Source organism: Nannocystis pusilla (assembly GCF_020073745.1).
Taxonomy (GTDB): domain Bacteria; phylum Myxococcota_A; class Polyangia; order Nannocystales; family Nannocystaceae; genus Nannocystis; species Nannocystis radixulma.
Genome location: NZ_JAIRAU010000057.1, coordinates 325532 through 383202, shown reverse-complemented (window position 1 = coordinate 383202; position 57671 = coordinate 325532). Strand labels below are relative to the sequence as shown.

Sequence of the window (57671 nt, the reverse complement as noted above, 5' to 3'; positions counted from 1 at the left end):
CGTCGCCATGCGACGGTCGCGTGCGGCACGTCGAGCGCGACGGGGAGCGCGAATTCCAGCCGGGCCCGGCCGCCAGCGCGCACGAGCGTGGCGCGGCCGCGCAGCCGCTCGTCGCGCTGGGCGAGGGACAGCTCGAGGCGGCCGAGCGGGACCTCGGCGAGGGAGAGGCCGTGCCCGCGCCAGGCGCCGGTGAGCGCCACCCGGTCGTCGCCGTCGTAGCGCAGGACGCCGTCGACGCGCCCGCCCGCCTGCAGCCCGGGGATCCAGCGGGTGAGCCGGCGCAGTTGCAGCGCCTCGACCTGCAGCAGCGCGCGTGCCCCCTCGTCGCCGATCGACCATGCCCCACGGGACAGGTTCAACCGCAGGGGAAACTCCGCCCGGAGCGCGGCACGGCGGGCGAGCGGGCCGCGCAGGCCGGCCGCGACGGACGCCCGATCGTCGGCGAGACTCGCGGCCAGGCCGATGTCGCCGATCGCCAGGCCGCGCAGGCCGGCGCCGCGGACCCCGAGATCGGCGCGGAACGTCAACGATTCCGGCCGCCCGCGCAAGTACACGTCCGCCGAGGCGAGCCCGGCCGGGCGTAAACCCGGCGCGAGCGGCTCGAGCGAGGCGAGCCGGACGTCGTCGACGTCGAGGCGGAGGTCGCTGGGGCCGTCGAGGTCGGCGATGCCGTGAAGCGCGACCCGTCCTCCTCCCACCGCGAGGCGCAGTCGATCGACCTCCAGGCTCCGCGCCCGTAGCAGCGCGCGCGCCGGCTGCTCGAGGGCGATCCGGGTGCGCCCCACCTCGAGCTCGAGCGCGTCGAGGTCGACGCCGACTGCTCGACCTGTCGTCACGGACAGATCGACGCGGGCTCGCTCTCCGGCCCCGGCTCGCCCGTCGGACGCGGCGGCGCGCAGCCGAGCGCGCAGCGGCGGGAGCTCGACCCCGAGCGGAGTCGGGACAGGCTCGGTGCCGGCGGCGACCACGGCGAGCGCGAGTTCGGCGCGCTCAAGGCTTCGCCGTCCCTGCCGCACATCGCGGGCCGCCACCGCGAGTGCCCCTTGCGACATGTCCCCGAGGACATCGATGTCGACCCGCGCGTGCCCGACCGAGACGCCCGCCGCGGCGAGGCGGCGCAGCTCGAGCGCGGCGTGACAGCGGACGGGCGAGCCGGCGCACGCGCCCCTACCGGTGAGGGCGCCGCGGACGGCCGGCACGGTCGGGAAGAAGCGGCGAGCGATCGTCGCCGTGCGCGCGAGTGCGGGCGCCTCCAGCCGCCACTCGAGCGCGTACAGCCGGTCGCTGGCGGCGCGGACCTCGGCCGACGCCGACATCCCCGCGAGCGACATGGATGTCTCGAGGGACAGGATCCTGGCGTGGCGCTCGAGGACGCCATCGACCGCCAGCGACACCTCGCCCAGCCCGTCGCAGGCGGCGCAGCGGAGCTCGCCCGCGAGGTCCAGGCGGGCTTCGTCGCGCTCGCGCAGCCGCAGCGACAGCGTCGGGCGCACCCGGCCGACGAGGCCGTCGGTCCACGGCCCCAGATCGGCGTCGACGACCGCGCTCACGTCGGCCCGCGGCGTCTCGTGCCACGCCCCGGTGCCCGTCAGCGTCAGCTCGGCGTTCGCGGTGCGGACCTGCGCCTCGGCCCACATGTCCTCGGGGTCACCTTCCGCGGCGGCCTCGAGCTCCACGCGCGAGCCGAGCCGGCGCAACGTCTCGCCGGCCGTGGACGGCAAGAGCCCGGCGACGACGGGGACTGCCGCTGCCGCGCGCAGCCGGGCCCAGCCACGCAGCCGGCGCACGTCGAACCGCGCCTCCGGCACGAACAGCTCAGCGCCGTCGAACCGGACCCACGACGCGTCGAGCGCCGCCACCGGCGAGGCCCAGCGCGCGCGCAGCCGGAGCTCGCGGATCGGCGGCGCGCCGTTCACCCGGGCGCTCCCGTGCATGACATCGACGAGCGCCGCGCGGCCGCTCCCGCGCAGCCGCGCGTCGAGCTCGATCGCCTCGGCCAGCCGCACGCCGTCGGCACCGTGAATCACCCCGTCGCGCACACGCATGGTGACGTCGAGCGCGAGCGGCAAGTCCGGGCCCGGCGGCGCAGACCTGTCCTCGGGGACATCTGGCCCGGGCGGCGCGAGATCTGCGAAGCCGCCGGCGTCGTCGCCGACGAGGTGGACGTGTGGACGCTCGACACGGAGCGCGTCGACGCGGACCTCCCCACCGAGGAGCGCCCACGGCGACCATTCGACCGCGATCGCCTCGGCCGTGACGAGCGCACGTCCGGCCCGGTCGGACAGGACGACCCCGCGCAGGGTAAAGCGGCCGAGCAGGCGCCCCTCTGCCCCCTCGACGCTGATCGCCCCGGCGATCCGCCGCTCGTACAGCGGCACGCCGAGCGCGAGCACCAGCCGGAGGCCGGAGGTGGTCGCGAGCGCGAAGCCGAGGACGAGCAGGACGAGGAGGACGACCGCCCCGAGCGCGAGCAGCAGCTTGCGGACCCATCGCCTGCGCTTTCCCATGACATCGGCCCCCTCGTGCACCGCCGCGCTGTGGGCATTCAGACGCGCGCGCGCTCGACCTCCGGTCCCGTCGTTTGTCCCGGCCGAGCCGCCGTCTCCCTCGCGGCTGGCGCTGCCGGTCCCCTGGCGCCCTCGATCAGCTGCCCGAGCACGGCCGTGACGGCGACGAGCGCCGCGAGCGCGAGCAGGACCGGGGTCCAGGCGGCGCCGTCCAGCCGCACGAGCCCGAACGCCTGCGCGAGCGGCGTGTACAGGACGGCGAGCTGCAGCGCGAGGCTGACGGCCACGGCGGCGAGCAGCCAAAGGTTCGACAGCGCGCGCTGGCCGAATCCGGCGCGGATGACCTGGAGGACCGTCAGCTCGCCGAGCACCAGGAGCGAGAACAGCTGGGTCTGCGCGCGCGCGAGACCGTGGCCGGCGCCGAGGGTGGTGAAGAACACCGGCAGGCCCGCGGCCGTGAGGGCGACGCCGATGCCCACTGCGTAGGCGGCGACGCGCCGGTCGAGGACGCCGCGCCCGCGCGGTCGAGGCCGGCGCTTCATGATGCCGGGCACCCGCGGGTCGACGCCGAGGGCCAGCGCAGGCAGGCCGTCGGTCACGACGTTGACCCAGAGCAGCATGACCGGGGTCAGGACCAGCGCCTCGGGCTGACCGGCGAAGGCGTCGGGGAACAGAGCGCTGCCGAGGATCACGCCGACGAGCACGATGAGGACCTCGCCGACGTTGGCCGACAGCAGGAACGCGACGAACTTCTGGATGTTGTCGAAGGTCCCGCGGCCCTGCGCTATCGCGTCGCGGAGCGTCACGAAGTCGTCGTCCTGCAGCACCATGTCCGCGGCCTCCTTGGCGACGTCCGTCCCGCGCTGACCCATGGCCACGCCGACGTCGGCGTGGCGGAGCGCCGGCGCGTCGTTGACCCCGTCTCCGGTCATGGCGACGCGATGGCCCTGCGCCTGCAGCGTCCGCAGCAGCTTCAGCTTGTGGCTCGGCGACACGCGCGCGAACACGTCCGTCGCCGCCAGCAGGTCGGCGAGGGCCGCGTCCGGGAGCGCGTCGACATCCTTGCCGGTCGCCGCCCGCGCCGACTCGAACCCGAGCTGGGCGGCGATCGCCCTGGCGGTCACGGCGTTGTCGCCGGTCAGCATGATGACGCGGATACCGGCGGCGCGGCAGTCCTCGACCGCCGCGCGGACCTCGGGGCGCGGCGGGTCGAGCATCCCCTGGAGGCCGAGGAACACGTGGTTCGACTCGAGCGCCGCCTCGTCCGCGAGCTCGTGCTCGGCGACCTCCTTGTACGAGCAAGCGAGCACGCGCAGCGCGTCCTCGGCGAAGGCCTCGATCGATCGGGTGAGCTCGGCCCGCGTCGCCTCGTCGAGCGGTCGCGCCTCGCCGTCGACCAGCACGCGGTTGCAGCGCTGCAGCAGCGTCTCCGGGGCGCCCTTCATGAAGGCGCGCCGCGGCTCGCCGGCGACGACCACGGTCATGCGCTTGCGCTCCGACGAGAACGCGACCTCGTGCAAGCGCTCGACCTCCGGTCGGACCCCGAGTCGCTCGGCGACGACCCGCAGCGCGACCTCGGTCGGATCGCCGGACGGCCCGCGTCCGTCGGCCCCGCCCAGCTCGGCGTCGTTGGCGATCGCGCCGCACCGCAGCAACGGGGCCACGCGCGCCGGCTCGACGGGCTCGCCGTCGCGCCGCAGCTCCATGCCGTCGCCCGCCTGCGCGACCTCGTAGACCGCGCCGGCGAACCACAGCCGCCGCACGGTCATGCGATTCTCGGTCAGCGTCCCGGTCTTGTCGGTGACGATCACATCGATCGACCCGAGGCTCTCGACGACGGCGAGGCGGCGGACGAGCGCCCGCTGGGTCGAGAGCTTGCGCGCGCCGATGGCCAGCGCGAGCGTCACGATCGCCGGCAAGCCCTCCGGCACCACCGCCACGGCCAGCGTGATCGCCAGCATCAACGTCGTCACCGGTCCGGCCGCCGTCAGCCACCAGGTCGCCGCGGCGACGACGACGATCACGAGCCCGGCGGCGAATCCGAGGCGTCTGCCGAGGCGGTCGACCTCGTCCTGGAACGGCGTGTGACGGGCGTCGGGTCGCTGGATCTCCCGCGCGATCGCCCCGACCTCGGAGCGCATCCCCGTGGCCACCACCAGCGCCTTGCCGCGGCCGCGCACGACGTCGGTGTTCATGAACACCATGCTGGTCCGCTCGGCCAGGGATATGTCCTCGGGGACAGGCGTTGATTCCTTGGCGAGCTTGCCGCTCTCGCCGGTCAGCGCCGCCTCGACCGTCTCGAGGCTCTGGGCCGCGAGTACGCGCGCGTCCGCCGGGACCCGGTCGCCCTCCTCGAGCAGGATGACGTCGCCCGGCACCAGCCTCGTCGCTGGCAGCCGCGTCCGCTCGCCGCCGCGGATGACGGTCGCTTCGGGGGTCGACAGCTCGCGCAGCGCCTCCATCGCCCGCTCGGCGCGGAAGTCCTGGAAGAACCCGAACCCCGCGTTGGCGAGCACGAGCACGACGATCAGCAGCGCCTCGGTGTACTGCGGTTCGCGGCCCGGCAGCAGCCCGACGCCGAGCGACAGCGCGGCCGCGCCGAGGAGCAGGTACACGGGGACGCTGCGGAACTGCGCGGCGAGGAGCGCGAGCCACGAGACCGTCTCGCCGCGCTGAATCACGTTCTCGCCGTACTCGGCGAGGCGGCGCTCCGCCTGCTCCGGCGCCAGCCCCACGGCCGCGTCGCTGCCGAGGGCGGCGAGCGCCTGCGCAGTCTCCAAGTCGTGCCAGCGCGCCGGCGCGCCGGCTCGGACCTCGGCGAGCCTGGAGTCGTCTCGCGGCGCCGTCACGCGGGCGTCCCTCCCCGCTCGTCCCCGGTCAGGCCGAACCGACGCCATTGCCCCCGCGGCACGATGCAGACCTGGCCGGCCACGCCCACGCGGGCCTCCGGCGCGCTACCGCCGACGTACTCGACCTCGACGGCGCGCTGCGTGATGTGGACGTCGAGCAAGGCGCCGCGGACCCAGAAGCGCGTGCGCAAGCCGGACAGCGCATCGGGGAGCCGGGGGTCGAGCCACAGCGTGCCGTCGCGCACGCTCACGCCGGTATAACCCCGCTTGATGAGGTCGACGGCGCCGGCCATGGCGCCGAGGTGGATGCCCTCGGGCGTCGTCCCGCCCTGGATGTCGTCGATGTCCGAGCGGAGCGTCTCGCGGCACAACGTGAACGAGCGCGCGCGGTCGCTGCGTGCGAGCACCCAGGCGTGGACGAGCCGCGACAGGGTCGAGCCGTGCGAGGTGCGACGCAGGTAATAATCGATGTTTTCGGCGATCCACTCCGCCTCGAAGGTATGGCCCATCGACGCGAGCAACCCGATCAGCTCGTCGGCGCCGAACAGGTAGAAGAGCATCAGCACGTCGGCCTGCTTGCTCGCCTTGTAATGATTGGGCGAGTCGCCCTCCGCCTCGAGGATCAGGTCGAGGCGGTGGACGTCGCCGTAGCGCGCTCGGTAGCCGTCCCAGTCGAGCTCGCGCAGCTCCTCGTAGCCCGCGAACTGGCTGATGATGTGCCCGCCGAGGAACGGGACGTGAAGCCGCATCGCGACCTCCTGCCAGCGGCGCCGATCGACCTCGTCGACGCCCAGCTCGTCGAGCAGCTCCTCGCGGCGCTCGCCGTCCAGCTCACCCAGCGCTCGTTCCGCGGTGCGCAGGCACCACGCGGCCATCACATTGGTGTAGGCGTTGTCGTCGAGCCCGACCCTCGCTGCGCCAGGATACGCAGTGTGGAACTCGTCAGGCCCGACGACCCCGCGGATCCGGTAGCGGGCGAGCGCCGGATCCCACGCGGCAATGCTGGCCCAGAACCGCGCGATCTCGACCAGCACCTCGGCGCCGTGACGCGCGAGCCACATCGCGTCACCGGTCACCTCGTAGTACTCCCAGATGTTCCATGCGACCGCGGCGTTGATGTGGTGCTGCAGCTCGGTGTCGTCGACGATCCAGCGGCCGGAGCGCGGGTTCAGGTAGGCGGTGGGCGTCTCCTCGCGGCCGGACGAGCCGCTCTGCCACGGGAACGCCGCGCCGGCGTGGCCGAGCGCGCGGGCCCGACGACGCGCGGCGTCGAGGCGGCGACAGCGGTACATCAGCAGCGCGCGCGTCAACTCGGGGGCGCCGTAATTCAGGAGCGGGAAGATGAACAGCTCGTCCCAGAAGATGTGACCGCGATAGGCCTCGCCGTGGAGGCCTCGGGCGGGCACTCCGACGTCGCGGTCGATCACGTGGGGCGAGGCGACCTGCAGCAGGTGAAACAGGTGGAGACGGAGCAGCCGGTTGGTCTCCTCGTGCCCGACCCCGAGGTCGATGTCGAAGCGGCGCCACAGCCGCGACCACGCCCGCACGTGCGCCGTGAACAACGCGTCGAAGCCGGGCGCCTGAGCGATGCGGACCCGCCCGTCGGCGAGCGGCTCGGACGTCGCCGGATCGCGCGATTCGACCAGCGTCACCACTTTCTCGAGCGCGACCGGACGGCCCTGGACCGCGTCGAGCGCGAACACTTGAAAGACACAGTCGTCGAGGTCCTGATGGGTACGGACGACCTCCGAGCCGCCGAGGCCGTCCTCGAGGACGGTGCGGGCGACCTGCGCCAGACGCAGCTGCGATTGTCGGGTGCGCGCGAGCAGCCACATCACCTCGCCCGCGTGCCCGCTCGCCTCGACGACGAGGTGGTCGCCGCGCAGCGGACGGTAGCGGGCGACGTTGTCGTTCTTGACCGCGCCGTCGAGGCCGGAGCGGATCTCGAGCGGACCCGACCAGTCGAGCGGAACCAGCTCCCACCGGATCGCCGCCACGTCTGGGTCGTGCATGCTGACGAAACGGCGGCTCACGAGCTCGCTCGTGCGACCCTCGCCGTCGCGCACCCGCGTGCGCCGGGCCAGCTCGCCGCGGCGAAAGTCGAGCGTGACCGTGTGCGCGAGCACCTCGACAGCATCGAGCGACAGCCAGGAGCCGCCACCGGGACGGAAGGAGATCCGCAGCCAGTTCGGCCAGTTAACAAGATCCTCGTGGACCATAGGCCGCCCGAGCACCTCCGACGCGAGCCGGTCGTACCCCCCGGAGAGGTATGTGCCGGGGTCATGCGAGACGTCGGCGCGCGCCTCCTCGAGTGCGCCTCGCGTCCCGAACCGGCCGTTGCCGAGCGTGCACAGCGACTCACGCAGGCGCTGCTCGGCCGGCTCCCAGCCGGCATACTCCAGCTGCCACGCGGGGCTCTCGCCGACCGGACCGCCGGCCAGGGCGAGTTCGGCGAGTTCGTCGAGGGAGCGCACGACGAGGTCGGCTCCGTGCTCGCGCAGCGCCTCGGCGCCGCCCTCGCGGGCGACCCCGACCACCATGCCGAAGCCCTCGTCGACGGCCGCCGCGATGCCCGCGACCGAGTCCTCGACGACGAGCGCGCGTCCCGGCTCCACCCCGAGCCGTCGCGCCGCCTCCCGCAACAGCCCGGCCTTCCCGTGGAGACCCAGATCGAGCGCCGCGCGCCCATCGACGCGGGTGTCGCATAAATGCTCGAGGCCGCCGGCCCGGAGCACGGCCGCGGCGTTGCGGCTCGCCGACACGAACGCCACCGGGATACCGGCGCGCCGCCACGCCCGCACCCGACGCGTCGCGTCGCCGAAGACTTCGACGCCCTCATGGGCCAGCAGCGCGCGGAAGCTCCGGTCCTTGCTCGCGGCCAGCGCCTCGGCCTCGTCCGTCGACACGGCGATCCCACGCGCCGCAAGGAAGTCGCGCAGGCCGTCGACGCGCGGCTTCCCGTCGACGTACGCCCGGTAGTCCGCCGAGGTGAACGGCCGCGGGTCGCCGCGGCGCTGCAGCTCCGCGTCGAACAGCTGCCTCCAGGCCCGCTCGTGTTGAGCCGCCGTGCGCGTGAGTACGCCGTCGACATCGAGAATCGCGGCCGCCACGCCCTCCGCGGGCGAGCGGCTGGGACGTCCGCCATTGCGAGGATCCGCGAATCCAGGAGCGCTCCTTCGCACCGCTCGAGCGAAGCACAAGAACCCCGACGGGCGAATCGGTCCTACCGCCGAACGTCCGTTGGACTCGACCGCATTGGGCCGGCAGGACCCCGCGAAGCCGCGGAGACGCGGGCGACGCCCGGACGATGTGGCGGCCTTCGTCGTCCCTCGTGAATGTTCGTCGTACACAGGCGGGGGGAGCGCTCGCAGCGACCTCGTCACTGCGGCCAGATCAGCGAGAAGACCGCGAGCGCTGCCAATCCCAGCAAAAGCATGGCCGCGGCGAGCAGCACGGGCCAGCGGAAGAACAACGGCCGCTCGCCCTCGCCGCGCGCGTAAAGCCGACGCGCCCACCACCAGCGGCCGATCCTGGGGTCGTCGGGCCGGGGCGTCAGCGGGTCGTGCGACTCCCCTGCACCCGGTCGCAATGTCGCTGCCATACGCTCCTCCCCTGGTGCATGCGATGATTCGCCATCAGCGAGCATACGACGGCCCGCCCCTGATTCAATCGCAGCAGGTCGAATTTGCTCGCGGTCCGCGAGCTCGCGGAGCCCTCGTCGGGCTCGCCGCGGGGCGAGTGCTGCGCCGGGCCGATCGGCGTCGCAGCCGTGTTCTACGCCGGGCTCGCCCGGCAGCGCACCGACATGGCCGAGATCTGGTCGATGACGAGCCTGCTCGTGTTCACCTCGGTCGTGATGCACGCCTGACGGCCACTTCATTCACGGGTCCGTGCGGCCGCGGGCGCGGCGCTCGGCCGGATGACGGCTGAGCGCCTGCCGGGAGACACAATGGCGAGCGTACGGCGTCGAGCCATACCTAGGCGCGTGCGCCAGATGCAGATCCAGGTCGCCGAGGCAGCCGTCACCCGCGTGCTCAGGCTGGCGCGGCCGTATCAGTCCGCGCCCCCCCCTCGCGCTGCCCCTCACGGCCGTCGTGGGCGCGCGCGACCGGCTCCTGCTGCTCGAGCTGCCGACCGATCGGCTGTCGATTCCCCAGGCTCATCATTCGGACGGGCTCGCTGCGAGCGACAGGTGAGTATAGCTTCTCGTTGAATTCGTCATCCAACAAAGGAAGGTTCGAATCATGAATCAAGCTGCGATTGTCGTCCTCACGCTCGCGCTCGCCGTCGCGTGCGATCCGCAGAAGTCCGTCCCAGAAGGCGAGGTGAAGAAGGGCGCTTCCCCCCCGGCCCGGGTCGAGGCGTCGGAGGGCCGCTTCGCCAGCCTCTCCGAGTGTCTGAACTCCTGCGAAAAAACGGAGACGATCCCGACCAATCGCGAGACTTGCCGGCTCAACTGCGACACAGCATACGGCGCCGCAGCCCGCGCCACCGTCCCCGAGGACGACGCGATCGCTCGCGTCGCCCGCTGTCTGGGCCGCTGCCAGGGCGCCGAGGGGGCTCCCGACGAGTGCGCCAGATCGTGCAAGGCGACCGCGGCCCAGGCAGCATCGCCGCCACCGCCCGCTGTGCTCGAGCGCCTCGATACCTGTATTGCAGGGTGTTACGCAGACAAGGACGTCCGGCCGACCGATCGTGCAACATGCGAGCTCAACTGCGCTCAGGTGGCCCGCACCGTCGCCACCCCCCCATGACCGGCCCCTGCTCAGCATCTACGCTGACTCGCTGCCGCGACCGAAGTCGGGGGGCGGCAGGCCCGCGCGAGCGGCCCCGGCCGGCCCAGCGCACCTTCGTGTCGCCTCGCCATGCGTGACCACGTGTCGCTCGCCGTCGAACTCGCCGCAATCGCGCCAAAATTCAGAGCATGCTAGTCGACGTCTCGACCGCCGGCGCAAGACTCCAGCGAATGCTCGACGCGGCGTTCGCTCTCCTGCCGGACCTGCTCCTCGGGAGCTTCGTCTTCGCCGTATTCCTGCTCCTCGCCCGCGGGGCGCGAGCCCTCGGAGGGCGCCTCGCAGCACGCGCCGATCGGCACGGCAACCTCGGTCTGGTCCTCGGCGGGCTGTTCCAATGGGGCCTCGTCCTCCTCGGCTCGCTCGTCGCCCTGTCGATCGTCGTCCCCTCGTTCCGCGCCAGCGACCTGATCGAGCTGCTCGGGATCGGCACCGTAGCGATCGGCTTCGCTTTCCGTGACGTACTGCAGAACTTCTTCGCCGGTCTCCTGATCCTCCTGACCCAGCCGTTCCGGCTCGGCGATCAGATCATCGTCGGCCCGCACGAGGGGACGGTCCAGACGATCCAGACGCGCGCGACCACGATCCTCACCTACGACGGGCGCCGGGTCGTCATCCCCAACACCACCCTCTTCACCGACGCCGTGATTGTCAATACCGCGCTCGAGAAGCGCCGGACCTCCTACGACGTCGGCATCGGCCCGAGCGACGACATCGCGGCCGCCCGCGCAGCGATCCTCCGCGCGCTGCGGCAGGTCGAGGGCGTCCTGCCCGACCCCTCGCCCGAGGTCCTCGTCGTCGACCTCGCCGCCTATTCGGTGCAGCTGCGGGTGTGGTGGTGGACCGACCCGCCGAGCCAGATCCACGTACTGGAGGTCCAGAGTCGCGTGCTCGCGGCGATAAAGTCGGCCCTCTCCGTTGCGGGCGTCGACCTGCCGTTCCCCACCTACCAGCTCCTGTTCCACGATCAGACCGAGGAAACCGACGGAGATCGCCGGCGTCAGCGGGAGGGCTGGCCGGCCGGCGACGGAAAACCTGTCCCGGAGGCCAGCCGGCTGGACCTCGCGGTCCGCGAGCTCGCGGACCCCCCGCGGGCCGCGGCGCCGATCCACCGCCCCTCACGGAGGTCCGCGCCGTGATCGTGGCCTCGGCCCTCGCCGCCCTCGCGCTGGGGTGCACCCACCTGATGGCTGGGCGGCTGCGATTCCTCGACGTGATTCCGCGCAGCCGGTGGCTCTCGTTCGGTAGCGGCGTCTCGGTCGCCTACGTGTGCATGCATATCCTGCCCGAACTGGCCGCCCACCAGCGGCAGCTCGAGGCCACGGCGCTGCCCGGTCTCGGCCTCCTCGAGGACCACGTATACTTCTTCGCTCTTCTCGGGCTCGCCGTCTTCTACGGCCTCGAGCGGCTCGTCTCGCGTTCGCGCAGCCGCAGCCGGAGCGCCGGCGGCCTCGACGTCGCCGGCCCGGGCGTGTTCTGGATCCACGTCGGCCCGTTCGCCGGCTACAACGCGCTCATCGGTTACCTGCTGCTCCATCGTGAGACGCCCGGTGCAAGCGGGCTGGCGCTGTTCACCCTGGCCATGGGTGCCCACTTCGTCGTCAACGACTTCGGCCTGCGCCACGCTCATCGGCGCCGTTACCACGACATCGGCCGTCGGGTCCTCTCGGTCGCCGTCCTGGTCGGCTTGATGATTGGCGCCACGACCACGACATGGCCGCGACCACCTTCGCCATGGAGGCGCTGTCCGATCTCGCCTCGGCGATGGCCGACATGGGCGACCGTGACATCCGGCTCGAGGCCGCCGTCGCCAAGATGTGGAACAGCGAGGAGGGCCGGAAGATCGTCGACCGCACCCTGCAGATCCGCGGCGGCCGCGGCTACGAGACCCCCGAGTCGCTCGAGGCCCGCGGCGAGCCGCCGATCCCGGTCGAACGCATGCTGCGCGACTCCCGGATCAACCTCATCTTCGAGGGCTCGTCGGAGATCTTGCGCCTCTTCATCGCCCGCGAGGCGCTCGACCGCCACCTCGCCGTCGCCGGCGCGCTGGTCGATCCCAAGGTGCCGCCCAAGAAGAAGCTGGCCACCCTGCCGAGGGTCGTCCTGTTCTACGCCGGTTGGTACCCGACGCGCTGGGTGGGCTGGGGCCGCTGGCCGCGCTATCAGGCGTTCGGCCAGCTCGCGCGCCACGTCCGCTGGCTCGAGCGGACCACCCGCCGCCTGTCGCGGGCGATCTTTCACCTCATGGTGGGCAAGGGCGCGAGCCTCGAGGAGCGCCAGGCGCTGCTGTTCCGCTGCGTCGACATCGGTGCCGACCTGTTCGCCATCACCGCCGCCGTCACCCGCGCCGCCGCCCTGCAGCGCACCGGCCTGCCCGAAGGGACAGCCGCGGTCGAGCTCGCCGACGCGTTCGCCCGCCAGACCCGCCGTCGCGTCCAGGACCGCTTCCGCGCGATCCGCTCCAACGACGACAGCGCCCGCTACAGCACCGCCCGCAGGCTGCTCGATGGCGAGTTCCGCGACCTGCTCGAGTCCGGCCTGGCCGACAACGAGGCCCTGCGCGACCTGTCCGAAGGGACAATCCGCCTCTCGCCCGACGACAGCCGGATCGCCGCCGAGTGACGATCAGTTGACCGGTACGCGATGTCTTCGAGTCCGCCTGTCGCACGCTCGTCGAACGCGCCTCTACGTCGATCTCGACGGCGTCGTCTCCGGCCTCGTGTACGCCGACCCCGAGGCGCTCGCGCTGTCGCGTCAGCTCTACACAGTCGCGCGCGACACCGCGAGCGTTCGCCTCAGGCGAAGAACGCGAGGATCCGATCCTTCGCCGCGTGCGCGTCGCGTCGTCCAAGCGCGACGAGACGGGCGGCGAAGCTACCGTCGAGCAGCAGGATCGACGCCAGGTCGGTCTGCCGGCTCGCTCGCCGTCCTCTGCGGTTATCTGTTCGTCTTGCGGCCGCTCTACCGCGATCAGCGACTCGACGCCGCCGGACGGCCGAACACGCCGATCGGAGCGGTGGAGCCGGTGACGCTGTTCTACCCGCCGTCGGGGTTCGCGGTGGTGCCGTGGCTCGCGGCGAGGTCAAGCTCCCGTATCCGATGGCACGACGAGCACGGGGATCGGTGCGTGCGCGGCCAGATCGCTCGACAGGCTGAACCCGAACGCACGCTCGGCGAGACTCAGCAGCCGCGAGCCGCACACGAGAAGGGGCGCCGAACGCTCGGTCGCTAACGCCAGGATCTCCGCGACCTCGTCGCCGCGGCGGACGACGAGGTGCCCGCTCGCCTTCTGCTCCGCGAGCCACGCGTGCGTCAGGGCCGCGACCTCGGACAACTGCCGCGTCTCTCGCTCTAGACGGCCCTCCCTCGGCGGACTCAACGCGGCGTAGATTGGGGATGTCGGGATGACCCGGATGAACTCGAGCGGGCGCCGCGTCATCGTCCCCAGCGACTGCGCGACCTTGACGGCGCCGACGCTCGCTTCCGCCAGTGTGACGGCGACGACGATCGGACCGTCACCGAGACCTTCGACATCCCAATCCGGCGGTACGACGAAGGTCGGCGCGGGGAGCCGCCGCAGCAGCCGGCGAGCCACGCTGCCGAGCCGGATCCGCTGCGTTCCGGCTCCGGCCGCCCGGCGCCCGATGATGATCCCGCGAGCCGCCTCCGCCTGCATCGCCGCTTCCAGCGCCATCACCGGGTCGTCCGCCTCGACGACCTCGATCCCGGCGAAGGCCGCACGGACGCCCGCCTGCTCGAGTGCTCGCTCCACCGCGACCCGCAGCCGTTCGCGGGTGCGTACGCGCTCGGCGAACTGGATGTGCTCGTCGAGAGCTCCCTCCTCGATCGCGTGGATCCCGACAAGCTGCATCGCGTCCGGTGACTGCCGATGCAGCCAGGCGCCGAGGCGCGCTGCTCCGTCGCTGCGCTCGCGCAGGTCGACCCCAACGATCCATTTCTGATACCCGGCCATGACGCAGCAATGATACGCGGCCATGGGCTGCGATGTTGGGAGCGCCTTCGCCGCGCGGTCCGTCTCCGATTTCGAGTCCTCGGTCCGGGGCGATGATTCCCAGTGCGGAGCCGACGCGGCGGCTTCACACGGTCGTCCGGTGGGGTGCCTCGTGCTGCGCGAGGAGGCCTGCGCACTCCGAGTCCACGGAGCGCGCCCGTCGCCCGCCCGCGTGGCGCCCGCGATCGCTATCCCCCTCCGCTCTTTCGCGCACTCGCTCGGCGCTTGAGCCCCTCCGCGGGCGCCATGTCGACCTCGAGCAGAGCGGTGCGCTGACGTGGGGAGCCGGGCAAACGGCCATTCATCGCACCTGCGACATGTCGCCCAGGAAGTAGACGGCAAGCAGCGCGCCGACGACCAGGGTGATGACGAGGAGCGCGTCCGGCTCGACGAACATGCGCCGCGATTCGACCCGGTAGAGCTGCCCCATCACGACGACAGCGGTGACGAGCACGACAGCGAGCGCGGTGAAGGCGTGCACCGGCGAGACGCTGCGGAACAGCAGGTCGCCGTGGGCGAGCTCGACGGGGAACAGCAGCACCATGTTGATGGCATTACTGCCGAAGATATTGCCGGCAGCGAGGGCGAAAGCGCCGATCCGGACGGCGGTCAGCGTGGCGACCAATTCCGGGAGCGACGTGACCAGCGCCACCAGGGTGGTACCGACGAAGGTGCCGCCGAGGCCGGACTGTTCGGCGATGGCGTCCGCCGAGCGGGCCAGGTGGGGCGCCGCGACCAGGATCACGGCGGCGCAGGCGGAAAACCCGAGCAGCGGCTTGCCCCACCCCCCTCCGTCGCCCGGCCCGTCCCGCGGCGTGTTCGGCCGCCCGGCGGCGTCGAGCCGCTGATCGCGGTAGACCAGCCTCAAGACGAACAAATAACTGCAGAGGATGGCTATCGAGCCGAGACCGACGCGCCCGAGGCCGATCGCAACGCCGCCCGCAAGGATCGCCATGCCCGCCAACGCGGTCAGCAGAATGCTCGCGGTCGCCGACAGCGCGTGGATCACCGCCGAATGCTTGAACATGCCCGAGGCGGGCGCGCGATGCAGCAGGTCGGCGATCGCGAGGATCAGCAGGTTGAAGAGGCTGCTGCCCATGAGGTCGCCGACAGCGAGATCGGGGTTTCCCAGCCGCGCGGCGTGGACGTCGACCGTCACCTCGGGCAGCGAAGTGGCGAGCGCGAGCAGCACGGCGCCCACGAGCACCCGGCCGAACCCCGTCCGCTCCGCGAGCGTGTCGCCGAGGCGGGTGAGCAGCGTCCCGGCGACGACGATCACGAGGGCAGAAACGGCGAATCGTACGACGACCGCGAGCATGACTCTGCCACGGGACGTGCACGGCCGATCTTCAGGCCGCGCGGAGGAGGAAGCAGCAGACCGCGAGCGCGGCCGGGCCCGGGAACAGCATCCTCGGCACGAGCGCGCCGGGTCGGCGGAAGGGCACTGGACGGACGGACGTGCGACGACCGACGGAGCACCGGTGACGGAGCCGCGGGTGGTCGACTCAAAGCGTCAAGGGGGTCGTGAGATTCGGGGGAAGGCATGCTCTTCGGCTCGGGGCTGCGGGAGTTGCTTTGCACGTAGCAGATCCGGAAGAGCCGGCAACGGCGCCCGGCCGGTCGCCTGCACGGCGGTTTCGGCTCGATGCACGACGAGGCGGTGGCGACGCAACTGCCCGCATCGAGGATCGACCTCGATTCGGCGGGCGGCTCCGTGACGAGGACCACCCGACGCAATCACAGTGATGAAGTACGGGGCCGACTGACGCGTCCTTGCCTGGCCGAGCCACCGTCGCAGGAGCGAGCGCCCGGCGCCTCGGATCGGCATGCCCTCGAGCCGTGCCGTGGACGTGGCCTCGGGCGGCGGTGGCGCGCCTCACGACCCGCGGATCCAGTACAGCAGGAACATGCCGCCGACGTATACGAGCAGCACGAACAGCGAGTCGGTGCCGACGCGCAGGACTCGCCGGCGGCGACCGGTGGCGAACGTCAGGAGATAGATCCCGGTCAGCGCCGCGCCGAGCAGCGCGGCGACGGTGGAGAAGCGGCCGACCTCGTCGAGCGCCGGACCCTCGCGCCAGAGCAGGTCGATGACGAAGATCAGCGCGATATCGAAGAAGTTGGTGCCGAGCACGTTGGAGAACGCCATTTGATAGCGCCCGAGGCGGGCGGCCTCGACCGTCGTGCTGAGCTCCGGCAACGATGTCGTGAGCGCCACGAGGAGCACGCCGACGAAGCTCGAGCCGAGGCCTGTCCGCCGGCCCAGCGCATCACCCGCCAGTCCGACCACCGCGCCGGCGACGAGCACGACGAGGCCCGCGACGACGGTCTTGAGGACGAGGTGCCGCGGCTGCGACGACTGCGGCGCAGTGGAAGGGCTCGTCTCGTCGGAGTCGGCGCCGGAGTCGGAGGTGGCCCCGTCGTCCGGCGTCTTGATCTTCCGGATCGCGTAGAACGCCGCGGCCGACGCCGCGAACAGGCCCATCGACCATGGCCCGACAGACCACCCGGCCGGCTCACCGACGACGATCCCCATCGCGACGAAGATGAGGGCGAGGATCAGCAACGCGGCCTGCAGGCGGATCACCGCGAGGTTCGACGCGATCGAGAGGGTGACGTCGCGGACGGCAGCGTCGGCGATCGCCAGCAGCGCCACCTGCATCGCCACCCCGCCGAGGATGTTGTTGACCGCGAGGCGGACGTTGCCGACGAGCGTCGACGTGACGCTGGTGGCGACCTCCGGCAACGAGGTCAAGCCCCCGAGGAGGAGCGCGCCGATGAACGCGCGGCCGACCCCGGTCCTCTCCGCGATCGCGTCCGCGAGGCGGGCGAGGCGGGTCCCCGCGAACCACACGAGCAAGCCGCCGACGACGAACAGGGTGACGAGCAGCCACAAGGGATACGCCGAAAAGTCGAACATGCCGATACACCGACGCTGTCACGGGGGGCCGCGAGAGGGCGATCACTCCGAACGATCATCAAGCATCAAGATCCGAGAGCACGCCGCGTACACCAGCAAGGCTCCGACCGCGGCCGCACGGACAGGCCGAGAGCAGATCGATGAACGACAGCGCGAGCACGACGGGCACGACAATCCCCGCATGATGTCCTCCTTTTGCGATGAGCCCGCCGCGGCGTCGGCCGGGCGAGCGCTCGGCGCGGGTGCCCGTGCGCGAGCCCCATGCATGGGCCGGGGCACCCGCGGATCGAGCATTCGCGCTGCGCACGGTCGACGTGGGCCGCGAGAATCGCTCTCGCGCGGCGGCGGGTTCGTGTGCGGAGGCCGCGCTGACGGCCTCGACCGCCACAACTGCGCGGACCAGCGGCGCCGATCAGCCCAGCCGCGCGACGAGCACGGCCGTGATGGCCGCCACGACGAGCCCCACGAACAGTGCGACCCATCCCCGGTGGCTGGCGATCCACAGCCCGGGGCAACGCCGACGAGCGGTCCTCGAGGCCCGGCTCGTCCTCCGAGCGCTTGTACCGGCGCAGGGGTCCCCGCCCACTCCGAGCGGCCGATCGACTCGTCCTTTCACGGCCAGACGAGCGGCCGCGCCCGCTCTCGCCGCAGCGATGCGCTTGCCGCGAGCCGAGAACAGCCGCTCGCTGCGCTCGCCGGGCGGGCGGCGCCGATCTCTCGTGATTCTCTTGCGATTTCGTGCGCTCGTCCGTTCATTGCACAGTTTGCGACCTCGCGCGCGCCCGGGGCCGCCATGGTTGCTCGCATGCGGAGCCGCGATCCCGCGCGCCGGACAGGGCTCGGTACCTTGGAGATCGATCGAGCCGCGGCGGAAGGAAATCATGGAACGATTGCTCGAGCATCTCCTGATCGCGCTGACCGCCGCCCTCGCCGGCAGTGGGTTGGCGTCCCACTTGCGCCAACCCGCTATCCTGGGCTTTCTGGCGGTCGGGCTCTTCTTGAGCCCGTTCACCCCCGGCGTGACGGCCCCGATTGCGTCGATCGACGCTCTGGCCGAGATCGGGGTGATCTTTCTGTTGTTCGCGGTGGGCGTGCAGCTCTCGCTGCCCGAATTGGTCCGCGCCGGCCGGATCGCCATCCTTGGAGGGTCGCTCCAGGTGGTGCTGACGCTCGGGCTCGGCGTCGGGGCTGGGCTGGTGATGGGGTGGAGCCCGGTGGAGGCCCTCGTGTTCGGCGCGGTGCTCTCGAACTCGTCGAGCACCGTGCTCAGTCGGGTACTTCTCGAGCGAGGCGAGCTCGAGAGTCGGCACGGAAAGCTGGCGATCGCCTGGTCTTCGGTGCAGGACATGTCGACCATCGTGCTCGTCGCCATGTTCTCGGCGCTGTCACCCGCAGCGGCCGGAGGAGAGGCATGGCGGGAGCTGGCCAAAGGCGCCGTGTTCCTCCTGGGGGTCACCCCTGCGGCGCTGTGGCTGTTGCCGCGGCTGTTCGAACGCGTCGCGTTGTCCCGCAGCCGTGAGCTCTTCACGCTTGCTGTGGCGACGGTCGCCCTCGGCATGGCCTGGACCGCCTCCTTGCTCGGCGTCTCACTGGCGCTCGGTGCTTTCGTGGCCGGGGTGGTCGTCGGCGAATCGCCCAAGGCCCACCGGATCCTCGGCGAGGCGATCCCGCTGCGCGACATCTTCTCGGGCGTCTTCTTCGTCTCGATCGGCATGTCCATCGATCCGGCGTTCGTGGTCGCCCATTGGCAGCTCATCGCGGCGACCGCAGCGCTCACGGTGCTTGGGAAAGGCCTGATCACGACCGGCGTCGCCCTGCTGCTGCGATGTCCGCGACGGGTGGCGGTGCTGCTCGGCGCAGGACTCGCGCAGTCGGCCGAGTTCTCGTTCTTGCTGGCACAGGTGGCACGGGAGCTCGATCTGATCGGGCAGGAGCTCTTCGGAACCCTCCTGGGCGGCGCAGCGCTCTCAATCCTGGTCGCGCCGGCCGTCCCCGCGCTGGCGCTCGCCCTGCTCGAGCGGCTCCGCTCCCGCCCTGCCGCGGTCGAGACGGATGAGCCCGCCGACGACCGCGTTCGAGGGCACACCATCGTCTGCGGGCACGGCCGAGTGGGGGCCACGGTCACGCGCTTGCTCGAGCGGCTCGAGGTCCCTGTGGTCGTCGTGGACGAGGAGCCGGACATCGTGAGGTCGCTGGTCCAGCGCGGCACGCCGGTCGTGGAAGGCGACGCCACCCAGCCCCCGGTGCTCGAGCGGGCCGGGCTGGCGCGGGCTCGAGTCCTCGTCGCATGTGTCCCCGAACGGATGGTGGTCCGACGGCTCGTCGAGCATGCGCTTGCCAGGAACCCCGAGTTGGTCGTGCTCGTCCGCACACACCGCGAGTCCGAGATGCGGCACCTGTACGAGCTCGGGGCGAGCGCCGCGGTCATGGGTGAGCTCACGCTGGCGATCGAGCTCGGCCGCGGCACGGCGCAAGCGCTCGGACTCGATCCAGACCTGGTCCGCGCCGCGCTCGAGGAGCTGCGACGAGGGCCCACCGACCAGCGCGGACAGGAGCGCCGTCCACCCGCGTAGCTCCTCAACCTGCCGAGCGGCGCACGACGAGGATGTCCAGCGTGAGGCTGCCGAGGAGACGCCCGGAGACGCTGCCGAGCAGCGCGCCGACGATCCCGCTGCGCCCCTTCGTACCGAGCGCGACGAGGTCGACCCGTCCCATCTCCGCCAGATCGGTGAGCACCTCCTCGATGACGCCGTACTCGCAGATCTGCGCGACGGGACGCCCCGACCGGGCGACCGCGGGCGTCGCGTCGAGAAAGGCCTGGCTCATCGCGGCGGCCTCGCGCGCGGAGGCCTCGCGCGCGGCCATCCTGTCGTTGACGAGGCCCTCGAAGGGGACATTGTACGCGTGGAAGAGACTCACCTGAGCTGTCGGGAGCAGCTCCAATACCTGCTCGAGCGCGGCTCGCGAGGCGTCCGAGAAGTCGCTCGCCACGACCACCGACGCGTACGGTCCTCGCGGCCGCGACTTCACCACGAGAAGGGGAACCTGGGCTTGGCGCGCGATCTTCTCGACGGTCGTGCCGAGCAGGGCGCGGCCGAGCGTCTCGTCCCGCGCCACGCCCGTCACGATCAACCCGCAGCCCAACCGTTCGGCCGTGTCGAGGATTAGCGACGCGGGCTCGCCCGGCTCCACGACCACCTCGAGCTCGAGATCGACGATCTCTCTCATGTCGTCCCGTACCCGCCGCAGGGCGGCCCGGCGGGGGTCCACCGGCCGACGCCACGACGGCACGTCGACCACCGGCGCCGGCCGCTGCAGGGCGTGGACGACGACGAGCCGCGCGCCCCACTCGCCCGCGAGGCCGGCGGCGCGATCGAGGGCGCGATCACAGCGACAGCTCAGGTCCGTGGCGAGGAGGATCTTCGAGGGTCGCATGTCGACTCCAGCGTATGAACTCGGCCGACCACTACACTACTTACACTCGTGCGGTTCAGGCCGACTCCCGCCCGTGAGGCCAGGGCGAGCGCGAGGAGATCTCGAACCGGATTGTAATGAAATGCATGGTGCCTGTGTGGTGGACGATCCGGCGCCGGAGGCAAGGCGCGCCGGCAGCGGCGCACGGAGTCGGTGATATGTTCATTCTGCAGCGGCCGCGCCCGCTCTCGCCGCAGCGATGCGGTTCCCGCGAGCCGAGAACAGCCGCTCGCTGCGCTCGCCGGGCGGGCAGCGCCGATCCCTCGCCATTCCCTTGCCATTTCGTGCACCGCCCGCCGCTCGTCGCCGCGGCGGTTGTTTATCAAGGCAGTCGGCCGACGCCGGGCTGGCCGCTGTCAGCGAGGCGAAGCGACGCGCCGCGTGGGCATAGTGGGCCGGATCACCGGACGCGCGCTCGACGGGCCCGGAGATCCGGCCATGCTCGGCGCCGTCGTGTCGTCCCATTCCACCCTGAGGCCGCGGGAGTGTTCGGCGGCGACCGGTCCTTCCATCGCCGAGGTCCCTGGCCCGAGCGTCGAGCCGGTGCTGCGACGGGTGCGCTCGCTCCTGCTCGCCGTCGACGCCGACCTCGATGCGTCCGAGCTCGCCCCCGAGCGCTCGCTGACGCGGGACCTCGGGTTCGACTCCGTACGTCTGGGCGCGCTGCTCGACCGGATCCGCCAGGCGTTCGACGACGTCGACCTGACGCCCTGGCTGATCGAGGCCGCGCAGCGCGGCGACGACACGATCGCCGGCCTGGCGGCGGCGCTGGCCGGCTCTCCCGCCCGCGCGGACTATGTAGCGCTCGCGCGAGAGCTCGCCGCCGGCTTCGCCCCGCGCGCCCGCGAATACGACGAGTCGGGCCGGTTCCCGCACGAGAATTTCGCCGAGCTCGTCGCCTCCGGTTATACGGCCATGACCGTGCCGCGCCGTCACGGGGGCGGCGGCGCCTCGCTCGAGGAGGTGTGCCGCGCCCAGGAGGCCCTCGCTACCGGGTGCGCCTCCACGGCCTTCGCCGTCAACATGCACATCCACGGCGTGGCGCTGCTCAGCGCGGCCGCCGGGTCGACGATCGAGTGGGCCTACGAGGCGATCGTGCGCGAGGGGGCGCTGCTCGCCGGCGGCTTCAGCGAGCCGGACGTCGGCGGCCACTGGTTGCGCTCGACGACCCGCGCGACCCCCGTCCCCGGCGGTTATCGGCTCCGGGGCACCAAGGGCTTCTTCTCGGGTTATCCGGCCAGCGGCCTCGTCTTCCTCTCCGCGGCGATCCCCGACGAGCGCGGTGTCGAGTCGCCGGTGGGCTTCCTCCTGCCCCGGCCGGCTGCAGGGATCCGCGTCGCGGCCGAATGGAGCGCCGGCGGGATGCGGGCGACCGGCAGCCACACGCTCGAGATCGACGACCTCCACGTCGCCTCGCGCTACAGGATCGGTGCGCCAGGAGAGCTGCCGCTGCTGTTCATGCGGGCGTGCCACTGGGCCTGGTGCAGCTTCGCTGCGGTGTTCGTCGGGATCGCCGGCGCCGCGCTCGAGCACGTCGCGCACAGCCAGCGTCGGCGCACGCTGCAGGTCGTCTCGGGGCCGCTGGCCCGCCTGCCGGGCGTCCAGTTCCGCGTCGCCGAGATGCACGTCAAGCTCGCGGCAGCCCGAGCCTGCCTCTACCGCGCCGTCCGCTCCGTGCAAGACGAGCCCGCGGCGGATCCGCTGGCGCACTACATCGACATGAGCCTGATGAAGACGACGGTGTGCCGCCTGGCGCACGAGATCGTCACGCTCGCGGTCGAGGTCGAGGGCGGCTCCGGGTATGCGTCCGTGAGCCCGATCCAGCGCATGTACCGGGACGTCGCGGCGGGACTCCTGGTCCCGCCGGTGACGGACGTGACCCTCGAGTGGGCGGGCAAGCAGGCGCTCGGGATCCCGGTGCTCGGCGAGCCGCGATGGGCGGTATGAGCCGCCGTCGTCGCCGCGTGAGGTGAACATGAACGATCGATCCGACCGCTGGAGAGAGCTCCGCCGCGCCGCGTCCGCGCTCGCCGCCGCCGCCCTGCCGGAGAGCATGCGCGACCGCCTCGCTGCGCTCGACGAGGCCGGCATCCTCGCCATGAACGCGCCCGCGGCCACTGGAGGCTTCGCGGCGACCCTGGCGGAGAACGTCGAGATCCTGCGGGTCCTCGCCGCGAGCTGCGGGTCGACGGCGTGGGCCCTGGCGGGCCACTGCGCGCTGGCCGGCGCGTTGCGCTCGAGCGCGACGCTACAGCACCAGGCGCCCGGCCAGGGCTGCACGATCGACCATGTCCATTCAGGCATGCCCTGGTCAGCCGCGAGCTCGGGCCGGAACACGCCGCCCGCGTTCCTCGGCTGCGCCGCCGGCGGTCCATTCGCCACAACGCCGGTCGCCGCGGCGGGCCCGACCGCCACTCCGACCCTCGGGGGCTGGACGCTCGACGGCGTCCTGCCCCTGGTCGCCGGCTTCGAGGCGTGCACGCACATCTTCGTCGCGGCGCACGGGACCGCAGCGCCGCTGCTCCTCCTGGTGCCGCGGCCGGGGCCGGAGCTCGCCGTCGTCGTCGCGCCGTGGGAGGGCCCCTCGATGCCGGTCAGCGGCGCACACTCCGTGGAGCTGCGCGGCCTGCCCGTGGCGGCCGGCGACCTCGTCGCGGGCGAGGACGCGGCCGCCGTGCTCGCCCGCGTGCAGCGATGGTACTCCGCCTGCCAGAGCGCGGTGTTCCTCGGCCTCGCCGAACGCGCCCACGAGCTCGCCGTCGCCGTCGGTCGCGCCTCGCCGCGCGGCGCGCTGCCCGGGGTGCAGTTCGCCCTCGGTCGCATGCGGGCACTGCTCGCCGCGATGGAGGCGCTGCTCGCCGAGAGCTGCACGGCGCCGGCGGACGTCGTCGACGATCCCGCCGGCGAGGGCGTCCGCGCCTGCGTCCTCCGGTACTACCTCACCAACGAGGCGCCGCGGGTGGTCCAGCTCGCGCTCGAGGTGATCGGGGCGCCGGGCGTCCGCGAGCGCGCTCCGATCGCGCAGATCCTCCGCGACGTGCAGCTCGGTCCGCTCCTGCCGCTCGACAACGACGCCGCGCGCGAGCTGATCGGCAAGTCGGCGCTGGGCGTGGACCTCGCGGCATCGCCGAGGTGGCAGTAGCATGGGCCTCCTCGCCGATCGCCTGCGCGCCGTCGATCCGTCGACGGTCGCGCTCGACAACGACTATTACGAGCACCTCGGCGAGCGCTGGTGGGAGCCCGCAGGCCCGATGTCCGGGCTGCACGCGATGAACCCGGCTCGCCTCTCCTACATCGATCGTGTCCTGACGCGCGTCCTCGGCGATGCGGCCCCGCGCGCTCGAGTCATCGACGTCGGCTGCGGCGGCGGGATCTTGAGCGAGTCGCTCGCGGCGCGCGGCCACGCGGTCATCGGCTTCGACGTCGCCGAGGGCGCCCTGCAGGTCGCACGGCGCCACGCCGCGCGCGCGAGCGTCCGCGTCGAGTACCGGCGCGGGTCGGCCTACGCGCTGCCGCTGTCGTCCGCCGCGGTCGACGTCGTGATCGCCGCGGACGTGCTCGAGCACCTGCACGACTTGCCGCGGTCGCTCGCCGAGTTCGCGCGGGTCCTCCGCCCGGGCGGGGTGTTCGTGTTCGACACCATCCATCGCACGCTCAGGAGCTGGCTCGTGGCCATCGTGCTGGCGGAGCGCGTGCTCGGGGTGGTGCCGCCCGCCACGCACGCGTGGCGCATGTTCATCACCCCGGACGAGCTGGCCGAGGCGGCGCGGCGCGCCGGGCTCCTCGTGCAGGAGACACGCGGCCTCTCGCCCGCCGGCGGCCTCGTGGCGGCGGTCCGCTCGTACATCGAGCGCGGCACGCCGGGCGAGTTCACGCTCACCGGCGATCGCTCGGTCGGTTATATCGGCCACGCCGTGCGGACCGCCGGAGGTCCGCCGTGACGGCCGCAGGGCTCCCCAGCGTGGTGAAGCTCGCCACGGCCGCGCCGGATCTCGAGATCCCGCAGGGCGCGTGCTACCAGAGCTTCTACCGGCGAATCTACGCCGATGTGCCGGGCGCCGAGGAGCTGTTCGCGTCGACCCGGGTCGAGCGGCGCCGCTTCTCCTGGGATCCTCGTCGCGTCTTCGCCGACGGCTCGCCGTCGACGCGGGCGCGCATGGATCGATGGGAGCAGGTGACGCTCGAGCTCGGCCGAAAGACCGTCGCCGCAGTGCTCGACGGGGCCGCGCGCGAGCGCGTCGGCAGCTTCGTCATGGCGAGCTGCACCGGCTACGCCGGCCCGACGCCGGAGCTGCGGCTGGCCGAGGAGTTCGGCCTGCGCCCCGATCTGCGCCGCACCTTCATCGGCCACATGGGCTGCTGCGCCGCCTTCAACGCCCTCCGAGTCGCGCTCGACGCCCTCGCGGCCCGCCCGGACGAGCTCGTCCTGGTCAATTGCACCGAGCTTTCTTCGCTGCACATCCGGCCCGAGGCGTCGCGCGAGCAGGCGGTGATCCACGCCCTCTTCGGCGACGCCAGCGCCACCCTGCTCCTCGGGCTCGCGAAGGACGGCGCCGGGCCCCGGCTCCTGCGCACACACACCGAGGTCCACCGCGGCACCCTCGACGCCATGACCTGGCGCGTCCTCGACGACGGCTTTCGCATGACGCTCTCCCCCTACGTGCCGCTCCTCCTGGCCGAGGCCGTCGCGCCCTTCGTCGAGCGCCTGCTCGCGCCCGCCGGCCTGCGCCGGCAGGACGTCCGGTCCTGGTGCATCCACCCCGGGGGCCCCAAGATCGTCGAGTTCGTCGGCGATCGCCTCGGCCTGCGCGCGGACCAGCTTCGCGCCTCGAACCATGTGCTCGCCGAGTACGGCAATTGTTCGTCGTCGACGGTCCTGCTGGTCCTCAAAGACGTGATGGCCGTCGATCGCCCCGAGCCGGGCGAGTACGGCGTCATGATGGCCTTCGGCCCGGGCCTCACGATGGAGTCGCTGCTGCTGCGGTTCTGAAACCCCGGAGGAACGCATGGACGACGTCTTCTCGCTCTCCCGGCCCGTCGACGAGCTGCACGCGGCCATCGTCGAGCACTTCGACGGCATGATCGACCTCTACGAGGAGCTGTGGGGCGAGCACATCCACCACGGCTTCTGGGCCCCCGGCGACGCCGGACAGGACCGCCACGCGGCCCAGGCGCGCACCGTGCACGAGCTCATCGCCTTCGGCGAGGTCCCGCGCGGCGCGCACGTCCTCGACGCCGGGTCGGGCATCGGCGCCGCGAGCATCCTCCTCGCCCGCGAGCTCGGCTGCCGGGTCGACGGCATCACCCTCAGCGGGGCCCAGGTCGAACGCGCGCGCGCCAAGGCGGGCGCGGCCGGCGTGGCGGAGTCGGTCCGCTTCCACGTCGCCGACGCCCTCGCCACGCCGTTCGCGGCGCGGACCTTCGACGTCGTGTGGGCGCTCGAGATCTGCGAGCTGCTGCCGGACAAGCTCGCCTTCTTCCGCGAGTGTATGCGCGTGCTCAAACCGGGCGGGCGGTTGATCGTCGCCACCTGGTGCTGTCGCGACGACCGGCCGACTCGTGACGAGGCTGCGCTCCTGCGCCGGCTCTACCGCGAGATGGCCCTGGCGTACGTGCTCCCGCTGCGCGGGTACGCCGGGCTGTGCGAGGCGTGCGGCTTCGCGGACGTGCGCGCCGCAGACTGGACCGAGAACACGCGGCACACGTGGGACCTGACGAGCGAGGCCGTCGCGCCGCTCGTGCGCAACCCGCGTCTCGCGTGGTCGCTGATCCGGCGCAAGGGCCTGGACGTGTTCCGCTTCCTGCGCGCGGTCCCATTGATGCGACAGGCGTACGCGCGCGGTGTGATGCGCTACGGGGTCGTCCGCGCCAGCAGCCGCGGCGCGTGACCCGGGAGAAATTCATGACGACGATCAGCTTTGTCCGCGCCGGTGCGGCGCTGTCCCTGGGACCCGGGCTCGGCGTGCACCCCGAGCGCCAGGCCGTCCCGATCGCTCCGGGACGCCGGGCCGCGCCCGCGCCCGGGTTGCACGACGCGCTGCGCGAGCGGGCCCGGGCGGCGCCGGAGGCGACCGCGTTCTACTTCATCGACACCGACGAGCGGCTCTCGACTCTCACCAACGCGGCCCTCCTCGCCCACGCGCGTGCGGCGGCCGGGGCGCTGGCCCGTCGGGGCGTCGGCTCCGGCGCGCGCGTTCTTCTGTCCTTCGCGACAGGTCCGGACGTCGTCGTCGCGCTGTTCGGCTGCGTCCTGCTCGGCGCCGTCCCGATCCTGCTCGAGCCGCCCTTCGCGTCGAAGCGGGCGCTGTCCTGGCGGTCGCGGGCCGCGGCGATCCTCCGCGGCGCCGGGGCCCGCGCCTTGATCGTAGAGGCGTCGCTCCACGAGCAGGCCGAGACCGTCGCGCGCGGAGCCGCGGCCCCGCCCGTCCTGGTGCCCGCCGATCTGGCGGGATCTGACGATTTTGACGACGAGCCGGCGCCGGCGCCCGACGCGCTCGCCTTCATTCAGTACACCTCGGGCACGACGAGCGAGCCCCGGGGCGTGATGGTGAGCCACCGGGCGCTGTTGGCCAATGCGCGCGGCATCGGCGAGATCAGCGGATACCGCGAGGGCGAGCTCAGCCTCGGCTGGCTCCCGCTCCATCACGACATGGGCCTCGTCGGCGTGGTGCTGGCGCCCTTCCTCCACGGTTTGCCAGTGGCCCTGCTCCCGCCGCTCTCGTTCGTCCTCCGGCCGCAGCGCTGGCTGTGGGCCATGCACCACCTGCGCGGCGCGCTCTCGCCAGCGCCCAACTTCGCGTATCAGCTCTGCCTCGGCAAGATCGGCGACGATCAGCTCGCCGGCCTCGACCTCGGCGCCTGGCGGCTCGCCTACAACGGCGCCGAGTTCATCGACGCGGGCACCGTCGCCGCGTTCCGCCGCCGCTTCGGCCCCTACGGGCTGCCGGCCCGCAGCGTGCACCCCGTGTACGGCATGGCCGAGTTCGTGCTCGCCGCGACCTTCCCCGCAGCGGACAGCGAGCCGCGCGTCGACTTCGTCGCGCGCGAGCGGCTGAACCGTGACGGCGTGGCTGCTCCTGTCGCTCCTGACGATCCTGCGGCACTGGCGTTCGTCGGCGTCGGCCGGCCCTTCCCCGGTCACGCCATGAAGATCGTCGACGCGGCCGGGGTCGCGCTGCCCGAGCGCGTTCAGGGCCAGATCGTGCTCCGCGGACCGTCGCTCACCGAGGGTTACGTCGGCGATCCCGACGCCTCCGCGGCGGCGCTGCGCGACGGCTGGCTGTGCACCGGCGACCTCGGATACGTCGCCGACGGCGAGCTCTTCGTCACCGGGCGCTGCAAGGAGCTCGTCGTCAAGGCCGGCCGCAACTACCATCCTCAGGCCCTCGAGGCCGCGGCCGGCCGGGTGCCTGGCGCCCGCGCCGGCTGCATCGCCGCGTTCGGAGAGTACGACCCCGCCGACGGCACCGAGGCCGTCGTCGTCGTCGTCGAGACCGCGGAGACAGGGCGCGACGCGCTCGCGCGCCTCGCTCGCGCCGTCGAGCGCGCCGTGCTCGCCGAGACCGGGCTGCGGCCGGATCGCGTCGTCCTGGTGGCGCCGCGCTCGCTGCCGAAGACCAGCAGTGGAAAGCTGCAGCGGCTCGAGATCCGCGACCTCACACGCGCCGACCGGCTCCGCGACCTCATGCCCCGCGATGCATGAAGGGCCCGCGTCGAACCTCGCTATTCCGCGGCGGACGCTCGGCTCCGAGGTGTCGAGAAGCGCCCGCCTCGTCGTCCCGCGAGACCGCCGCGCCGGTGTCGGCCGTATCCACCACGACCATTGCTCGCAGGCGCCCCGCGATTCGCCGTGTCGCGCTCGAGCATCGCCGCCAGCGAGCGCGGGTATGGAGATAGCGACAGCAGGCGAGCGGCGGCGTCCCGTCATTCGCAGTACGAGACCACCTTGCCTTGACAATCAGGGGGTCCTCCCTCACCCTCGGCGGCACCTGAAACGAATCGCCGCTACAGCGTGGGCAGCAGCGAACCGATCCAGGCGGATCCTTCGCCTGGCCCAAGGTCACCCGCTCCGTCGAAAGCAACGCATCGTTGCACCTGCAACGACGGGCGCCGGCGCCGAATCGGGAGTACTCTCGCCATGACGCGGTTCGCTCTGTCTTCCTCGCCCGACACGGCCTCCGGGCGCCGTCGCCGGGCCACCATCCGCGCGACCGACCTGGCGCTTCTCGCCGGCGTCGCGGCGCTGGTCGCGTGCGCGGGTCCGCAGTCGGCACTCGATCCGGCGGGGCGAGGCGCCGAGCGGATCGCCGAGCTGTTCTGGTGGATGACCGCGGGGACGGTCGTCGTCTGGGCCGCGGTCATGGCGCTCGCGTTTTATGTGAGCACCCGTCGGCGGGAGCCAGGTCCGCGGGCGCCGGGCGTGTTGATCGTGGGCGGCGGCGTGGTCTTGCCGGTCCTCGTGCTCACGGCCCTCCTGATCTGGGGGCTGGCCTTGCTGCCGTCGCTCCTCGCCGGAGTGGACGCCGAGCCGACGCTCTTCGTCACGGGCCGGCAATTCTGGTGGGAGGTCGTCTATCGAACGAGCGACGGGCGGGTCGTCCCGCTGGCCAACGAGCTCCGGCTGCCGGTCGGCCGCCCGGCCGTCCTCCAGCTCGACAGCCATGACGTCATTCACTCGTTGTGGATCCCGGCGCTCGCCGGCAAGGTCGACATGATCCCGGGCCGCGTCACTCGGTTGACGCTCGAGCCGTCGCGGACCGGCGTGTTCCGCGGCCTCTGCGCCGAATACTGCGGGCTGTCCCACGCCCACATGGCCTTTGTGGTCGCCGTCACCGAGGAGCACGAATTCGCCGAGTGGCTGGCGCACCAGGCCGAACCGGCGTCGGCCCCGGCGAGCCCGCTGGCGGCGCGGGGCCAGGAGCTGCTCCTCGCCCACGGCTGCGGCGCCTGTCACACGATCCGGGGCACGCTCGCCGACGGCGACGTCGGCCCCGATCTGACCCACGTCGGCGGCCGCCTGAGCATCGCGGCCGGCACGCTGAGCAGCGACCCGCGGGCCTTCCAGCGCTGGATCGAGGCCCCGGAGCAGGTCAAGCCGGGTGTGCACATGCCAGCCTTCGCGATGTTGCCGCAAGCCGACCGGGAGGCGCTCGCCGCCTATCTGGAGGGCCTGAAATGAGCGAGCCGTCGCCCGAGCAGGTCGGCGCCGAACAGGCCGCCCGCCTGTTGAAGGCGTGGGAGACCCCGACCGGCTGGCGCTACTGGTCGGCCGTCAACAACTCGGCCGTGGGGGTGTGGTACACGGCGAGCTCGTTCTTCTTCTTCCTGTTCGCCGGCGTGCTGGCGCTGATGATGCGCACGCAGCTCGCGGTGCCCGACAACGACCTGCTGTCGGCCGACCTCTACAACCAGGCGTTCACCGTCCACGGCTCGGTGATGATGTTCCTGTTCGCGATCCCGATCTTCGAGGCGATCGCGGTGCTGCTCCTGCCGCAGATGCTGGGGGCGCGCGACCTGCCGTTCCCGCGGCTGTCGGCGTTCGGGTTCTGGTGTTTCATGCTCGGCGGGATCTTCCTGTGCGGCTCGATCTTCTTCGACGCGGCGCCGCGCGGCGGGTGGTTCATGTACCCGCCGCTCACCTCGAAGTATCAGCCGGGGATCGGCGCCGACATGTGGCTCCTGGGGTTCTCGTTCATCGAGGTCGCGGCGATCGCCGCGGCCGTCGAGCTGATCGTCGGGACGCTCAAGTGCCGGCCACCCGGGATGCGCATCAACCTCGTCCCGCTGTACGCCTGGTACACCCTCGTGGCCGCGGCGATGGTGCTGTTCGCGTTCCCGCCGCTGATCGCGGGCAGCATGCTGCTCGAGGTCGAGCGGGCGTTCGGCTGGCCCTTCTTCGACCCCGCGGGCGGCGGCGACCCGCTGCTGTGGCAGCACCTGTTCTGGCTGTTCGGGCACCCGGAGGTCTACATCATCTTTCTGCCGTCGGTCGCGCTGGTGGCGATGATGGTGCCGACCTTCGCGCGCCGGCCGGTCGTCGGCTACGACTGGATCGTCCTGTCGGCGATCGGCACCGGGTTCCTCAGCTTCGGGCTGTGGGTGCACCACATGTACACGACCGGCCTGCCGGGGGTCTCGCTGGGGCTGTTCTCGGCGGCCTCGACCGCGGTGGCGATCCCGACCGGCGTGCAGCTGTTCTGCTTCCTGGCGACGATCTTGATGGGCCGGGTGACCCGCTCGACGCCGATGCTGTTCATGTTCGGCAGCCTGGCGATCTTCGTGCTGGGCGGGCTGACGGGGGTCATGGTGGCCATGGCGCCGTTCGACTTCCAGGCCCACGACTCGTTCTTCGTCGTCGCCCACTTTCACTACACTCTGTTCGGCGGGGCGGTCTTCCCCATCATCGCCGGGTTTTATTATTATTACCCGCTCGTGGGCAACAAGATGCTGTCCGAGCGGCTCGGCAGGCTGGCGTTCTGGCTCATGTTCATCGGCTTCAACGTCGCGTTCCTGCCGATGCACCTGACGGGCCTGCGCGGGATGCCGCGGCGGGTCTTCACCTATCCGGCAGCCGCCGGGCTGGGCGGGCTCAATTTGGTGTCGACGATCGGGGCGTTCATCCTCGCCGCCGGGGTCGCGGTGATCGTCTGGGACCTGGTGCGCCCCCGCTCCCGCGAGCCGCTCGCGCCGCGCAACCCGTGGGACGCCGGCACCCTCGAATGGGTGCAGGAGATGCCGGGCAAGCCGTGGGGGATCCGCTCGATCCCACAGATCGACAGCCGCTATCCTTTGTGGGATCAGCCGGACTTCCTCCGTAACATCGACGAGGGACGCTTCTACCTGCCCGACGCGGAGGAGGGCCTGCGCGAGACGCTCGTGACGTCCGTCGTCGACGCGCGGCCGCTGTTCTGTCAGCGCCTGCCGGGCCCGAGCTTCGTCACCCCGCTCGCCGCCCTCACCACCGGCGGGTTCTTCATCCTCGGCACCTTCAAGCTGTGGTCGCTGGCGCTCGCCAGCCTGGTCGCGGCGCTGCTCGTGTTCGTGTTCTGGCTGTGGACGGGGACCGCGCGAGTGCCGGAGAAGCAGGAGAAGGACGTCGGCTGTGGGTTGACGCTGCCGCTCTACGCCTCGGGTTCGTCGTCGATCGGATGGTGGGGCGTGTTCATCACCATGCTGGCCGACTTCACCGCGTACGTGTGCCTCGTCTTCGGCTACTTCTTCTTCTGGACGGTCCACGCCGACTTCCCGCCGGCGCCGGTCCAGGGGCCGGGGGTGCTGTGGCCGGGGCTCGCGGCGCTGCTGCTCGTCGGGGCCTGGAGCGCGACATGGCTGGCCCGGCGCTGGAATCGACGCGACCGCGGACGCGCCTGCCACCTCGGGCTCCTGGGCGGGGCGGGACTCGCGGCCCTCGGCGGTGCGGCCCTCGTCGCCGGGCCGCTCGCCACCGGCCTCGACCCGACCAGCCACGCGTACCCCGCCATCGTCTGGCTCCTCGTCATCTGGACCGCCGCCCATGTGGGCATCGGCGCCATCATGCACCTGTACTGCAGCGCGCGTCGGCTCGCGGGGCACATGACCCCGCGCCACGACGCCGACCTGGGCAACGTGGTGCTCTACTGGCACTTCACCGTCCTGACCGCGCTCCTCACCGTCGCCGTGATCGCCGGCTTCCCGCTGCTGGCATGAGGCGTTCGCCATGACCGACGAGTCCCGCCCCCCGCGCGAGAACCTGTGGCTCTTGACGGCCGCGCCGTTCATCTGGCTCGCGCACCTCCTGCTCTCGTACATCACCGGCGCGGTGTGGTGCGCCAAGATCGCGGGCAGGGGCGGCTCGCTGGGGGCCGCGCGGGCGGCGATCGCCGTCTACACGCTGCTGGCGCTCGCGGGGCTGGCCCTGGTCGGCTGGAGGGCGATGCGGCGGCGCCGTCCGGTCGAGCCCGGCCCCGCGCGCGAGTACGACGCGCCCGGCGACCGCGACCGCTTCCTCGGCCGGACCACCCTGCTGCTCACCGGCCTGTCGGCGCTCGCCGTCGTCTACGCGGCACTGGTCGCGCTGTTCATCCGGAGCTGCCGATGAGGCGGCGCGCACTCCTGCTGCTCGGCGCATCGACGCTCGCGGTCGCCTGGTCCGGGGCACTGACGCAGTTCGCCCCGGGCTCGTTCTCGGCGCACATGACGATGCACATGGGCGTGGTCGCCGTGGCCGCGCCGACGCTCGCGCTCGGCGTCGCCGGTGGGCGTCTCGATCCGGTGCGGCTGGCCCCGAGGCTGTTCTCCCCGATCCCCGCCTCGGTCGTCGAGTTGGTGGTCGTGTGGGCCTGGCACACGCCGGCCCTGCATCACGCGGCGCGGCACGATCCGCGCGCGCTGGCCGTCGAGCAGGCGACGTTCCTCCTCAGTGGGCTCCTCGTGTGGCTGTCGGCCTTCGGCGGCGACGCGCGGCGGCGCGGCGAGCGGGCCGCCGGGGGCGTCGTCGCTATGCTGCTCACGTCGATGCACATGACGCTGCTGGGCGCCCTGCTCGCCCTCCCGCCGCGGCCGCTCTTCGAGCACGCGCACGGCGGCTCGTGGCTGACGCCGCTCGCCGACCAGCACCTCGGCGGGGCGATCATGCTGTCCGTCGGCGGGCTCGTGTACCTGATCGCCGGGCTCGGCCTCACGACGGTGCTGCTGCGGCGCGGCGCGGGGGCGACGGCCGCGGACGTGGCCGCGGGAGATCCGTCATGACACGTCGGCGGCTCAAGACGGGCGCGCTGCTGCTCGCGCTGCTGGCCCTGGGCGGGTTTCTGGTGGTGGCCGCGGGCCTCGTCCCGATCGCGGCCAGCTCCGGCCACTGGCGCATCACCGCGTGGTTCCTGCACTTCGCGATGCGCCGCGCGGTCGCCACCCGCACGCTCGGCGACGAGCTGCCGCCGCGCGACGAGCCCTGGCTCGTGCTCAAGGGCGCCGGTCACTACGAGGGCGCCTGCCGGCCGTGCCACGGCCGCCCCGAGGAGCCGCTGCCGCCCGTGCCCCACGCCATGACCCCGCACCCGCCGCGGCTCGGGCCGGAGCTCGCCACGAAGTGGGAGCCCGAGGAGCTGTTCTACGTCGTCAAGCACGGGATCAAGTTCACCGGCATGCCCGGCTGGCCGTCGCAGCAGCGCGACGACGAGGTGCTGGCGATGGTGGCCTTCTTGCTGGAGCTGCCGGACCTCGACGCCGAGGGCTATCGCCGGCTCGTCCATGGCGACGCGGCCCCTGCCTTCGTCGCCGACCCACTGCCGGAGCTCGCGCGCCGCCACTGCGCGCGCTGCCACGGGCTGGACGGGTGCGGCCGCGAGTCGCCGGCGTTCCCGCGGCTCGCGGGGCAGTCGCGCGAATATCTCGGCGCCGCCTTGCATGCGTTCGCCGACGGGCGACGCCACAGCGGGATCATGCGGCCGATCGCGGCGGGCCTGAGCGGCGACCAGCGCGACGAGCTCGCCGGGTATTACAGCGACCAGCGCGGCTGCCCGCCGAGTGACGAGCGATCGGCCGCCGCGATCGCGCGCGGAGGACAGATCGCCGAGCGCGGCGTCCCGGCGCAGCGCGTCCCGGCCTGCGTCGATTGCCACGGCCCCGGACGTCCCCGGCGCAACGCCGCCATGCCCGACCTCGCCGGGCAGTACGCGGATTATCTCGTCCTGCAGCTAGAGCTGTTCAAGGCCCGGCAGCGCGGCGGATCAGCCTATGCGCACCTCATGACTCCCGTGGCGAGCCCGCTCGACGCCGAACAGATCCGCGACCTGGCGGCCTACTACGCGTCGCTGAAGCCCGCCCCGTGACGCTACCGGCCAGATGGGCCCTGACGCCTCGAGCCGCCGCTGCCGTAGGTCGGGGCGGCGTCGCGGGCCGGCCGAGCAGGGCGGCGAGCGGGACGCCGAGCAGCTTCGCCTTGAGGTCCCACAGCGCGACGTCGACGGCCGAGAGCGCCATCCAGCCGAGGCCGGGGCGCCCTGTGTTGCGCAGCGCCCGGCTCATCGCCGCCCACGCCGCGGCGGTCGCCATGGCGTCGACGCCGACGATCGCGCGCGCCGACGGCCCGCCCACCAGCGGGGCCGCGGCCGCGTCCGCGTAGTCACTCGCTCGACCGCGGCCCCGTCGCCGCGAGCGCGGGTCATGCCTCAGGAGCCCTTCCGCCCGGCCTTCTCGGCGTCCGGGCCGGCGTCGATCTTCTTGCCCAGCGAGGGGAACATCGAGGCGAAGGCGCGGCGAACGATGCCGCTGGTCTGCGGGTCGCCGCCGAGGAGCGACCGCGTGTACGCCCACGCCTGCTCGACCGTGACGTGCGGCGGCAAGGTTGGCACGTTCGGGTCGGTCCGGACGTCGAGCACGTAGGGGGCGTCGGCGGCGAGCGCCGCGTCGAGGGCGTCGTCGAGCTGCTCCGGCGCGGTCACCAGCCGCGCGGGGAGACCGAGCAGCTCGGCGTACGCGGCGTAGCGCGCGTCGGGCAGCGCCTGCGAGCCGACGAACATCGGGTCGCCCGCCATCGCGCGCTGCTCCCAGGTGACCTGATTGAGGTCGCGGTTGTTGAGGACGACGACGACGAGGCGCGGATCCTGCCATTCGCCGCGGTACTTGGCGATCGTGATGAGGCCGTTGAGGCCGTTCATCTGCATCGCGCCGTCGCCGACGCAGGCGACCACCGGCCGGTCGGGATAGGCGAACTTCGCCGCGATCGCGTAGGGGATGGCCGGACCCATGGTCGCCAGGCCGCCGGACAGCGAGGCCATCATGCCGCGGCGGAACTTGAGGTCGCGGGCGAACCAGTTGGCGGAGGTGCCGGAGTCGGCGGTGACGATGCAGCGATCGGGCAGCCGCGGCGACAGCTTGCGGAACACCAGCTCGGGGTTGATCGGCTCGGCCACGAGGCGCGCGCGCTCGTCGAGCAGTTGCTCCCACTCTCGCCTGGCCTCGGCGAGCTCGCGCTGCCAGGCCTTGTCCTTGTCCACGAGCAGCGGGAGCAGGGCGCGCAGGGTCTCGGCGCTGTCGCCGACGAGGTTGAGCTCCATCGGATAGCGGATCCCGAGCTTCGTCGGGTCGAGGTCGATCTGGATCCCGCGCGCCTGGCCCTCTTTCGGCAGGAACTCGGGGTACGGGAAGCTCGACCCGACCATCAGCAACGTGTCGCACTGCTGCATCATGTCCCAGCTCGGGCGGGTGCCGAGCAGGCCGATCGCGCCGGTCACGTACGGCACGTCGTCGGGGACCGCGGCCATCCCGAGCAGCGCCTTGGCGATCCCGGCCCCGAGCCGGTCGGCGACCGCGATCACCTCGTCGGTCGCCCGCAGCGCGCCCTGGCCGACGAGCATGGCCACGCGCTGGCCCTGATTGAGGATCTGCGCGGCGGCGCGGAGGTCGGCCTCGGCCGGGACGACCCGCGGCGTGCAATAGCTGACGCTCGAGTGCACGGTGCCGTGCGCGTGCGGCTGCTGCTCGCTGGCCTCGAGCTCCTGGATGTCCTTCGGGATGATCAGGCAGGTGACGGCGCGCCGCGCCCGGGCGATCCGCATCCCGCGGTCGACCAGGTGTCGGATCTGGTCCGGGTGCATGCAGGTCTGGACGTAATGATGGGCGACGTCCTTGAACAGCGCGGCGAGGTCGACCTCCTGTTGATAGTCGCCGCCCATCGCCCGGCGCGCCGTCTGACCGACGATCGCCAGGACGGGGGTGTGATCGAGCTTGGCGTCGTACAGGCCGTTCAGCAGGTGGATCGCGCCGGGCCCCGAGGTCGCCAGGCAGATGCCCACCTCGCCCGTGAACTTGGCGTGCGCGCAAGCCATGAACGCCGCGAGCTCCTCGTGGCGGGCCTGCACGAACGCGATCTCCGACGATTTGCGGTCGAGCGCGCCGAGGATGCCGTTGATGCCGTCGCCCGGATAGCCGTAAATTCGCTTCACTCCCCATTGCGAGAGGCGATCGAGGAGGAATTCGCTGACGTTCTTGCTCATGGAGACCTCGCGCGGACGAAATGGGAGACGCCGTTCGTAGCACCGCGCCGGGAGGCCTCAAGCGGGCCGCTCCTGGGCCGCGGCGGCCAGGGAGCGGGTCGTGCGGCGGACGGGCGGCGCGGGACGGACGGGCGCCATCCGCTCCGTAGCGACCCCCAGGGTCGGCCCCTGTAGCGACAATACAATGGGCAGCGGGGCATCCTCGCCGCGCGCCTCACCCCGGAGCAGCAGGCCGCCGCTGGCGGCGACTCCGCCGGACCGAAAGCGGTCCACCGCGGGTGAGGCCGGGTCCGGGCCGCTGAGCCGGGTCAGACCCGCTCGTCGGGCGCGGCTACCCGCGCAGCGACCTCTGGAGTGGCCCTGCTCGCTCCGTCCTGCCGACGCCCGGGTCGAGCTCGCATGCCTCGCGCAGCCGCCCGGAGCAGGATCCATGCAGGAGGAACGTACGATGAGCAGGCCGAGCCCTTCCCCGAAGCAGGAAAAGAACCGTCCGGAGCCGGAGCCCCACGGCGCGGACGTCGACGACGAGGACATCGAACACCCGGCCGGGGAGGCCGAGACCGAGGTCGAACGCCGCAACCAGGCCATCCAGGACAAGTCGCTCGGCGCCCCGGTCACGGGCATGCCCGGGAACCCCAAGCCGGCCCGCCGCTGAGCGTCGGGTCGCCGCCCGGGGCGACGCCCCCGCATGACTGAACAGACATGTTTTTTCGGTCATAGCGTGGAGCTCGACAGGACAAGTCGCTCGGCGCCCCTCGTCGACCCCGAGCGCTCGGACGGTGGTTTGCCGCCGGTCGCCCGGTCAGCATACAGATCATATTCATAAATCCTGACGCTCCTTGCTCTCGACGCACGTGTGCCGCATATACGACGCGTCGCCGCGACCGGCCGCCGAGCTCGATCCGGCCGTTTCAAGACAGCAAGACAGGAGGAGGAGAGATGGCGGGATCTACGCGTCTCCGCGGACAGAACCGGCAGTCTGGGCTCGACCGAGAAGGCTGGTCGCTCGCCGCGGGCAGGGGCGCGTTGTTCGCCATGATCTGGTGGGTGCTAGCCGAAGGAGATACCGGCTCCTGGCGGATGGGAGCGCCTTGCGTGCTGATCGCCGTCCTGGCCATGATCGCGCTTTCGCCCCGCCGAGTGTGGCGCCTCCGGCCGCTCGGGGTGATCGCCTTCATCCCCTTTTTCCTGCGCCGGACCGTGATCGGCAGCGTGGACGTGGCGTGGCGAGCGCTGCATCCTCGCATGCCGATCGACCCCGACCTGGTGTATTACCGGCTCCGCTTCCCCGCGGGACCGGGGCGGCTGCTGTTCGTCAGCGCGGTGAATCTCCTCCCCGGTACCGTCGGGGCAGAATTCGAGGGGGATAGTGTGGTGATCCACGTTATAGATCGCCAGCGGCCCCACGATACGTCGCTCGAGTCGCTCGAGCGCCGCGTGGCGGCAATGCTCGCGCCGGAGCCCGGAGAGCCCGGATGATGCTCATGTGCTCCGGCCTGACCCTCCTGCTGCTATTGACTCTGGTGGCGGGGCTCGTACGCGTGCTGCGGGGGCCGACGCCGGCGGACCGAATGCTGGCAGCGCAGCTGTTCGGGACCACGGGGGTAGCCATCTTGCTGCTGCTGGAGGAGGCGCTCGAAGCGGCGGCGCTGATCGACGTGGCGCTGGTCGTCGCCCTGTTGGCCGCCGTGGCGCTGGTCGCGTTCGTCCGGCGCTCGGCATGTCCGGGCGACGACTGGACGAAGGACGACGATGACCGTCCCTGAGCTGCTCGAGGTCGCGTTGATCGCCACCGGCAGCCTGTTCTTCGTGGCCGGTACGGTCGGCATGCTGCGCTTTCCCGACGTGTTCATGCGGCTGCATGCCCTGACCAAGGCGGATAACCTCGGCATGGGACTGGTGATCGCCGGACTCCTCCTACGCGCGCCCTCCTGGCATCGAGCGGTCAAGCTGCTGCTGATCTGGGGTTTGGTGCTGCTCGCCAGCACCGTCGCCTGCCATCTCGTCGCGCAGTCGGCGCTCCGCGCGGGGCTGAGCCCCTGGAGGCGCCCATGATCTTCGATCACGTGCTGGCGCTGACCCTCGTGGGGTTGGCCTGGCGGCTGCTCTCGACCTCCCACCTGTTCAAGGCGGTCGTTCTCTTCATCACCTTCGGGCTGCTGCTGGCGCTCGCCTGGGTCCGGCTCGAGGCTCCGGACATCGCGCTGGCGGAGGCCGCGATCGGGGCCGGACTCACCGGGGCGCTGCTGCTCGACGCGCGCGCGCGACTCGAGCCGCGAGACGATGTCCCGGACATCGCTCCCGCGGGGTCAGGGCCACCGGCCCCCGACGCGTCGCATTGAGGCCAGCATGCGCCAGATGCTGGCATTCACCCTGCTCACATTGCTCGTGCTCGCCTCCGGCCTTGGCCTGGCCGTGGCGGTGCTCTCGCTCCCGGACGCGCCCACGGATCTGGCGGCGCGGGTCGACGCGGGGCTCGACGACAGCGGCGTCTCCCATCCTGTGACCGCGGTGCTGCTGAACTTCAGGGCGTACGACACCCTGCTCGAGATCGGCGTGCTGCTGCTCGTATTGACCGGCACCTGGTCGTTCGGCCTGGAGAGACGCCTCGATCCGGAGGGTCCGGTCGGACCGATCCAGGCGGAGCTGGTGCGCAACCTGGTCCCACTCATGGTGCTCGTCGCTGGCCACCTGCTGTGGCTGGGCAGCAAGGCGCCCGGCGGCGCCTTCCAGGCCGGTGCGGTGCTCGGCGGCGCAGGGGTGCTGCTGGTCCTCTCGCAGCACCCGCTCCCGGCTTGGCGCCACCCGGCGGGATACCGCGCGACCGCCTCCCTGGGCCTGCTGGTGTTCTTGATCGCCAGCGTGGCGACGATGCGCGACGGCCGTCTGCTCGAGGTTCGAGGCCGCGAGGCCGGGCTCCTGATCCTGCTGATCGAGGTGGCCGCGGCGATCTCGATCGGCGCAATCCTGGCCGCGCTGTTCGCCGCCGAGGCCCCCGAGACGGCCACGAGCCTCGATGAGCGGAAGGAGCCGCAACCGTGAGCCTGTCAACATTGTATGCCATGACCGGCGTGGCGCTGTTCAGCCTCGGGTTCCACGCCCTCCTCGTGCAACGGCATCTGCTGCGCAAGGTGCTGGCCCTCAACGTGCTGGGGAGCGCGACGTTCCTGCTGCTGGTGGGGATGGCCCGCCGCGGCGGAGACACGCCCGACCCGGTCCCGCATGCCATGGTCCTCACTGGAATCGTGGTCGCTGTGAGTGCCACCGCTCTGGCCCTCTCCCTGGCCCGCCGCCTCAAGGCCGCGCAGGGGTTGGTTCGACTGCCCGAGGACATGCCGGAATGAAGGGAGCCCGGCCGCCGTGGATCGGCCCCTGAACTGGGCCGTCTTGAGCGTCGTCCTGCCGCTGTTCGGGGCCGTGGCGGCGTTTCTGGCTCGAGCTCGAGCGGGACAGCGGATCGGTCTGCTCATCAGCCTGGCCGTTGTCCTGTGCTCGTGCGGGCTCGCCCTGCAGTTGCTCGAGTACGGCGCCGACCGCTACGGGATCGGCGGCTGGAGCGCGCCGCTGGGGATCGGTCTGGTCGCCGATGGATTGAGCGCGGTGATGCTCTTCATGACCGCGGTGGTCGGCGCGCTCACCGGGCTGCACGCCACCCGCTACTTTGCACCTCGACTGTCGCATGACTCCGCGCAGGCGGCGTCTCAAGCGCATCGCCGCCGTTATTTCTGGCCCCTGTGGCTCTTCATGTGGGCCGCGCTCAACGCCCTGTACCTCTCGGCGGACCTGTTCAACCTCTACGTGACGCTCGAACTGCTGGGGCTCTCGGCGGTCCCCCTGGTGGCGCTGGCGGGCGGGCCGTCGCTGGCGGCGGCGATGCGCTATCTGCTGGTGAGCATGCTGGGCTCCCTCGCCTGGCTGTTCGGCGTGGCCCTGCTGTACAGCGCTCACGGCGTGCTCGATCTGGATCGGTTGAGCGGGATCCTCGCCCCGGGTCCGGCCGTCTGGGCCGCGATCGCGCTGATGACGGGTGGCATGCTCCTGAAGACCGCCGTCTTCCCGCTGCACTTCTGGCTCCCGCCGGCGCACGCCAGCGCCCCCGCGCCGGTCAGCGCCCTCCTGTCGGCGGTGGTGGTCAAAGCCACGTTCTATCTCGTGGTGCGGCTGTGGGCGCAGGTCTTCCCGGCGGCGCTCTCGTTCGCGGCAGGGCAGCTGCTCGGGTACCTGGGAGCTGCTGCCATCCTGTGGGGGAGCGTCCAGGCGCTGCGGCAAGACCGCATCAAGCTGCTGCTGGCCTATTCGACGGTGGCCCAGCTGGGCTATCTATTCCTGGTTTTCTCCCTGGCGATGGCGCCGGAGGCCGCGGCCGACGCGTGGCGGGCCGCCGTCCTGTTCGCCGTCGCGCACGCATTCGGCAAGGCTGCCCTGTTCCTGGCGTCCGGCAACCTGTTGCTCGCTCTGGGTCATGACCGCATCGACGGGCTCCACGGCGTGAGCGCCCGGCTCCCGATCACGATGTTCGCCTTCGGACTGGCCGGGGTCAACCTGATGGGGCTGCCGCCAAGCGGCAGTTTCATCGCCAAATGGTGGATGTTGATCGCCGCACTGCGCGGCGGGCGCTGGGAGCTGGTGCTGGTGCTGGTCCTGGGCAGCCTGTTGGCCGCCGCCTATGTCCTGAGGGTGTTGGGACCGGCCCTGATGGGGCCCGCCCGTGGGCCCCGAATAGCCGTCCCGGCGCTGATGGAATGGACCGCCCTGGCACTGGCCCTGCTCAGCGTCCTCGCCGGGATCACGGTCTCGACCTCGCTCAGGCTGCTCGAGGTCGGCAACCCCTTCAGCCCCGCGCCGGGAGTCCCGCAATGACCGTGACGTTCTGGCTCCCCGTGGCGATCCTGCTGAGCTCGTTCGTGCCTGGTGTCGTCATCTTCCTGCTGCCCGAAGAGCAGAGCGGGGCACGTACGGCCCTGAACCTCATCGGCGCCGTGATCAAGGTCGTCCTGGTGATCGGCATGATATGGGGGATCACGGAGGGCCGGATCTACGAGGCCCGGATCCCGCTGCTCCCCGACATCGATCTGGTGCTGCACGCCTCCCGGCTCCCCGTTCTCTTCATCTCCCTGTCGGCGGTGCTCTGGCTGCTCACCACCATTTACGCCGTCGGTTACCTCGAGGGCTCGCCACACCGCAGCCGGTTCTTCGGCTTCTTCAGCCTGTGCGTCAGCGCCACCACCGGGGTCGCCATGGCGGGTAACCTGCTCAGCTTCCTCGTGTTCTACGAGATACTGACCCTGGTGACCTGGCCGCTGGTGATCCACCGCGGGACAGAAGAGGCCCATCAGGCCGGACGGGTCTACCTCGCCTACACCCTCACCGGCGGAGCGCTGTTGATGGTCGGGATCACGTGGCTGCACGCGCTGGTCGGGCCGGTCGACTTCGTGGAACGGGGGGCGCTCGCGGGGATCGGCCCCGATTACCACGGGCAGCTCAAGGTCATCTTCGCGCTGCTCATCGCCGGTCTGGGCGTCAAGGCGGCGCTGGTCCCCCTGCACGGCTGGCTCCCCCACGCCATGGTCGCGCCCGCCCCTGTCAGCGCGTTGCTCCACGCTGTCGCGGTGGTGAAAGCCGGCGCGTTCGGGATCGTGCGCGTCATGTACGACGTGTTCGGCATTGAGTTCGCCACGACGCTGGGTGTCCATCGCCCGCTGGCGCTCGTCGCCAGCATCACCATCATCTATGGCTCGATCCAGGCGCTCGCTCAGGACGACCTCAAGCGCCGGCTGGCGTTCTCCACCGTCAGCCAAATATCGTACATCATCCTGGGAGTCGCCACGCTGGGTCGGCTCGCCACCATCGGCGGCGTGGTGCATCTGGTCCACCAGGCGCTGATGAAGATCACCCTCTTCTTCTGCGCGGGTATCTTGCTAGAGACTCTGGGCATCCACCGGGTGAGCGAAATGAATGGAGTGGGGCGGCGGATGCCCCTGACCATGATCGCGTTCAGCCTGGCCGCCCTCGGCATGATCGGCTTGCCGCCGATGGCCGGCTTTATCAGCAAGTGGTATCTCGGCCTGGGAGGGCTGGACGCCGGCGATCCGTGGGTGCTCGCGGTGCTCCTCGTCAGTACGATCCTCAACGCCGCCTATTTCCTGCCCATTCTCCACGCGGCCTGGTTCCGGCCCGCGAACTCCCCGTGGCCGGAGGCGCGCCGCGGGGAGTTCGAGACCCGGCTCTATCTGTTGCTCCCTCCGCTGATCACCGCCCTGTTGTTCATCCTGGCCGGCCTCTTCGCCGCGGCGCCGGTCAGCCCCACCGCCTGGTGCCACGTCATCGCCGACGCGGAGTATGGACAATGAGCCTCGCGTCCGGCCCGCTCCCCGGGCCGTTCTTGCTGGTCTTCCTGATCGGGCTGCTGCCGGCGTGTGCGCTGCTACTGCCTCGGCTCCGCCCCGCTGCAATGGCCGTAGCGCCCTGGGCCGCCCTACCGCCGCTCCTCCTGGCGCTGTCTTCGACCCCCGACGTCGAACTCGAACTCCCCTGGGTGCTCCTGGGAACGCGCCTCGGGATGGACGCCACCGGGCAGGTGTTCCTCTTTTTCACAGCGCTCCTATGGTGGGTGTCGGGGATCTACGCCCGGAGCTATCTCGAGGACGACCCGGAGATCCATCGCTTCTTCACCTGCTTTCTGCTGACAATGACCGGCAACCTGGGCCTGATCCTCTCCCTCGACATGGCCTCATTTTATTGTTTCTTCGCCGTGATGAGCTTCGCCTCGTACGGGCTGATCGTCCATCACGGCGACCGCGAGGCGCTGCGCGCCGGTCGCGTCTATATGATGATGGTGATCCTGGGCGAAGTGCTGCTGTTCGCCGCACTGGTGATCGCCGCGTTCGATACGCAGCACCTCGCCTTTCGCGAGGTCACCGCCGGCCTACGGTCCTCGCCGCGCCAAGATTGGATCATCGCGCTCGCGCTGGCCGGCTTCGGTATCAAGGCGGGCGCGCTTCCGCTCCACTCCTGGCTGCCACTCGCCCATCCGGCGGCGCCGACCCCGGCGAGCGCCGTGCTGAGCGGCGCGATGATCAAGGCGGGGTTGCTGGGCTGGCTGCGATTTCTTCCGCTGGGTGAGGTCGCGCTCCCCGGCTGGGGGGCCTTTACGATGGCCGCGGGTGTCGCCGCACTGTTCCTCGGCGCGGCCCTGGGCGTGGTCCAGCAGAATTCCAAGGCGATCCTGGCCTACTCGAGCATCAGTCAGATGGGCCTCATGACCGTGGGGCTCGGCATCGGCCTGGCCGCGCCCGAACACTGGCAGACCACCCTGGCCGCGCTGCAGTTGTACGCCCTGCATCATGCACTGGCCAAGGGGGCGCTGTTTTTGGGAGTCGGCGCGGCGGCGACAACTCTCACCGGGCCCTGGCAGCGGAGGGCAGTGGCAGTCGGCCTGATGTTGCCCGCGCTGTCTCTGGCCGGAGCTCCCTGGACCAGCGGTGCTGCCGCCAAGACGGCGCTCAAGGCGGCGGCGAAGGCGGTGCCCTGGCCGACGTGGCTGGATTGGTCGCTCGCCCTCGGATCGATCGCCACGACCCTCGTGATGGCCCGCTTCGCGCTGGAGGTTTGGCCCCGCGGACCTGCTGCGCACCATCGCCTCGACGGCATCGCTCTGACCGCGTGGTCACTCCTGCTCGCAGCAGTGCTGGGCGTGATGTGGGTGGTCCCGTGGCCCAGCATCCGCGGGCCGCTCCGCGAGGGACTCTCCTTCGCGGCCTTCAGGACCGCCCTGTGGCCGGTCCTGATCGGCGCAGCGCTGGCCTGGAGACTCGCCCGCTCCCGGCGCGGGCGGTTGCTCCTCGGGCGCCTGCAGATCCCGGCGGGGGACCTGGCGGCGCTGGCGGAACGGGGCTGGTCAGCGCTGCGGCGGCGGCCCGGCGGAGGTCCCGAGGAGGCGAGATCACGCTGGCTCGGGCAAAAATGGCGTGCCCCCCTCGAGCGAGCCACTGTCCGTATTGAGGAGGCCGCGACGAGCCTCGAGCAGAGCCTGGCGGGATGGACGGTCGGGGGGTCGGCGTTCCTGGTGATCACAGGCGTGCTCGTTTGGCTACTCACGCGCTAGCCCGCGCCGTGTGGCCGTGTCCCCGCCCGTCCGACGCCACCGGACGGGCGAGCATGAGAAAAACGGCACGGGTAGGCTCGCCGGTGTCCGCCGCTGACCTCCGCCGCCGTCGTGCCTGCTGTCGGCGGTGTGACGCCCGGCGGACGCGGCTACCTGTGCCCCCGGCCGTCTCGCATTGGACTCCCGACGCCAAGCTCCGGGCCGGACGGACCTACTTCGAGCCCGGCGGCGGCATCAACATCGCGCGCGCGCTCAGGCGGCTCGGAGAGCGGGCCCGTGCGCTGTGGCTTTGCAGCGGCACCGACGGGCAGCGGCTCGGCGCGTTGCTCGACGCCGAGGGCATTGAACACGAGCCGGTCCTGATCGCCGACGAGCGTGCCACGGGCGGGCTGTCCTGAATCACGGTGTGCGGCCCCGAGGACGCGGTCGTCCTGGTACGAGCCGCAGATCCACCGTCGTTCCTAGTGTTCGGCCAGCGCTTCGAACTCATCCTTGTCAGAGAGTGCTGCAAACCGACGACCGCTGGCCAAGAGTGAGCGCGGAGGTCCGAACTGCGGCGCACGCGGCGTCGACAGGGACCACGAGCACGTCGAACGGGAGACGGTTGAGAAGCCGCTGGACGGCATCCCCGAGGACGCGAGATCACGTCGGCTTGCACAGCAGTGGCGTGTCTCCGTCAAGCGGGGCCAGCGCCAGCGAGCGGGGCGTGACCAGCAGATCCCGTGCAGGCGAGCGCGGCAAATTCGCTTGCTCGTCTCATTAGGGCAGGCTCCGCCGCACGCGATTCGCCGCCGCGGATGCGGATAGCGATACGCCCGATGGGACAACGATCTGCAAGCCATGCCCGTGTGAGCGCCTCGGCGGTGGACACCTCTGCAGCTCGATCCGCGCGCGCCGTCACCGGTCGATCCGATGCTGCAGACTCATCGAGTACTTGCGCCACGTGGACGAACACTAGTGCCCGCCCCATCACGGTCGCCAGCGACTGCGCTACCGCCACGGCACCGACGCTTGCCACTGTCGGCGTGAGCGCTACGAGGATGGGCCCATCACCCAGCTGCTCGGCCTCGACGTCTGGGGGTACGATGAAGGTCGGCGCTGTAAGCCGCTGCAACAGCCGCCGGGCGACGCTTCCGAGTCGGATCAGCTCCGTGCCTGCACCGGGCGCTCGACGGCCGACGATGAGCCCGTACGCCGCCTCGACTCCTCGACTACTTCGATCCCGGCGAAGGCCGCGCGCGCCCCCACTCGCTCGACCGCTCGCTCCGCCGCGAACAGCTCGAGGATGCGCGTCGGACTGGCGCCTTGACCGAGCTCAGCGAACGCCTCGTGATGGGCCACGTGAACTCCGAACAGCACCGCGGTTCCCTGCGTCTGCCCGTGCAGCCACGCCCCGAGGCGGGCTGCCCCGTCGCTACGCTCGTCAAGCTCAAGTCCGACGATCCGACGATCCATTTCTGCATGTTTGGCATCATTGAACGATGGCACCCCGCCCGTAGGTTCCGCCAGCGGTCTCGGACGATTCGGCGCAGCTCAGCGGATGAGCCCGCCTTCGGACGTGTGGCCCGTGGGCTGCGCCGCCAGGCGACGGGCCGCCGAGGTCTAAAGGAAGCGGGCCGATGCGCGATCTATCTGCGCGCAGGTTCGGTCGAACCGGGCATGCCGGTGACGGGGGCTCCCAACGATTTGTCTTTGATCGCCTGACTTCGCCGCTCGACGGCGTCCTCGGCCTCTCGCTCGTCGTGCTGCTGCTGGCCGTCGGTCGCTGCAGCGTCGTCGCCCGCATGCGGCGGCGACGGCGGCATCTTGTCTTTGGACGTTTGATTCGGCCGCTCCGTATTCATGACAGTCGAACTCCTGGCGGACGATCAATCAACCGCGTTTTTACCATAACACGCAGGGACGGGCTGGCATGCAGCCTCGGGCAATCAGGCGCACAGCGATCTGGCACCCGACGCTGGCGTACTCGGCGAAGGCCGAGCCCGGCGCTCGGCTCGCCCGGCGCGCTGCGCGAGCGCCACGAGCCGCGCGGATGATCACGCTCCATGGTTTCGGCCGTGTCCAAGGCTGAGGCCGCATGCCATATCCGTCCCGCTGTGTCATCGTGAAGCGCGGTCGAGTGTTCGTTCGTCAGGATCTCAATCAGCATGAATACGAATCGACGGAACCAAACTTCCAAGGACGGGCCATCGCCGCCCGACGCGGAGACGATGAAACGGTCGAGGACGCCATTGAACGGCGAAACTAGGCGATCGGCGATCAAGGACAAGTCGCTGGGAGCTCCAGTCACCGGCATGGCTGGTGCGGTCAAGCCTGCCCGTAGGTAGACCGCGCGTCGGCATTTTCTTTCTTCGCGACGCCTCGACTGCGTGATGAGCCCCAAGCGCCACTTCCAAGCAAGGGAGGTGAGCGTGGACGTTGACGTAGTGCAGGACGCGCTGGACGCGAACGACCTGGCGAAGGCCCAGGAGTGGCTGAACCGGCACGCGCCTCATGAGGTCGCAGCCGAGCTGCAGCGGCTGGACCCCGTGCCCACGGCCGTGGCCTTCCGGTTGCTGGACAAAGACCAGGCGCTGGAGGTCTTTGAGGAGTTGGACCCCCACTCCCAGCAGACGATCCTGGAGGGCCTGCGCGACGAGGCGTTCTACGATCTGGTGGAATCGCTGGAGCCCGACGACCGGGCGCGGGTGGTTCAAGAGGCACCCGCGAAGATAGCCCACCGAGTCCTCGCCGGGCTGAGCCCGGCCGAGCGGCAGATGACCGCAGCCCTGCTGGGCTACCCCGAAGGGTCTGTCGGCCGGTACATGACGCCGGAGATGGTCGTGCTGCGGCGTGGCCTAACCGCGGCGGCGGCGCTGGACGTCGTGCGCGCCGAGGGCAGGGACGCCGAGACGATCTACGTGCTGCCGCTCGTGGACGACCACCGCCGCTTGGTTGGGGTGACCACTCTGCGCGAGCTGGTGCTGTCGGCGGCGGACACGGTGGTCGATATGATCTCCGAGGAGGCACCGCGGGCGCAGGCGACCGACGACGCGGAGTCGGCGGCCCGCCTGATGCAGGAGGCCAACCTGCTGGCGTTGATCGTGGTCGACAGCGAGGAGCGGGTGGTGGGGCTGCTCACGATCGACGACGCGGTCGAGCTGATCGAGGCGGCCGACACCGAGGATGTCGCCCGGCAGGCAGGAGCGTCGCCATTGAGGGGTCACTACCTGACCGCCAGCGTCCTCCAGGTCGCCCGCAGCCGGGCGACTTGGCTCCTGCTGTTGCTGGTCGCGGCGACCCTGACGGTCAACGTGCTGCAGTACTTCGAGGACACCCTGGCGCGGGTGACCGCACTGGCGCTGTTCGTGCCGCTGCTGATCGGCACCGGCGGCAACGCCGGCGCTCAGTCGGCGACGGCGGTGGTGAGGGCGCTGGCGGTCGGCGAGGTCCGCGGACGCGACGTGTTCCGGGTCGTCTGGCGGGAGTCCCGGGTCGGGCTGGGGCTGGGCCTGGTCCTGGCGGTGCTGGCGCTGGCAATCGGCGCGCTGCTGGTCGAGTGGCGGGTGGCCGCAACCTTGGCCGGCTCGCTGGTAGCGATCTGCGTGTGGGCGTCGGTGGTGGGAGCGGTTATGCCGCTGCTCGCCCGCCGCCTGGGCATTGACCCGGCCGTGATCTCCGCGCCCTTGGTCACCACCCTGGTGGACGCTACTGGCCTGATTATCTATTTCACGATGGCCCACCTGATCCTGCCGCTGTAACCCGGCTGGTGGGCCACAGGTTCATTTGCTCGTGCTCGACAATCGGGCTCGATGAAGTCCCGCATACATGATGAGGTGGGTGATGGGCCCATCCTCGTAGCGTCGGCGCATGAAGCGCGGCAAGACGTCGGAACCGGAGCTGTTATCTGAGCGGCATCATCGCCCTCGTGCTGTTCAACCCCTCGGCGCGGCCTCCTCGGTCGCTGCTTCCTCGGCGCCGTCGCGACCGTGCTCGAAGAACGGCCGCAGCAGGTGCGTGAGCTCGACCGGGATCACGAGCTTGGTCGCCGGCTGGGCCCCGAGCGACTTGAGCGCCTCGAGGTATTGCAGGCTCATCGTCTTGCGATCGATCGTCCGCGCCACCGCGAAGATTTTTTCGAGCGCCAGCGCGAACCCCTCGGCGCGGAGGATCGTCGCCTGCCGGTCGCCCTCGGCGAGCAGCACCGCCGCCTGCCGTTGCCCGTCGGCGACCCGCACCTCGGCGTCGCGCCGGCCGTCGGCCTCCGTGACCATCGCCCGCCGCGAGCGCTCGGCGGACATCTGGCGGGTCATCGCCGCCAGGATCTCCTGCGGCGGCGTGATCTCGCGGATCTCCACCGCCGTCACCTTGATCCCCCATCGATTGGTCACCTCGTCGAGCTTGTCGCGCAGGGCGGCGTTGATCTCCTCGCGCTTGGCCAGCACGTCGTCGAGCATCATGTTGCCGACCACGGCGCGCAGCGTGGTGATCGCTATCCCGCGCGACGCACCCTCGTCGTCGGCCACGTTGAGCACGCTCGGCATGACGTCGACGATCTTGCTGTACACCAGGAAGTCGATCGAAAGGTGCGCATTGTCCTTGGTGATGGTCGTCTGCGGCGGGACGTCGAAGAAGGTCTCGCGCAAGTCGACGCGCACGCCGCGGTCGACCAAGGGGATCAGCAGCACCAGGCCAGGACCCCTCGCGCCGAGCGCCCGGCCGAGCCGGAACACCACCAGCCGCTGGTACTCGGGGACGACGCGAATCGCCATCCCGAGGACGAGCAGCACGACCAGCACCACCAGGCCGACCAGGATCAGGTTCAGCAAATTACTCGGCATCGGAGCTCTCCCGGTCCGACGGCGCCTGCCGGTCCACCTCGAGGACCACGCCCTTCACGTTGACGACCACTACCGGTTCGCCGCGGCGGATCGGCGAACCGACCGCGCGGGCGCTCCACGACTCGCGATCGATCTCCACCGTGCCCGCCTGCGCCAGCTCCGAGGTCGCCGTCCCGGTGCGGCCGCGCAGCGCGTGGACACCGGTTCTCACCCGCGCCCGGCGGGACTGCAGCACCGCCCGCAGCACCACGAACAGGAGAGTCCCGATCGCCGCCGCCATCACTGCCAGCAGCCACGGGCTCACCTGCATCGACGAGACCGCTCCCGGCGGCCGGTAGAGGATCAGCGAGCCCAGCAAGAACGCCGCCATCCCCGCCACGCCCAGCGCACCGAAGCCCTCCACGTGGAGCTCGCCGATCATCAGCCCCAGGCCGGCGAGCACGAGGACGAGCCCGCCCCAGGACAGCGGGAGGTTGCCGAACGCCAGGAGCGCCAGGACCAACGACAGCCCGCCGACGAGACCGGGGACGACCATCCCGGGGTTGTAGAGCTCGGCGACCAGCCCGACCATCCCGAGGATGAAGAGCAGGTAGGCGATGTTCGGGTCGGTGAGGACGTGCAGGATCCGCTCGGTTGGGTGCATCGGCGTCGCCGTCACCTCGGCGCCGACGGTGCGGAGGGCCACCGGGCCGCGCGCCGTCTCGACCACGCGCCCGTCGAGCGCGCCCAGCAGGGCGTCCAGATCGGCCGCGACGACGTCGATCACACCGCGCTCGAGCGCCTCCGCGGCGGTGACAGATGCGCTCTCGCGGACCGCGGACTCTGCCCAGGCGACGTTGCGGCCTCGCGTTTGCGCCAAGGCACGCGCCAGCGCGGCCGCGTCATGGACCGCCTTGTCGATCGTCGCGTCGTCCGTCCCGCCCACGCCGCCGAGGCTCACCGGGTGCGCCGCGCCGATGTTGGTGCCCGGGGCCATCGCCGCCACGTGCGCCGCGAGGGCGATGAACATTCCCGCCGAGGCCGCCCGCGCGCCCGCGGGTGCCACGTACACCGCCACCGGGACCGGCGAAGCCAGGATGGCCCTGGTCATCTGGCGCATCGATGGGTCGAGGCCCCCGGGCGTGTCGAGTCGGACCACGACCAGCGCGACGCCGTCGGTCGGCGCGGAGGTCAGCGCTCGCTCGAGATAGCGGGCGGTCAGCGGGTTGATTCCGCCATCGATCTCGAGCAGCCGGATATCCTCACCTCGCGCTTCGCCCGTCAGCAGCAGGCCCGCCGCCAGGACGACCCCGCCGACGAGGCGGTGGAGGAAACAGCCCATCGCCGGTGAGGCTGGGCCGATCGCACCGCACCGCAATGCGCCCACGGCATCGTCGACTGCTGCGTCGTCGGGGCGGGGTTGGGCCTGCTGGTCGGCGCGGCGGTCCGGTGCCGGCGCAGCGAACCCTGGAGGCGTGCGCGGTCTGGTTGCGGCCGATCGCTACACGCGCTCGCCGACAAGCTCTGCCTCTGCCCGATCGAACGCAGCTGGACGGCCCCTGCCGCGGTCCTCGTGCTCGTCGTCATGGCACTTGCGGTATAAAGATGGCGCGAGCGCGGCGGGAGGCAAAGATTTGCCGGCGTGGGTAGCGAGTCCTCGAGCGCTCAGTCCGCTCCGGGAATCGAGCGAGCCGGAGAGCAGCGTGGCGAGCACCTTTGTCTTCGGCGCCTCTCCGGCGCTGCTCGTCGCTCAACACACCGGGCTCGGCGACGGGAGCGCGATGTACCGCCGCGGGCAGCGATGCGAGCAACGCAGCGCCCTGGAACCAGCCGACGCGGCCGCGAGCCGGCGCAAACACAGGACTCGCCGCGGGGACGATGGAGATCGTCCGCAACGTCTGCCAAGGCGTTCTGCAGTCGTCACCCAAGGGCGAGGAAGGGACGATTCCGCTCACTCCTCGGCTGGCAGCTGCGCTCAAGGAGCTGAAGGAGGAGAGCGACCACGCGTTCGTCCTCGGACGAGGCGCGGTTGAGTTCCCGAGCGATCGCGCGCTCGGGAAGCGGGTCCTCAGGATGCAGCGGGATGCCGGACTGCGGCAGCACGGCCCCCACCGGATCCGTCACAGCCGCCTCACCCACCTGGCGGAGAGGGGGCGTCAAGCCGGTGGCCCTCCAGGCCCTGGCAAGGCACGAGTCGCTCAAGACGACGATGAGCTACTACCTGCACCCGGACAAGCGGAAGCTCGCCGGCGAGGCGGTGGCCGAGATCGCGAACATGACAGGCCATCCCGTCCCTCCGGCGCCCTCGGCGCGGTTTGGAAACAGCATGGAAGCGAAACGGAAAAAGTACCGTATCGTCCTTGCAGCGTAGATCTGGCGACGAATTCGTATTCGCGGCCGACCCCTCCCCGGACCCCGGCACGGCTGCAGCCGTGAGAGGCCGACCCGTCGTCGTGAGCTCCGCTGCTCGACATCCGCTGGACATGGTCATGAGCGCCTGTTGGACGGCCAGGGCTGGCCGTCCAACAGGGCCATCTCGCTTCATTTACGGCGTGCCATTCTCCTGCGACGGCGCGCCGGGCTCGACGCCGCGACACCCGACTGTCCGTGATCCCCGCTCGCCCGGTCACGCAGGGGGGAAAGGTGGTGAGAACTTCGACCTCGAAGGGCGATCGCTGCTGGGAGCCGACATTCCGACCCAGAGACGCGAGCCCGAGCCGACCTCGCACACGCAACGAGCTCGAGCTCGAGCTCGAGCTCGAGCCTTTTCACCCGGCGACAAGCGGGGCCACGACGCTCTCCACGGGCGGACGGGAGGCGGCGCAGTGGGACGCAGCCGGGGGCCCCATGCCTCGCGCGCAGACGCCGGGCCAATCGACGGACACGCTCAAGCAAAGCATCGGCGGCGAGCACGTGGCATGGCAGGTCCGGCGTCGCGACGGGACCCGCTGCGCCGCCTCCCGTCCGCCCCACGACGATCGCCGCGGCCCCGCCCCGCGAAGCCACGACGATCAACGCGTCCCGAAGAAGCCACGACGATCGCCGCGCTCCCGAAGAACCCACGACGATCGCCGCTTCAAGCCGTCCGATCAGCGAGACAGGTAGGGATAGCTCTGCAGCACCCCGAGCAGCCACGACTCGCCGAGCGTCGTCTCGACCGCGAGGTGGCGGTCGCGGAGCCAGCGGATCATGCGCTCGACGTCGAAGTCCATCGCGGACAGCACGTCCTCGCAGGTCGCGCCCATCTTGATCTCGAACGTCAAGTTCTCGCCGAGTTCGACGCGTTCGCTGCCTGGCAGGACCATGTCGTCGTCGGGGTTGCGGAGGATGACCTCGTGGCAGCGGGCGAACAGGTTGTGCACGTTGGCCAGGCTGTCCTGGTACGCGCCGGTCATGAAGAACCCGAGGTAGTATTTCTCGTCGGAGCCGCGGCGCTCGTGGAGCGGCAGGTACGGCATGTTCTCGTCGGGGTGGGCGAACGTCTCGACGCAGCCGTCGCTGTCGCAGGTGATGTCGACGATCTGCGCGTTGATCGTCGGCTTCTCGCCGTGGCGGGACAGCGGCGCCGCGGGGAACACCTGGTCGATGCTCCACGCGTCGGGGATGCTCTGGAAGATCGAGAAGTTGACCAGGTATTTCTGGTGGGCCTTGCCGAGGAAGTCGACGATCTCCTCCGGCGGGTGCGGCATGGGTTCGACGATCTTCTCGACCTTGTTGCGGATCCGTCCGAACAGGCCCTCGGCGCTGGCGCGGTCCTGCAGGCTCAGGTAGCCGCGGGAGAACAGCTGCAGGCACTCGTCGCGGTAGTCGATCGCGTCGTGGAAGTACTCCTCGACGTTCTTGATGTTGAGGCTCTCGAGCGTGCTGCGCAGCTCGTGGACCAGGCGGTGTTCGTCTTCGCTGGGTTCGGGCACCGGCAGGAGTTCGCCCTGGACCTCGCGGAGGTCGGCGATCGTGACCGCGTGGTTGGCGACGACCACGCGGCCCGACTCGGTGAGCAGCGTCGGCTGGCGGGCTCCGACCTCGCGGCAGGCCTCGATCACCTCGAACACCACCTGCGACGCGTACTCCTCGAGCGAGTAGTTGGCCGACGACGGGTACGACGTGCGGCTGCCGTCGTAGTCGACGCCGATGCCGCCGCCGAGGTCGAGGTAGCGCAGCTGCGGCGCCAGCTGCTGCAGCTCGGCGTAGATGCGGGCGCCCTCGCGGACCGCCGTCTTGATGCGCTTGATCTGGGTGATCTGCGAGCCGATGTGGAAGTGCAGCAGCGACAGGCGCTCGATCGCGCCGGCTTGGGTCAGCTCGCGCACCACCGCCAGCAGTTCGTTGGTCGTCAGGCCGAACTTGCTGCTCTCGCCGCCCGAGCTCTGCCAGCGGCCGCTGCCGCGGCTGTACAGCTTGGCTCGCATGCCGACCTCCGGCTTGGCGGTCCAGTCCTGCTCCTGGTCGACGTCGAGGTAGCGCCGGACCTCGCGCGTCGACTCGAGCACGATGATCACGTGGTGCCCGAGCTCGGCCGCGTGGAACGCCATGCGCATGAACTCGCGGTCCTTGTAGCCGTTGCAGACCAGCAGCGAGCCCTTGAGCGGCGGCTGGGCCATCGCCAGCAGCAGCTCCGGCTTCGAGCCCGCCTCGAGGCCATAGTGGAACTTCTCACGCGCCTTGACGACCGTATCGACCACGCTGCGGCGCTGGTTGACCTTGAGCGGGTACACGCCGATGTGCTTGCCCTCGTAGCTGTTGTCGGCGATCGCCTTGGCGAAGCCGTCCTTCAGCGTGCCCATCTGGTTCTCGATCATCGTCGGGAAGCGCACCACGTAGGGCGTGCGGATGCCGCGGCGCGCCAGCTCTTGCGACAGCGCGAACAGGTCGACCGCCGGCGAGTTCGGCGCCGCGAACACCAGGTGGCCCTCGTTGCTGGCGCGGATGAACGCGCTGCCCCAGCGGTTGATGCCGTAGCGCTTGAACGACGTCTCGACGGCGAGCGCCTGCGCCTGCGCCGAGCGCTTGCTCGCGTCCGGCTCGATGCCCACCGGGACCTCGACCGCCACCGGCGCCGCCGGCTTCACCACTTCTGCTTCCGTCGTCTGGCTCATCTCGCGGGGGATGATGGGTGCGCATCGCCCCCGGCCGCAAGCCCTCCCGGCGATCCTGCCCCCCTGGGGGCCCCGACTCGCCGCGCAGCCCCCGAAAATGCCGCCGCGCCCCGCCGGCCTGGACCCGCCGGGCGTCACCGTTCGCGCCGGTCGCGGCCGGCGGCGCACGCAACCGCCGCCGCAGCCGCCCGCGGTTGCTCGCCCGCGCCTCTGCTATCCTCCCGCCCCGCGCCCGCGGGGCGCTCCAGGAGTCGTCACGGCAATGGCCTCGTATCAGTACATCTACACCATGAAGGACCTGCGCAAGGTCTACCCCGGCGGCAAGGAGGTGCTGAAGGGCATCTGGCTCAGCTTCCTTCCCGGCGCGAAGATCGGCGTGCTCGGCCTCAACGGCTCCGGCAAGTCGACCCTCCTCAAGGTCATGGCCGGCGTCGAGAAGGAGTTCGGCGGCGAGGCGTGGAGCGCCGAGGGCGCCTCGGTCGGCTATCTGCCGCAGGAGCCCGTGCTCGACCCTGCCAAGGACGTCAAGGGCAACATCGAGGAGGCCGTCGCCGGCATGAAGCAGACGCTGGCCCGCTTCGAGGAGGTCAGCATGAAGCTCGGCGAGCCGATGAGCGACGACGAGATGAATCGACTCCTCTCGGAGCAAGCGGAGCTGCAGGACAAGATCGACGCCGGCAACGGCTGGGAGCTCGACCGCACGCTCGAGATCGCCATGGACGCGCTGCGCTGCCCGCCGGGTGACGCCGACGTCACCAAGCTGTCGGGCGGCGAGCGCCGTCGCGTCGCCCTGTGCCGGCTCCTGCTGCAGCGGCCCGACCTGCTGCTGCTCGACGAACCGACCAACCACCTCGACGCCGAGAGCGTCGCCTGGCTCGAGCGATACCTGCAGGACTACCCCGGCACCGTCGTCGCCGTCACCCACGACCGCTACTTCCTCGACAACGTCGCCGGGTGGATCTTGGAGCTCGACCGCGGCTCGGGCATCCCGTGGAAGGGCAACTACTCGTCCTGGCTCGACCAGAAGAAGAAGCGCCTGGCCCAGGAGGAGAAGGCCGAGTCGAACCGCCAGCGCACCCTGCAGCGCGAGCTCGAGTGGGTGCAGATGAGCCCGCGCGCCCGCCAGGCCAAGAGCAAGGCCCGCGTCAAGGCCTACGAGGAGCTGCTGGCGCAGGCGAGCGACAAGCGGGTCGACACCACCGACCTCGTGATCCCCTTCACCAAGCGCCTCGGCACCACCGTGGTCGAGTGCAAGGGCATCAGCAAGGCCTACGGCGACCACCTGCTGTTCGAGGACCTGACCTTCACCCTCCCGCGCGGCGGCATCGTCGGCGTCATCGGCCCCAACGGCGCCGGCAAGACCACTTTGTTCCGCATGATCACCGGCCAGGAGAAGCCGGACGGCGGCAACATCAAGATCGGCGAGACCGTCGACATCGCCTACGTCGACCAGACGCGCGACGCGCTCGACCCCAACAAGACCGTGTGGCAGGAGATCTCCGGCGGCCAGGAGGTTTTGAGCATCGCCGGCCGCGACGTCAACTCGCGCGCCTACGTCAGCAAGTTCAACTTCAACGGCGCCGACCAGCAGAAGAAGGTCGGCGTGCTGTCGGGCGGCGAGCGCAACCGCGTCCACCTGGCCAAGCTGCTCAAGCGCGGCGGCAACCTGCTGCTCCTCGACGAGCCGACCAACGACCTCGACGTCGACACCCTCCGCCACCTCGAGGAGGCGCTGCTGTCCTTCCCCGGCTGCGCCGTCGTCATCAGCCACGACCGCTGGTTCCTCGACCGGATCGCCACCAACATCCTCACCTTCGAGGGCGACTCCAAGGTCACGTGGTTCGAGGGCAACTTCGCCGACTACGAGGCCGACAAGAAGAAGCGCCTCGGCGACGACGCCCTCCAGCCGCACCGGATCCGCTACAAGAAGCTGACCCACTGAGCCGCACCCATCGGGGACATGTCCTCCAGGACATGTCCCCGATGACACTTCTCAGACGAGCCGCGGCATCCGCTCCTGCGCCGCGATCCGCTCCGACAGCACCGCCGTCAGCACCGCCCGCACCGCCGGCGTCTCGAGCCCGCGCAGGTGGCCGAGCAGCGACTCCATGTGCACCTGAAAGCCGCAGCGCGTCACCTCGACGGGCGTCAGCGGGCACTGCAGCTCGCCGCGGTGGAGCAGCGCGAGCAGCCGCTTGAGGTCTTCGGTCGGGACGCGGACGAGTGCGCTCTGCAGCATGGCCGGGGCATAGCCCCTCGCCCGCCGGCGGGCAAGCGCAGCGCGAGCGGCCTCGGCTGCGCCCGAACCGCCCGATCGCTACTTTTTCGGCGGGTCCGGCAGGCGGAACGACCTCACGAAGTCCTCGCCCGCCCCGTGGCAGCCGACGCACACGTCGGGCCGGCCGGCGAAGCGCGGTTGGTCGCTGGCGCCGTCGTACTGCTCCCACGCCCACACGCCGTCCTGCTTGTGCATCACCGCCACCTGCACCAGCGAGCCGCCTTCCATCGCGTCGTAGCCGGCCAGCACCACCGTCGCGCCGTCCGACCACTCGGCCAGCCCCTCCGGCAGCACCATCGCCAGGTCGGCCACCACCACGTCATTGATATAGGTGTCGACGAACCCGCCGTGCGGCGCCACCACCGGCTGGCGTTCCTCGCGGTTTTTCGGCCGCGCCCACGCCGTGTAGTCGCCGGCCTCGGCCAGCAGCGTCGGCGCCTCGGACACCGGCTGCAGCGGCTCCTCGCAGCCCGCGAGGGCGACCCCCAGGAGCCCGGGGGCGACCACGGCGGCGATCGCGGCGCCTTGGCGCGTCGACATCGCCGACACCATAACACCCTTTGCGGCTACGATCCGCGCCCCCGTGCCGAGAAACCCCATCACCGCCCGCGCGCTGGCCGTCACGACCTTGCGGCAGATCGATCAACGCCGCGGCTTCAGCAACCGGATCCTGGCCGAGCAGCTCGAGCGCCACCCCGACCTCGAGCGGCGCGAGCGCGGCCTCACCACGACCCTCGTGTACGGCGTGCTGCGCCACTGCGGCCGCCTCGACGCCCTGATCGACGCCGCCGCCGCGCGCCCGAAGAACCTCAGCGCCCGCGCGCGGGAGATCGCCCGCGTCGCCGCCTTCGAGCTGCGCGAGCTCCAG

Annotated in this window: 49 protein-coding genes (2 of these 49 running past the window's edge); 31 read left to right on the top strand and 18 right to left on the bottom strand. The window is 71.2% G+C overall.

The annotated features are described in order from the left end of the window. The 4 genes from K7C98_RS41285 to K7C98_RS41270 all read right to left on the bottom strand — a co-directional run. On the bottom strand, positions 1–2507 hold the 5' portion of the coding sequence (locus tag K7C98_RS41285; RefSeq protein WP_224197438.1) for a translocation/assembly module TamB. Its footprint begins 2365 nt before the window's first position; only the first 2507 of its 4872 coding nucleotides appear in the window; it begins with the start codon at positions 2505–2507; its stop codon lies off the left edge, out of view. Positions 2508–2545: 38 nt separating this feature from the next. Continuing rightward, complete coding sequence (locus K7C98_RS41280; protein WP_224197437.1) at positions 2546–5356, bottom strand: cation-translocating P-type ATPase; 2811 nt, start codon at positions 5354–5356, stop codon at positions 2546–2548. Next, positions 5353–8466, bottom strand: coding sequence for an HAD family hydrolase (locus K7C98_RS41275; protein WP_224197436.1), 3114 nt, complete (start codon positions 8464–8466; stop codon positions 5353–5355). The genes K7C98_RS41280 and K7C98_RS41275 overlap by 4 nt, the downstream gene beginning before the upstream one ends. Before the next feature lie 269 nt (positions 8467–8735). Further along, positions 8736–8957: a hypothetical protein gene (locus K7C98_RS41270; RefSeq protein ID WP_224197435.1), complete on the bottom strand. Its 222-nt coding sequence runs from the start codon at positions 8955–8957 to the stop codon at positions 8736–8738. Between the two features lie 84 nt (positions 8958–9041). On the opposite strand from K7C98_RS41270, the gene K7C98_RS41265 reads away from it, so the two are divergent. The 4 genes from K7C98_RS41265 (at position 9042) to K7C98_RS41250 (ending at position 12771) form a co-directional block, all read left to right on the top strand. Then, the gene (locus tag K7C98_RS41265; protein WP_224197434.1) at positions 9042–9224 is read left to right on the top strand and encodes a hypothetical protein; all 183 of its coding nucleotides are present in this window, start codon (positions 9042–9044) and stop codon (positions 9222–9224) included. 376 nt (positions 9225–9600) lie between these two features. Next, a complete protein-coding gene (locus K7C98_RS41260) occupies positions 9601–10110 on the top strand; it encodes a hypothetical protein (protein ID WP_224197433.1) in 510 nt (169 codons plus the stop codon). 170 nt (positions 10111–10280) lie between these two features. Next, positions 10281–11288: a mechanosensitive ion channel family protein gene (locus tag K7C98_RS41255; protein WP_224197432.1), complete on the top strand. Its 1008-nt coding sequence runs from the start codon at positions 10281–10283 to the stop codon at positions 11286–11288. A gap of 574 nt (positions 11289–11862) precedes the next feature. Further along, positions 11863–12771, top strand: a complete 909-nt coding sequence (locus K7C98_RS41250; protein WP_224197431.1) for an acyl-CoA dehydrogenase family protein — start codon at positions 11863–11865, stop codon at positions 12769–12771. A gap of 460 nt (positions 12772–13231) precedes the next feature. Here the strand turns inward: K7C98_RS41250 and K7C98_RS41245 are convergent, their stop codons facing one another. The 3 genes from K7C98_RS41245 to K7C98_RS41235 form a co-directional block, all read right to left on the bottom strand. Then, positions 13232–14122 (bottom strand): universal stress protein, encoded by an 891-nt coding sequence (locus K7C98_RS41245; protein ID WP_224197430.1) that lies wholly within the window; start codon positions 14120–14122, stop codon positions 13232–13234. 340 nt (positions 14123–14462) lie between these two features. Further along, on the bottom strand, positions 14463–15479 hold the full coding sequence (locus K7C98_RS41240; RefSeq protein ID WP_224197429.1) for a sodium:calcium antiporter: 1017 nt from the start codon (positions 15477–15479) through the stop codon (positions 14463–14465). A 558-nt stretch (positions 15480–16037) separates the two neighbouring features. Continuing rightward, positions 16038–17081: a sodium:calcium antiporter gene (locus K7C98_RS41235; protein WP_224197428.1), complete on the bottom strand. Its 1044-nt coding sequence runs from the start codon at positions 17079–17081 to the stop codon at positions 16038–16040. An 881-nt stretch (positions 17082–17962) separates the two neighbouring features. Between K7C98_RS41235 and K7C98_RS41230 the strand changes: the two genes are divergently transcribed. Continuing rightward, positions 17963–19654, top strand: coding sequence for a cation:proton antiporter (locus K7C98_RS41230; protein WP_224197427.1), 1692 nt, complete (start codon positions 17963–17965; stop codon positions 19652–19654). Positions 19655–19658: 4 nt separating this feature from the next. Here the strand turns inward: K7C98_RS41230 and K7C98_RS41225 are convergent, their stop codons facing one another. Next, positions 19659–20516: a universal stress protein gene (locus K7C98_RS41225; protein ID WP_224197426.1), complete on the bottom strand. Its 858-nt coding sequence runs from the start codon at positions 20514–20516 to the stop codon at positions 19659–19661. Between the two features lie 477 nt (positions 20517–20993). On the opposite strand from K7C98_RS41225, the gene K7C98_RS41220 reads away from it, so the two are divergent. From K7C98_RS41220 to K7C98_RS41170, 11 genes are all read left to right on the top strand, one after another. Continuing rightward, the gene (locus K7C98_RS41220) at positions 20994–22502 is read left to right on the top strand and encodes an acyl-CoA dehydrogenase family protein (RefSeq protein WP_224197425.1); all 1509 of its coding nucleotides are present in this window, start codon (positions 20994–20996) and stop codon (positions 22500–22502) included. A gap of 28 nt (positions 22503–22530) precedes the next feature. Beyond that, a complete protein-coding gene (locus K7C98_RS41215; protein WP_224197424.1) occupies positions 22531–23697 on the top strand; it encodes an acyl-CoA dehydrogenase family protein in 1167 nt (388 codons plus the stop codon). A gap of 1 nt (position 23698) precedes the next feature. Then, complete coding sequence (gene ubiG / locus K7C98_RS41210) at positions 23699–24496, top strand: bifunctional 2-polyprenyl-6-hydroxyphenol methylase/3-demethylubiquinol 3-O-methyltransferase UbiG (protein ID WP_224197423.1); 798 nt, start codon at positions 23699–23701, stop codon at positions 24494–24496. Next, a complete protein-coding gene (locus tag K7C98_RS45350) occupies positions 24493–25545 on the top strand; it encodes a type III polyketide synthase (protein WP_224197422.1) in 1053 nt (350 codons plus the stop codon). Before ubiG ends, K7C98_RS45350 begins: the two co-directional genes overlap by 4 nt. Positions 25546–25561: 16 nt before the next feature. Beyond that, positions 25562–26443: a methyltransferase domain-containing protein gene (locus K7C98_RS41200; RefSeq protein WP_224197421.1), complete on the top strand. Its 882-nt coding sequence runs from the start codon at positions 25562–25564 to the stop codon at positions 26441–26443. A gap of 14 nt (positions 26444–26457) precedes the next feature. Continuing rightward, complete coding sequence (locus tag K7C98_RS41195) at positions 26458–28257, top strand: AMP-binding protein (protein ID WP_224197420.1); 1800 nt, start codon at positions 26458–26460, stop codon at positions 28255–28257. A 435-nt stretch (positions 28258–28692) separates the two neighbouring features. Then, a complete protein-coding gene (locus tag K7C98_RS41190; protein WP_224197419.1) occupies positions 28693–29733 on the top strand; it encodes a cytochrome c oxidase subunit II in 1041 nt (346 codons plus the stop codon). Further along, a complete protein-coding gene (gene ctaD, locus K7C98_RS41185) occupies positions 29730–32240 on the top strand; it encodes a cytochrome c oxidase subunit I (protein ID WP_224197418.1) in 2511 nt (836 codons plus the stop codon). Before K7C98_RS41190 ends, ctaD begins: the two co-directional genes overlap by 4 nt. Before the next feature lie 10 nt (positions 32241–32250). Next, entirely contained in the window at positions 32251–32631 is a 381-nt protein-coding gene (locus tag K7C98_RS41180) for a hypothetical protein (RefSeq protein WP_224197491.1), read from the top strand. After that, positions 32628–33281, top strand: a complete 654-nt coding sequence (locus K7C98_RS41175) for a cytochrome c oxidase assembly protein (protein WP_263430261.1) — start codon at positions 32628–32630, stop codon at positions 33279–33281. Before K7C98_RS41180 ends, K7C98_RS41175 begins: the two co-directional genes overlap by 4 nt. Then, positions 33278–34360 (top strand): c-type cytochrome, encoded by a 1083-nt coding sequence (locus tag K7C98_RS41170; protein ID WP_224197417.1) that lies wholly within the window; start codon positions 33278–33280, stop codon positions 34358–34360. Before K7C98_RS41175 ends, K7C98_RS41170 begins: the two co-directional genes overlap by 4 nt. On the opposite strand, the gene K7C98_RS45570 is transcribed toward K7C98_RS41170, so the two are convergent. Together K7C98_RS45570 and K7C98_RS41160 are read right to left on the bottom strand one after the other, a co-directional pair. Then, positions 34275–34556, bottom strand: a complete 282-nt coding sequence (locus tag K7C98_RS45570; protein WP_263430299.1) for a hypothetical protein — start codon at positions 34554–34556, stop codon at positions 34275–34277. The genes K7C98_RS41170 and K7C98_RS45570 overlap by 86 nt on opposite strands. A 143-nt stretch (positions 34557–34699) precedes the next feature. Further along, the gene (locus K7C98_RS41160; protein WP_224197415.1) at positions 34700–36526 is read right to left on the bottom strand and encodes a thiamine pyrophosphate-requiring protein; all 1827 of its coding nucleotides are present in this window, start codon (positions 36524–36526) and stop codon (positions 34700–34702) included. A 448-nt stretch (positions 36527–36974) separates the two neighbouring features. Between K7C98_RS41160 and K7C98_RS41155 the strand changes: the two genes are divergently transcribed. The 11 genes from K7C98_RS41155 to K7C98_RS41105 all read left to right on the top strand — a co-directional run bounded on the left by K7C98_RS41155 (position 36975) and on the right by K7C98_RS41105 (position 45028). Then, a complete protein-coding gene (locus K7C98_RS41155) occupies positions 36975–37181 on the top strand; it encodes a hypothetical protein (RefSeq protein WP_224197414.1) in 207 nt (68 codons plus the stop codon). Between the two features lie 284 nt (positions 37182–37465). Further along, a complete protein-coding gene (locus K7C98_RS41150) occupies positions 37466–38005 on the top strand; it encodes a Na+/H+ antiporter subunit E (RefSeq protein WP_224197413.1) in 540 nt (179 codons plus the stop codon). Then, positions 38002–38292: a monovalent cation/H+ antiporter complex subunit F gene (locus K7C98_RS41145; protein ID WP_224197412.1), complete on the top strand. Its 291-nt coding sequence runs from the start codon at positions 38002–38004 to the stop codon at positions 38290–38292. The genes K7C98_RS41150 and K7C98_RS41145 overlap by 4 nt, the downstream gene beginning before the upstream one ends. Beyond that, positions 38279–38581 (top strand): monovalent cation/H(+) antiporter subunit G, encoded by a 303-nt coding sequence (gene mnhG / locus K7C98_RS41140; RefSeq protein WP_224197411.1) that lies wholly within the window; start codon positions 38279–38281, stop codon positions 38579–38581. Before K7C98_RS41145 ends, mnhG begins: the two co-directional genes overlap by 14 nt. Beyond that, a complete protein-coding gene (locus tag K7C98_RS41135) occupies positions 38578–38868 on the top strand; it encodes a Na(+)/H(+) antiporter subunit B (RefSeq protein ID WP_224197410.1) in 291 nt (96 codons plus the stop codon). Before mnhG ends, K7C98_RS41135 begins: the two co-directional genes overlap by 4 nt. 7 nt (positions 38869–38875) lie before the next feature. Continuing rightward, complete coding sequence (locus K7C98_RS41130; protein WP_224197409.1) at positions 38876–39568, top strand: MnhB domain-containing protein; 693 nt, start codon at positions 38876–38878, stop codon at positions 39566–39568. A gap of 2 nt (positions 39569–39570) precedes the next feature. Beyond that, the gene (locus tag K7C98_RS41125) at positions 39571–39870 is read left to right on the top strand and encodes a sodium:proton antiporter (RefSeq protein ID WP_276572763.1); all 300 of its coding nucleotides are present in this window, start codon (positions 39571–39573) and stop codon (positions 39868–39870) included. A 43-nt stretch (positions 39871–39913) separates the two neighbouring features. Next, positions 39914–41386 carry a complex I subunit 5 family protein gene (locus K7C98_RS41120; protein ID WP_224197407.1) on the top strand — a complete coding sequence of 491 codons (1473 nt, stop codon included), beginning with the start codon at positions 39914–39916 and terminating at the stop codon, positions 41384–41386. Next, entirely contained in the window at positions 41383–42876 is a 1494-nt protein-coding gene (locus K7C98_RS41115) for a complex I subunit 5 family protein (RefSeq protein WP_224197406.1), read from the top strand. Before K7C98_RS41120 ends, K7C98_RS41115 begins: the two co-directional genes overlap by 4 nt. 32 nt (positions 42877–42908) lie before the next feature. Then, positions 42909–44630, top strand: a complete 1722-nt coding sequence (locus tag K7C98_RS41110) for a complex I subunit 5 family protein (RefSeq protein ID WP_224197405.1) — start codon at positions 42909–42911, stop codon at positions 44628–44630. A gap of 155 nt (positions 44631–44785) precedes the next feature. Beyond that, complete coding sequence (locus tag K7C98_RS41105) at positions 44786–45028, top strand: hypothetical protein (RefSeq protein ID WP_224197404.1); 243 nt, start codon at positions 44786–44788, stop codon at positions 45026–45028. A gap of 745 nt (positions 45029–45773) precedes the next feature. On the opposite strand, the gene K7C98_RS41100 is transcribed toward K7C98_RS41105, so the two are convergent. The 3 genes from K7C98_RS41100 to K7C98_RS41090 form a co-directional block, all read right to left on the bottom strand. Further along, positions 45774–46085 (bottom strand): hypothetical protein, encoded by a 312-nt coding sequence (locus K7C98_RS41100; RefSeq protein WP_224197403.1) that lies wholly within the window; start codon positions 46083–46085, stop codon positions 45774–45776. A gap of 173 nt (positions 46086–46258) precedes the next feature. Next, on the bottom strand, positions 46259–46474 hold the full coding sequence (locus K7C98_RS41095) for a hypothetical protein (protein WP_224197402.1): 216 nt from the start codon (positions 46472–46474) through the stop codon (positions 46259–46261). After that, positions 46471–46899, bottom strand: a complete 429-nt coding sequence (locus tag K7C98_RS41090; RefSeq protein ID WP_224197401.1) for a hypothetical protein — start codon at positions 46897–46899, stop codon at positions 46471–46473. The genes K7C98_RS41095 and K7C98_RS41090 overlap by 4 nt, the downstream gene beginning before the upstream one ends. Positions 46900–47002: 103 nt before the next feature. Here K7C98_RS41090 and mgtE point away from each other — a divergent pair, with 103 nt between their 5' ends. Then, positions 47003–48370, top strand: coding sequence for a magnesium transporter (mgtE, locus tag K7C98_RS41085; protein WP_263430258.1), 1368 nt, complete (start codon positions 47003–47005; stop codon positions 48368–48370). A gap of 174 nt (positions 48371–48544) precedes the next feature. On the opposite strand, the gene K7C98_RS41080 is transcribed toward mgtE, so the two are convergent. After that, positions 48545–49450: an SPFH domain-containing protein gene (locus K7C98_RS41080; RefSeq protein WP_224197399.1), complete on the bottom strand. Its 906-nt coding sequence runs from the start codon at positions 49448–49450 to the stop codon at positions 48545–48547. Beyond that, on the bottom strand, positions 49440–50771 hold the full coding sequence (locus K7C98_RS41075; RefSeq protein WP_224197398.1) for an NfeD family protein: 1332 nt from the start codon (positions 50769–50771) through the stop codon (positions 49440–49442). Before K7C98_RS41075 ends, K7C98_RS41080 begins: the two co-directional genes overlap by 11 nt. Positions 50772–51638: 867 nt before the next feature. Between K7C98_RS41075 and K7C98_RS41070 the strand changes: the two genes are divergently transcribed. Then, positions 51639–51800, top strand: coding sequence for a hypothetical protein (locus K7C98_RS41070; protein WP_224197397.1), 162 nt, complete (start codon positions 51639–51641; stop codon positions 51798–51800). 718 nt (positions 51801–52518) lie between these two features. On the opposite strand, the gene speA is transcribed toward K7C98_RS41070, so the two are convergent. Then, positions 52519–54525: a biosynthetic arginine decarboxylase gene (gene speA / locus K7C98_RS41065; protein ID WP_224197396.1), complete on the bottom strand. Its 2007-nt coding sequence runs from the start codon at positions 54523–54525 to the stop codon at positions 52519–52521. A 262-nt stretch (positions 54526–54787) separates the two neighbouring features. On the opposite strand from speA, the gene ettA reads away from it, so the two are divergent. Beyond that, a complete protein-coding gene (gene ettA / locus K7C98_RS41060) occupies positions 54788–56467 on the top strand; it encodes an energy-dependent translational throttle protein EttA (protein ID WP_224197395.1) in 1680 nt (559 codons plus the stop codon). Between the two features lie 51 nt (positions 56468–56518). Here the strand turns inward: ettA and K7C98_RS41055 are convergent, their stop codons facing one another. After that, on the bottom strand, positions 56519–56764 hold the full coding sequence (locus tag K7C98_RS41055) for a hypothetical protein (RefSeq protein WP_224197394.1): 246 nt from the start codon (positions 56762–56764) through the stop codon (positions 56519–56521). A gap of 78 nt (positions 56765–56842) precedes the next feature. After that, positions 56843–57343, bottom strand: coding sequence for a hypothetical protein (locus tag K7C98_RS41050; protein WP_224197393.1), 501 nt, complete (start codon positions 57341–57343; stop codon positions 56843–56845). A 43-nt stretch (positions 57344–57386) separates the two neighbouring features. Between K7C98_RS41050 and K7C98_RS41045 the strand changes: the two genes are divergently transcribed. Next, positions 57387–57671, top strand: the beginning of a protein-coding gene (locus K7C98_RS41045; RefSeq protein WP_224197392.1) for an RsmB/NOP family class I SAM-dependent RNA methyltransferase. The gene runs 1044 nt beyond the window's last position; only the first 285 of its 1329 coding nucleotides appear in the window; the start codon lies at positions 57387–57389; its stop codon lies off the right edge, out of view.

Coding starts and splice junctions, on each gene's coding strand:
- K7C98_RS41270 (WP_224197435.1), bottom strand. CDS start 8,957: ATGGCAGCGACATTGCGACCGGGTGCAGGGGAGTCGCACGACCCGCTG.
- K7C98_RS41260 (WP_224197433.1), top strand. CDS start 9,601: ATGAATCAAGCTGCGATTGTCGTCCTCACGCTCGCGCTCGCCGTCGCG.
- K7C98_RS41255 (WP_224197432.1), top strand. CDS start 10,281: ATGCTAGTCGACGTCTCGACCGCCGGCGCAAGACTCCAGCGAATGCTC.
- K7C98_RS41250 (WP_224197431.1), top strand. CDS start 11,863: ATGGCCGCGACCACCTTCGCCATGGAGGCGCTGTCCGATCTCGCCTCG.
- K7C98_RS41245 (WP_224197430.1), bottom strand. CDS start 14,122: ATGGCCGGGTATCAGAAATGGATCGTTGGGGTCGACCTGCGCGAGCGC.
- K7C98_RS41240 (WP_224197429.1), bottom strand. CDS start 15,479: ATGCTCGCGGTCGTCGTACGATTCGCCGTTTCTGCCCTCGTGATCGTC.
- K7C98_RS41235 (WP_224197428.1), bottom strand. CDS start 17,081: ATGTTCGACTTTTCGGCGTATCCCTTGTGGCTGCTCGTCACCCTGTTC.
- K7C98_RS41230 (WP_224197427.1), top strand. CDS start 17,963: ATGGAACGATTGCTCGAGCATCTCCTGATCGCGCTGACCGCCGCCCTC.
- K7C98_RS41225 (WP_224197426.1), bottom strand. CDS start 20,516: ATGCGACCCTCGAAGATCCTCCTCGCCACGGACCTGAGCTGTCGCTGT.
- K7C98_RS41220 (WP_224197425.1), top strand. CDS start 20,994: ATGCTCGGCGCCGTCGTGTCGTCCCATTCCACCCTGAGGCCGCGGGAG.
- K7C98_RS41215 (WP_224197424.1), top strand. CDS start 22,531: ATGAACGATCGATCCGACCGCTGGAGAGAGCTCCGCCGCGCCGCGTCC.
- ubiG (WP_224197423.1), top strand. CDS start 23,699: ATGGGCCTCCTCGCCGATCGCCTGCGCGCCGTCGATCCGTCGACGGTC.
- K7C98_RS41200 (WP_224197421.1), top strand. CDS start 25,562: ATGGACGACGTCTTCTCGCTCTCCCGGCCCGTCGACGAGCTGCACGCG.
- K7C98_RS41195 (WP_224197420.1), top strand. CDS start 26,458: ATGACGACGATCAGCTTTGTCCGCGCCGGTGCGGCGCTGTCCCTGGGA.
- K7C98_RS41190 (WP_224197419.1), top strand. CDS start 28,693: ATGACGCGGTTCGCTCTGTCTTCCTCGCCCGACACGGCCTCCGGGCGC.
- ctaD (WP_224197418.1), top strand. CDS start 29,730: ATGAGCGAGCCGTCGCCCGAGCAGGTCGGCGCCGAACAGGCCGCCCGC.
- K7C98_RS41180 (WP_224197491.1), top strand. CDS start 32,251: ATGACCGACGAGTCCCGCCCCCCGCGCGAGAACCTGTGGCTCTTGACG.
- K7C98_RS41175 (WP_263430261.1), top strand. CDS start 32,628: ATGAGGCGGCGCGCACTCCTGCTGCTCGGCGCATCGACGCTCGCGGTC.
- K7C98_RS41170 (WP_224197417.1), top strand. CDS start 33,278: ATGACACGTCGGCGGCTCAAGACGGGCGCGCTGCTGCTCGCGCTGCTG.
- K7C98_RS45570 (WP_263430299.1), bottom strand. CDS start 34,556: ATGAGCCGGGCGCTGCGCAACACAGGGCGCCCCGGCCTCGGCTGGATG.
- K7C98_RS41160 (WP_224197415.1), bottom strand. CDS start 36,526: ATGAGCAAGAACGTCAGCGAATTCCTCCTCGATCGCCTCTCGCAATGG.
- K7C98_RS41155 (WP_224197414.1), top strand. CDS start 36,975: ATGAGCAGGCCGAGCCCTTCCCCGAAGCAGGAAAAGAACCGTCCGGAG.
- K7C98_RS41150 (WP_224197413.1), top strand. CDS start 37,466: ATGGCGGGATCTACGCGTCTCCGCGGACAGAACCGGCAGTCTGGGCTC.
- K7C98_RS41145 (WP_224197412.1), top strand. CDS start 38,002: ATGATGCTCATGTGCTCCGGCCTGACCCTCCTGCTGCTATTGACTCTG.
- mnhG (WP_224197411.1), top strand. CDS start 38,279: ATGACCGTCCCTGAGCTGCTCGAGGTCGCGTTGATCGCCACCGGCAGC.
- K7C98_RS41135 (WP_224197410.1), top strand. CDS start 38,578: ATGATCTTCGATCACGTGCTGGCGCTGACCCTCGTGGGGTTGGCCTGG.
- K7C98_RS41130 (WP_224197409.1), top strand. CDS start 38,876: ATGCGCCAGATGCTGGCATTCACCCTGCTCACATTGCTCGTGCTCGCC.
- K7C98_RS41115 (WP_224197406.1), top strand. CDS start 41,383: ATGACCGTGACGTTCTGGCTCCCCGTGGCGATCCTGCTGAGCTCGTTC.
- K7C98_RS41100 (WP_224197403.1), bottom strand. CDS start 46,085: ATGGATCGTCGGATCGTCGGACTTGAGCTTGACGAGCGTAGCGACGGG.
- K7C98_RS41095 (WP_224197402.1), bottom strand. CDS start 46,474: ATGAATACGGAGCGGCCGAATCAAACGTCCAAAGACAAGATGCCGCCG.
- mgtE (WP_263430258.1), top strand. CDS start 47,003: ATGAGCCCCAAGCGCCACTTCCAAGCAAGGGAGGTGAGCGTGGACGTT.
- K7C98_RS41080 (WP_224197399.1), bottom strand. CDS start 49,450: ATGCCGAGTAATTTGCTGAACCTGATCCTGGTCGGCCTGGTGGTGCTG.
- K7C98_RS41075 (WP_224197398.1), bottom strand. CDS start 50,771: ATGGGCTGTTTCCTCCACCGCCTCGTCGGCGGGGTCGTCCTGGCGGCG.
- K7C98_RS41070 (WP_224197397.1), top strand. CDS start 51,639: ATGAGCTACTACCTGCACCCGGACAAGCGGAAGCTCGCCGGCGAGGCG.
- speA (WP_224197396.1), bottom strand. CDS start 54,525: ATGAGCCAGACGACGGAAGCAGAAGTGGTGAAGCCGGCGGCGCCGGTG.
- ettA (WP_224197395.1), top strand. CDS start 54,788: ATGGCCTCGTATCAGTACATCTACACCATGAAGGACCTGCGCAAGGTC.
- K7C98_RS41055 (WP_224197394.1), bottom strand. CDS start 56,764: ATGCTGCAGAGCGCACTCGTCCGCGTCCCGACCGAAGACCTCAAGCGG.
- K7C98_RS41050 (WP_224197393.1), bottom strand. CDS start 57,343: ATGTCGACGCGCCAAGGCGCCGCGATCGCCGCCGTGGTCGCCCCCGGG.